The organism is Dietzia sp. MNB45 (assembly GCF_051994785.1).
GTDB classification, from domain to species: Bacteria; Actinomycetota; Actinomycetes; order Mycobacteriales; family Mycobacteriaceae; genus Dietzia; species Dietzia kunjamensis.
The window spans coordinates 1,777,328-1,834,998 of the sequence record NZ_CP163397.1; the positions used below are offsets into that span (position 1 = coordinate 1,777,328).

53 protein-coding genes (2 of these 53 running past the window's edge) are annotated in these 57,671 nt (G+C 71.1%); 12 read left to right on the forward strand and 41 right to left on the reverse strand.

Features of this window, described 5'->3' with window-relative positions; translation table 11 throughout:
* Positions 1-1,417, forward strand: the 3' portion of a protein-coding gene (locus tag AB5G72_RS08560; RefSeq protein WP_440221421.1) for a pyridoxal phosphate-dependent decarboxylase family protein. It extends 170 nt beyond the left edge of the window; only the last 1,417 of its 1,587 coding nucleotides appear in the window; its start codon lies off the left edge, out of view; its stop codon occupies positions 1,415-1,417.
* Positions 1,418-1,432: 15 nt separating this feature from the next.
* On the opposite strand, the gene AB5G72_RS08565 is transcribed toward AB5G72_RS08560, so the two are convergent.
* The 5 genes from AB5G72_RS08565 to AB5G72_RS08585 all read right to left on the reverse strand — a co-directional run bounded on the left by AB5G72_RS08565 (position 1,433) and on the right by AB5G72_RS08585 (position 6,086).
* Positions 1,433-2,062 (reverse strand): HNH endonuclease, encoded by a 630-nt coding sequence (locus AB5G72_RS08565; RefSeq protein WP_070722527.1) that lies wholly within the window; start codon positions 2,060-2,062, stop codon positions 1,433-1,435.
* Positions 2,063-2,173: 111 nt separating this feature from the next.
* Positions 2,174-2,521, reverse strand: a complete 348-nt coding sequence (locus AB5G72_RS08570; RefSeq protein WP_120283265.1) for a hypothetical protein — start codon at positions 2,519-2,521, stop codon at positions 2,174-2,176.
* Between the two features lie 113 nt (positions 2,522-2,634).
* Positions 2,635-3,075: a universal stress protein gene (locus tag AB5G72_RS08575; protein WP_120283267.1), complete on the reverse strand. Its 441-nt coding sequence runs from the start codon at positions 3,073-3,075 to the stop codon at positions 2,635-2,637.
* Positions 3,076-3,227: 152 nt separating this feature from the next.
* The gene (locus tag AB5G72_RS08580; protein WP_119191698.1) at positions 3,228-4,859 is read right to left on the reverse strand and encodes an ABC-F family ATP-binding cassette domain-containing protein; all 1,632 of its coding nucleotides are present in this window, start codon (positions 4,857-4,859) and stop codon (positions 3,228-3,230) included.
* Positions 4,860-5,291: 432 nt separating this feature from the next.
* Positions 5,292-6,086 carry a thioesterase family protein gene (locus tag AB5G72_RS08585; RefSeq protein WP_440221422.1) on the reverse strand — a complete coding sequence of 265 codons (795 nt, stop codon included), beginning with the start codon at positions 6,084-6,086 and terminating at the stop codon, positions 5,292-5,294.
* Positions 6,087-6,122: 36 nt separating this feature from the next.
* On the opposite strand from AB5G72_RS08585, the gene AB5G72_RS08590 reads away from it, so the two are divergent.
* Positions 6,123-7,385, forward strand: coding sequence for a lycopene cyclase family protein (locus AB5G72_RS08590; protein ID WP_440221423.1), 1,263 nt, complete (start codon positions 6,123-6,125; stop codon positions 7,383-7,385).
* On the opposite strand, the gene AB5G72_RS08595 is transcribed toward AB5G72_RS08590, so the two are convergent.
* From AB5G72_RS08595 to AB5G72_RS08630, 8 genes are all read right to left on the reverse strand, one after another.
* Positions 7,347-8,195 (reverse strand): hypothetical protein, encoded by an 849-nt coding sequence (locus tag AB5G72_RS08595; RefSeq protein WP_241742370.1) that lies wholly within the window; start codon positions 8,193-8,195, stop codon positions 7,347-7,349. The genes AB5G72_RS08590 and AB5G72_RS08595 overlap by 39 nt on opposite strands.
* A 136-nt stretch (positions 8,196-8,331) precedes the next feature.
* Positions 8,332-8,790: a metal-sulfur cluster assembly factor gene (locus AB5G72_RS08600; protein WP_371517556.1), complete on the reverse strand. Its 459-nt coding sequence runs from the start codon at positions 8,788-8,790 to the stop codon at positions 8,332-8,334.
* A 17-nt stretch (positions 8,791-8,807) separates the two neighbouring features.
* Positions 8,808-9,260 carry a Fe-S cluster assembly sulfur transfer protein SufU gene (sufU, locus tag AB5G72_RS08605; RefSeq protein WP_120283272.1) on the reverse strand — a complete coding sequence of 151 codons (453 nt, stop codon included), beginning with the start codon at positions 9,258-9,260 and terminating at the stop codon, positions 8,808-8,810.
* Entirely contained in the window at positions 9,257-10,516 is a 1,260-nt protein-coding gene (locus AB5G72_RS08610) for a cysteine desulfurase (protein WP_120283274.1), read from the reverse strand. Before AB5G72_RS08610 ends, sufU begins: the two co-directional genes overlap by 4 nt.
* 18 nt (positions 10,517-10,534) lie before the next feature.
* A complete protein-coding gene (gene sufC / locus AB5G72_RS08615) occupies positions 10,535-11,305 on the reverse strand; it encodes a Fe-S cluster assembly ATPase SufC (RefSeq protein ID WP_067716304.1) in 771 nt (256 codons plus the stop codon).
* A gap of 55 nt (positions 11,306-11,360) precedes the next feature.
* Positions 11,361-12,569, reverse strand: coding sequence for a Fe-S cluster assembly protein SufD (gene sufD / locus AB5G72_RS08620; protein WP_440221424.1), 1,209 nt, complete (start codon positions 12,567-12,569; stop codon positions 11,361-11,363).
* Between the two features lie 5 nt (positions 12,570-12,574).
* Positions 12,575-14,026 (reverse strand): Fe-S cluster assembly protein SufB, encoded by a 1,452-nt coding sequence (sufB, locus tag AB5G72_RS08625; RefSeq protein WP_154827476.1) that lies wholly within the window; start codon positions 14,024-14,026, stop codon positions 12,575-12,577.
* A complete protein-coding gene (locus AB5G72_RS08630) occupies positions 14,023-14,760 on the reverse strand; it encodes a helix-turn-helix transcriptional regulator (RefSeq protein ID WP_120283282.1) in 738 nt (245 codons plus the stop codon). The genes sufB and AB5G72_RS08630 overlap by 4 nt, the downstream gene beginning before the upstream one ends.
* A gap of 156 nt (positions 14,761-14,916) precedes the next feature.
* Between AB5G72_RS08630 and mptB the strand changes: the two genes are divergently transcribed.
* From mptB to AB5G72_RS08650, 4 genes are read left to right on the forward strand one after another with little or no spacing between them, the layout of a single operon-like run.
* Positions 14,917-16,503 carry a polyprenol phosphomannose-dependent alpha 1,6 mannosyltransferase MptB gene (gene mptB, locus AB5G72_RS08635; RefSeq protein ID WP_120283284.1) on the forward strand — a complete coding sequence of 529 codons (1,587 nt, stop codon included), beginning with the start codon at positions 14,917-14,919 and terminating at the stop codon, positions 16,501-16,503.
* 25 nt (positions 16,504-16,528) lie between these two features.
* Positions 16,529-17,464 carry an ABC transporter ATP-binding protein gene (locus AB5G72_RS08640; protein WP_440221425.1) on the forward strand — a complete coding sequence of 312 codons (936 nt, stop codon included), beginning with the start codon at positions 16,529-16,531 and terminating at the stop codon, positions 17,462-17,464.
* Positions 17,461-18,252: an ABC transporter permease gene (locus AB5G72_RS08645; protein WP_440221426.1), complete on the forward strand. Its 792-nt coding sequence runs from the start codon at positions 17,461-17,463 to the stop codon at positions 18,250-18,252. Before AB5G72_RS08640 ends, AB5G72_RS08645 begins: the two co-directional genes overlap by 4 nt.
* Positions 18,253-18,290: 38 nt before the next feature.
* Positions 18,291-19,274 carry a COX15/CtaA family protein gene (locus tag AB5G72_RS08650; protein WP_096905448.1) on the forward strand — a complete coding sequence of 328 codons (984 nt, stop codon included), beginning with the start codon at positions 18,291-18,293 and terminating at the stop codon, positions 19,272-19,274.
* 162 nt (positions 19,275-19,436) lie between these two features.
* On the opposite strand, the gene AB5G72_RS08655 is transcribed toward AB5G72_RS08650, so the two are convergent.
* Positions 19,437-21,005, reverse strand: coding sequence for a hypothetical protein (locus AB5G72_RS08655; protein WP_440221427.1), 1,569 nt, complete (start codon positions 21,003-21,005; stop codon positions 19,437-19,439).
* Positions 21,006-21,118: 113 nt separating this feature from the next.
* On the opposite strand from AB5G72_RS08655, the gene AB5G72_RS08660 reads away from it, so the two are divergent.
* Positions 21,119-22,087, forward strand: a complete 969-nt coding sequence (locus AB5G72_RS08660) for a quinone oxidoreductase family protein (protein WP_120283290.1) — start codon at positions 21,119-21,121, stop codon at positions 22,085-22,087.
* Between the two features lie 19 nt (positions 22,088-22,106).
* On the opposite strand, the gene AB5G72_RS08665 is transcribed toward AB5G72_RS08660, so the two are convergent.
* Positions 22,107-23,123: a heme o synthase gene (locus tag AB5G72_RS08665; protein WP_256385623.1), complete on the reverse strand. Its 1,017-nt coding sequence runs from the start codon at positions 23,121-23,123 to the stop codon at positions 22,107-22,109.
* A 176-nt stretch (positions 23,124-23,299) separates the two neighbouring features.
* On the opposite strand from AB5G72_RS08665, the gene tkt reads away from it, so the two are divergent.
* Genes tkt through pgl form a run of 5 tightly spaced genes read left to right on the forward strand, consistent with a single transcriptional unit; the run spans position 23,300 to position 29,789 of the window.
* On the forward strand, positions 23,300-25,411 hold the full coding sequence (tkt, locus tag AB5G72_RS08670; protein ID WP_067716333.1) for a transketolase: 2,112 nt from the start codon (positions 23,300-23,302) through the stop codon (positions 25,409-25,411).
* Positions 25,408-26,514, forward strand: coding sequence for a transaldolase (tal, locus tag AB5G72_RS08675; protein WP_120283292.1), 1,107 nt, complete (start codon positions 25,408-25,410; stop codon positions 26,512-26,514). The genes tkt and tal overlap by 4 nt, the downstream gene beginning before the upstream one ends.
* Positions 26,514-28,091, forward strand: a complete 1,578-nt coding sequence (zwf, locus tag AB5G72_RS08680; RefSeq protein ID WP_440221481.1) for a glucose-6-phosphate dehydrogenase — start codon at positions 26,514-26,516, stop codon at positions 28,089-28,091. Before tal ends, zwf begins: the two co-directional genes overlap by 1 nt.
* Entirely contained in the window at positions 28,076-29,008 is a 933-nt protein-coding gene (locus AB5G72_RS08685; protein ID WP_185950497.1) for a glucose-6-phosphate dehydrogenase assembly protein OpcA, read from the forward strand. The genes zwf and AB5G72_RS08685 overlap by 16 nt, the downstream gene beginning before the upstream one ends.
* 58 nt (positions 29,009-29,066) lie before the next feature.
* Complete coding sequence (gene pgl, locus AB5G72_RS08690; RefSeq protein WP_440221428.1) at positions 29,067-29,789, forward strand: 6-phosphogluconolactonase; 723 nt, start codon at positions 29,067-29,069, stop codon at positions 29,787-29,789.
* 91 nt (positions 29,790-29,880) lie between these two features.
* On the opposite strand, the gene secG is transcribed toward pgl, so the two are convergent.
* The 26 genes from secG to carB form a co-directional block, all read right to left on the reverse strand.
* The gene (secG, locus tag AB5G72_RS08695; RefSeq protein WP_067716343.1) at positions 29,881-30,114 is read right to left on the reverse strand and encodes a preprotein translocase subunit SecG; all 234 of its coding nucleotides are present in this window, start codon (positions 30,112-30,114) and stop codon (positions 29,881-29,883) included.
* Positions 30,115-30,241: 127 nt separating this feature from the next.
* On the reverse strand, positions 30,242-31,027 hold the full coding sequence (tpiA, locus tag AB5G72_RS08700) for a triose-phosphate isomerase (protein ID WP_067716347.1): 786 nt from the start codon (positions 31,025-31,027) through the stop codon (positions 30,242-30,244).
* A gap of 26 nt (positions 31,028-31,053) precedes the next feature.
* Entirely contained in the window at positions 31,054-32,271 is a 1,218-nt protein-coding gene (locus tag AB5G72_RS08705) for a phosphoglycerate kinase (protein ID WP_440221429.1), read from the reverse strand.
* 141 nt (positions 32,272-32,412) lie between these two features.
* Positions 32,413-33,429, reverse strand: coding sequence for a type I glyceraldehyde-3-phosphate dehydrogenase (gap, locus tag AB5G72_RS08710; protein WP_440221430.1), 1,017 nt, complete (start codon positions 33,427-33,429; stop codon positions 32,413-32,415).
* Between the two features lie 120 nt (positions 33,430-33,549).
* Positions 33,550-34,533, reverse strand: a complete 984-nt coding sequence (gene whiA / locus AB5G72_RS08715; protein WP_067716356.1) for a DNA-binding protein WhiA — start codon at positions 34,531-34,533, stop codon at positions 33,550-33,552.
* Between the two features lie 37 nt (positions 34,534-34,570).
* Positions 34,571-35,539, reverse strand: a complete 969-nt coding sequence (locus tag AB5G72_RS08720) for a gluconeogenesis factor YvcK family protein (RefSeq protein ID WP_120283304.1) — start codon at positions 35,537-35,539, stop codon at positions 34,571-34,573.
* 8 nt (positions 35,540-35,547) lie between these two features.
* Positions 35,548-36,438, reverse strand: a complete 891-nt coding sequence (gene rapZ / locus AB5G72_RS08725) for an RNase adapter RapZ (protein ID WP_067716361.1) — start codon at positions 36,436-36,438, stop codon at positions 35,548-35,550.
* 4 nt (positions 36,439-36,442) lie between these two features.
* Positions 36,443-38,524 carry an excinuclease ABC subunit UvrC gene (gene uvrC, locus AB5G72_RS08730; RefSeq protein WP_253003625.1) on the reverse strand — a complete coding sequence of 694 codons (2,082 nt, stop codon included), beginning with the start codon at positions 38,522-38,524 and terminating at the stop codon, positions 36,443-36,445.
* A gap of 6 nt (positions 38,525-38,530) precedes the next feature.
* The gene (locus tag AB5G72_RS08735; RefSeq protein ID WP_067716366.1) at positions 38,531-39,004 is read right to left on the reverse strand and encodes a PH domain-containing protein; all 474 of its coding nucleotides are present in this window, start codon (positions 39,002-39,004) and stop codon (positions 38,531-38,533) included.
* Positions 39,001-39,477: a 6,7-dimethyl-8-ribityllumazine synthase gene (gene ribH / locus AB5G72_RS08740; RefSeq protein ID WP_440221431.1), complete on the reverse strand. Its 477-nt coding sequence runs from the start codon at positions 39,475-39,477 to the stop codon at positions 39,001-39,003. Before ribH ends, AB5G72_RS08735 begins: the two co-directional genes overlap by 4 nt.
* On the reverse strand, positions 39,474-40,760 hold the full coding sequence (locus AB5G72_RS08745) for a bifunctional 3,4-dihydroxy-2-butanone-4-phosphate synthase/GTP cyclohydrolase II (protein ID WP_154827501.1): 1,287 nt from the start codon (positions 40,758-40,760) through the stop codon (positions 39,474-39,476). The genes ribH and AB5G72_RS08745 overlap by 4 nt, the downstream gene beginning before the upstream one ends.
* 73 nt (positions 40,761-40,833) lie before the next feature.
* Complete coding sequence (locus tag AB5G72_RS08750) at positions 40,834-41,457, reverse strand: riboflavin synthase (RefSeq protein WP_067716372.1); 624 nt, start codon at positions 41,455-41,457, stop codon at positions 40,834-40,836.
* Entirely contained in the window at positions 41,457-42,503 is a 1,047-nt protein-coding gene (ribD, locus tag AB5G72_RS08755) for a bifunctional diaminohydroxyphosphoribosylaminopyrimidine deaminase/5-amino-6-(5-phosphoribosylamino)uracil reductase RibD (RefSeq protein ID WP_120284297.1), read from the reverse strand. The genes AB5G72_RS08750 and ribD overlap by 1 nt, the downstream gene beginning before the upstream one ends.
* A gap of 128 nt (positions 42,504-42,631) precedes the next feature.
* Entirely contained in the window at positions 42,632-43,300 is a 669-nt protein-coding gene (gene rpe / locus AB5G72_RS08760) for a ribulose-phosphate 3-epimerase (RefSeq protein WP_440221432.1), read from the reverse strand.
* Positions 43,301-43,366: 66 nt separating this feature from the next.
* Positions 43,367-44,326, reverse strand: a complete 960-nt coding sequence (locus tag AB5G72_RS08765) for an alpha/beta hydrolase (RefSeq protein WP_440221433.1) — start codon at positions 44,324-44,326, stop codon at positions 43,367-43,369.
* Positions 44,319-45,836 (reverse strand): RsmB/NOP family class I SAM-dependent RNA methyltransferase, encoded by a 1,518-nt coding sequence (locus tag AB5G72_RS08770; protein WP_440221434.1) that lies wholly within the window; start codon positions 45,834-45,836, stop codon positions 44,319-44,321. The genes AB5G72_RS08765 and AB5G72_RS08770 overlap by 8 nt, the downstream gene beginning before the upstream one ends.
* A complete protein-coding gene (gene fmt / locus AB5G72_RS08775; RefSeq protein ID WP_185950491.1) occupies positions 45,833-46,765 on the reverse strand; it encodes a methionyl-tRNA formyltransferase in 933 nt (310 codons plus the stop codon). Before fmt ends, AB5G72_RS08770 begins: the two co-directional genes overlap by 4 nt.
* Positions 46,766-46,768: 3 nt before the next feature.
* Positions 46,769-47,323: a peptide deformylase gene (gene def / locus AB5G72_RS08780; protein ID WP_185950490.1), complete on the reverse strand. Its 555-nt coding sequence runs from the start codon at positions 47,321-47,323 to the stop codon at positions 46,769-46,771.
* A gap of 101 nt (positions 47,324-47,424) precedes the next feature.
* Complete coding sequence (locus AB5G72_RS08785) at positions 47,425-49,470, reverse strand: primosomal protein N' (protein ID WP_185950489.1); 2,046 nt, start codon at positions 49,468-49,470, stop codon at positions 47,425-47,427.
* A gap of 44 nt (positions 49,471-49,514) precedes the next feature.
* Positions 49,515-50,726: a methionine adenosyltransferase gene (gene metK / locus AB5G72_RS08790; protein WP_181694370.1), complete on the reverse strand. Its 1,212-nt coding sequence runs from the start codon at positions 50,724-50,726 to the stop codon at positions 49,515-49,517.
* Positions 50,727-50,786: 60 nt separating this feature from the next.
* Positions 50,787-52,067, reverse strand: coding sequence for a bifunctional phosphopantothenoylcysteine decarboxylase/phosphopantothenate--cysteine ligase CoaBC (gene coaBC, locus AB5G72_RS08795; RefSeq protein ID WP_440221435.1), 1,281 nt, complete (start codon positions 52,065-52,067; stop codon positions 50,787-50,789).
* Positions 52,064-52,348, reverse strand: coding sequence for a DNA-directed RNA polymerase subunit omega (gene rpoZ / locus AB5G72_RS08800; protein WP_061228655.1), 285 nt, complete (start codon positions 52,346-52,348; stop codon positions 52,064-52,066). The genes coaBC and rpoZ overlap by 4 nt, the downstream gene beginning before the upstream one ends.
* A 72-nt stretch (positions 52,349-52,420) precedes the next feature.
* Positions 52,421-53,023 carry a guanylate kinase gene (gene gmk / locus AB5G72_RS08805; protein ID WP_440221436.1) on the reverse strand — a complete coding sequence of 201 codons (603 nt, stop codon included), beginning with the start codon at positions 53,021-53,023 and terminating at the stop codon, positions 52,421-52,423.
* A 7-nt stretch (positions 53,024-53,030) separates the two neighbouring features.
* Positions 53,031-53,354: an integration host factor, actinobacterial type gene (gene mihF / locus AB5G72_RS08810; RefSeq protein ID WP_007631925.1), complete on the reverse strand. Its 324-nt coding sequence runs from the start codon at positions 53,352-53,354 to the stop codon at positions 53,031-53,033.
* A gap of 412 nt (positions 53,355-53,766) precedes the next feature.
* On the reverse strand, positions 53,767-54,612 hold the full coding sequence (gene pyrF, locus AB5G72_RS08815) for an orotidine-5'-phosphate decarboxylase (protein WP_440221437.1): 846 nt from the start codon (positions 54,610-54,612) through the stop codon (positions 53,767-53,769).
* A protein-coding gene (carB, locus tag AB5G72_RS08820) for a carbamoyl-phosphate synthase large subunit (protein WP_185950487.1) crosses the window boundary here: on the reverse strand, positions 54,609-57,671 show its 3' portion. It continues 300 nt past the right edge of the window; only the last 3,063 of its 3,363 coding nucleotides appear in the window; its start codon lies beyond the right edge, outside the window — the gene reads right to left on this strand; the stop codon is at positions 54,609-54,611. The genes pyrF and carB overlap by 4 nt, the downstream gene beginning before the upstream one ends.

Below are 57,671 nucleotides of genomic sequence, written 5' to 3' on the forward strand. Positions count from 1 at the left end.
TCTCGCCCATGGCGTCAACGGCCTCGACCCCACGGTGTACTCCTCGGTCGCCCGGATCCACGGCGGCATAGTCGACCGTGTGCGCGACATTCTCCGTGGACGGTCCGCGGGCGCGGGTGGCGAGGGCGGCGACGGGCTCGGTGGCGACATCTACGGGAACGTCACGTCCGGTGGCACCGAGAGCTGCATGCTCGCCTGCCTCGCCGCCCGCGAGGTCTCCGGTCGACAGCCGGGCGACGGTGGAACGATCGTCGCGCCGGTGACGGTGCACGCGGCGTTCCGCAAGGCCGCGCACCTGCTGGGCCTGAGGCTCGTCGGCGTCGAGGTCGATCCCGGGACGGGGCGGGTGACCGCCGAGGAGCTCCTCGCGGCGGTCGATGGGGACACGGTGCTGGTGGTGTGTTCGGCGCCCGCCTACCCGAACGGCGTGATCGACCCCGTGGCCGAGGTCGCCGCCGGGCTCGAGGCCGTGCACGATCCGCGCATCGGGTTGCACGTCGACGCCTGTCTCGGCGGCCTAGTGCTGCCGTTCTGGCCCGGTCCGGACGCGACCGGTCCGGACGCCACCGAGCCGAACCCGATGCCGCTATGGGACCTCCGTGTCGCGCGGGTCACCAGCATCTCGGCGGACGTACACAAGTACGGTTTCGCACCCAAGGGCACGTCGGTGCTGCTCAGCCGGGGCCGCGAACGCCACCGGGCGGCATGGTTCGCCACCGTCGACTGGCCCGGCTACCCGGTGGTCAACCCGACGCTCGCCGGATCCAAACCGCTCGAACCCGCCGCGGCGGCGTGGACGGTGCTCGAGGCGCTCGGCGACGGCGGGCAGCGTGAACTGGTCGCCCGGACCGCCCGGGCGACCGATCGGTTGGTCGACGGGTTGTCCGGCATCGAGGGGCTACGAGTCCTCGACCGCGATCCCGGCCCACTGCTGGCGGTCGTCGCCGACGAGTCCGCCGGAGACGGCCGGCGCGTTCACCCGCACCTCTGGGCGGATGCCTGCGCCCGGAGGGGCATCGCCGTCCAGGCGCAGCCCGCCTACCGCCAGGAGCGGGGGACCTTGTCGTCGTCGTCCCACCTCACCATCACCCCGGTGACCGAACGGCTCGTCGAGGAGATCCTCCGCGTGGCGTTTGAGGCCGCAGACGAGGTCCGCGGGCAGCTTGATCCAGTTCCTCCAACGGGGTTCGCCGACGTGCTCGACGCGCTGGAGACAGGGACCCTCTCCCCCGCCGACCTGCTCGCCCTGCCAGAAGATGAGGTGCATGCGCTCGTGGGTGGTGTCCTCGACGCGGACAAGGCCGGGACCGAGGGAGGCGGTGGCGGAATGGCGCCGCTGCTCGCGGCGATAGAACGGCTGCCCGCCGGCGTGGGCGGCCGCCTGGTCCGCGCCTACCTCGCGGCGGTGATGGAGTGACGGTGATGGAGTGATTCAGGCGAACTTCGCCTGAATCTCGGCAGACGCCCGGAACCACCGACCGATGTACGGCACCGCGATAGGAGCGGGATTCGCCCGGAGGTACCGCACGAACCAGTCGGTCAACCCGTCCCACTGGGCGTGATCGCCCGGGGGATGGAGTCCCCATCCCAGTTCGGTGAGCGTCCAGTGCGCTTTGGCGGAGTTGCGCAGCATAGATGTCGTCACCCAGTTCGCCTCGGTGTCCTCTCCCCCACGGGACACCGGCTGCAGGTGGTCGATGGTCGGGAACAGCTCCCAGAACGCGAAGTGCGATCGCGACATCGCCCAGTTCGGATCCGCGGGGAAGTCCTCCGGAAGCAGTACGGAGAGCAGCCGTAGCGCCCCGGGGTTGACCAGACGCGTCCCGCTGTAGCGGTCGACGAACCCGTCGCGGTAGAAGAGACGCAATGACCTCCGTTCCGTGTAACTCCGGGACGTCTTCTCCACGGGCACGAACGGGTAGCGGAGGCCGAGTATCCGACTGCCTTCGTCAAGCCCAACGGTCTCGATCGCATCGGCGACATCCGCCAGCACATCCGCCTTGTCCTCGAGCTCCGGCGCGGCCACTCGTGCACCAGGGACATCGCGGGTCGCGTCATCCATCTACTCGCCCTCCACTCCGGGTTGCGGTCTTAATCCCAGTGTGAGCGGCCCATACGACAAGCGCCCCCCGACTCGAGATCGGGGGGCGCGGTCCGCATACGGGGCGATGCCTCAGACGAGGACCGCGACCGCGACGTTGACGATGCCCAGGACACCGGCGACGTGGGTCAGGGTCGCGGTGCTGCCCTGGGCCTTGGCCTCCTTGCGTACGCCGATGATCGCGACGACGAGGATCACGACGGCGACCAGCAGCTTGATACCGATCTTCATGTGGTTGAGGTCAGCGTCCTGCATCTCGCTCAGGCCCACGAGCAGCAGTCCGGTCACCACCTGGAGGATCGCGCCGTGCAGGATGCCCTTCGCCATGTAAGGCGCCTTGATGGTGGCGAGCCAGCCACCGATGATCCCGGCGAGACCGATGAAGTGCAGGATGAGGATGATCTGGATGACAGTGTCCATGGGGCGAATTGTCTCAGGTCAGCGCGACATCATTGCAGGTAAGGGTCTCCTGTGTGACGCTCGACTCGGCCGGCCTCGATGCTGCGTGTGACGCCCCCCGGCGGGTGGCGCCGCTAGTCGGTCTGGTGGCTCGAGTGCGGCAGGACGACCACGGGGCAGCGCGCGTGCGCCACGACGTGCTGACTGACCGAGCCGAGCAGCATCCCGGTGAACCCGCCTCGTCCGCGGCTACCGACCACCACGAGCCGAGCGTCCCCGGAGGCAGCGATCAACGCTTCGGCCGCGTGGCCCTGCAGGACGGCCGGCTTGTACGAGACGTCGTCCCCCAGGGCGTTGCGCACCGCGTCCGCGAGCATCTCGCGCGCGCTGCTCTCCAACTCGGAGGAGTCCTCCCACCCGGCCATCGCATACGGGCCGTAGACCGCTGGCAATTGATACGCGGTCAGAGCGATCAGCGGCGCGTCGAGCGCGGCCGCGTACTCGGCTGCCCACTTCAGGGCCCGTAGCGAATCCGGCCCACCGTCGACTCCGACGACTACTGGCCTGGTGTCCATGAGCTGTCCTCCTCCGGCGAGATGCCGACGGTGCCCCGGACTGTCGTGCACCGACGACACCCTCCACCGTAGACCTGCCTGAGAAGTCCCGTGAGGTTACGCGAGTTCGACGGTCGCATGCGCGAACGTCCGCGTGCCCTCGCTGCGCTCGGTTACGCGAGTTCGACGATCTCCATGTACTCCTGGCTCCACAGATCCTCCGTACCGTCCGGCAGGATGATGACCCGCTCCGGCTCCAACGCCTCGACGGCGCCGGGGTCGTGCGTGACCAGCACGACCGCACCCTCATACGTCCGTAGAGCGTCGAGGACCTGCTCGCGCGAGATCGGGTCCAGGTTGTTCGTGGGCTCGTCCAGCAGCAGTACGTTGGCCGCCGACGACACCAGCCCGGCCAGCGCCAGACGCGTGCGCTCACCGCCGGAGAGCGTGCCTGTCGGCTGCTCGAGTTGGGGGCCGGTGAACATGAACGCCCCCAGCAGGCTGCGCAGCTCCTGCTCCCCCGCGTCCGGCGCGGCGTGGCGGATGTTCTCCCACACGCTGGCGTCCATGTCCAGGGTGTCGTGCTCCTGGGCGAAGTAGCCGATCTTGAGCCCGTGCCCGGAGACGACGCCGCCCTCGCCGTCGGTGCGTTCCACACCGGCGAGCAGCTTGAGCAGCGTCGTCTTGCCGGCACCGTTGTAGCCCAGCACCACCACGCGGCTGCCCTTGTCGATCGCCAGGTCCACGCCGGCGAACACCTCGAGCGAGCCGTACATCTTGGTCAGGCCCTTGGCGAACAGCGGCGTCTTGCCACAGGCCGCGGGAGTGGGAAACTTGATCCGCGCAGCCTTGTCGGCGACGCGGACCTCGTCGAGATTGTCGATCATGGCGTCAGCACGCCGGATCATCTGCTTGGCGGCGGCCGCCTTGGTGGCCTTGGCGCCCAGCTTGGCGGCCTGCATCTTGAGCTGCGAGGCCTTCTTCTCCGCATTCGCCTTCTCACGTCGGCGCCGGGCCTCGTCCGTGGCGCGGGCGTCGAGATACTTCTTCCACCCCATGTTGTAGGCGTCGATCTCCCCGCGCACGGCGTCGAGGAACCACACCTTGTTCACCACGGCCTCGAGCAGCTCGACATCGTGGGAGATGATGATCAGCCCACCCTCGTGCTTCTCGAGGAACTGGCGCAGCCAGGTGATGGAGTCGGCGTCGAGGTGGTTGGTGGGCTCGTCGAGCAGCAGCATGGTCTGCGACTTGCCGGCACCGTCGGAGGCGGCGAACAGGATCCGCGCCAGCTCCACGCGGCGGCGCTGACCGCCGGACAGGGTGCCCAGATTCTGGGTGAGGATCCGGTCCTCCAGCCCCAGGCTGTTGCAGATGCGTGCGGCCTCGCTCTCGGCCTCGTAACCGCCGCGGGCGGAGAACTCGTCCTCGAGGCGCCCGTACTTACGCACGGCCTTGTCCATGGCCTTGTCGTCCGGTGCGGAGACCATCTGCTCCTGGGCGGCGGTCATGTCGGCCATGATCACGTCCAGCCCGCGGGCGGAGAGGACCCGGCTGCGCGCGAGCTGGTCCATGTTGCCCTCACGCGGGTCCTGCGGCAGATATCCCAGGTCACCGGTCCGGACGACCTTCCCGGCGTAGGGTTCACCTTCGCCGGCGAGGATCCTCATCGTCGTCGTCTTACCCGCGCCGTTCCGTCCCACCAGGCCGATCCGGTCGCCGGGCTGGACCCGCAGCGAGGACCCGTCCATGTGGAGCAGGGTGCGCACGCCGGCGCGCACCTCAAGGTCGTCGATGGTGATCACGTGCGCGGGTACCTCGCTGTAGCGTTCGGGGAAGAGTCGGCGGCCCGCCCGCTGACGAGTCCGGGCCGACCTGCCACTCTACCTGCGGCGCGAGTGCGCCGACGAGTCCGGTGACGTGGGTCTCCGCGACCAGAGAGCGTGCGCCGAGTTCGCTATCCGGCGGATTCTCTTGCCGCGCGTCGGTCGCTGCGACCTGTGGGCGGCCTGACTGGCGTACGTCGGATGAGGTCGGCGCCTTGGCGGCGTCGCGTCCTGCTGGCCGCGGCCCGTCCGCTGTGTACAGCCGCTCCTGGCCCTGGCGTCTCGCTTCTGCAGATGTCCACGACAGCCCTCCTCGCCCCTCCCGATGGCGTCTCGCCTGCGCATCGGGGCAGGCGAGACGCCATCGTGAGGGGCGGCTGCAAAAGCCTGGCCACCCCGCCCGGCCCGCCTTCAACCCCCGCTGCGCCCGTACAGGTTCTGCACGCTGCGGCCGATCGGACCGTGGTCGTCCGAGAGCAGGGTGTCGGTGAGCACCCCGTGGCCGGGCCCGCCGATCGTCTCCGAATCCAGGCGCACCCAGCCGGGAGCGGGCTCGCGGTGCAGGGAGACCACCAGGTCGCAGTTGATCGTCGGGTGGTCGACCGGGTCGGTGGCCAGGGAGACACCGCTCGCGGAGTCGGCCACCACCACGGTGTGCTGCCACCCGGTCATCCGCTCCCCGGCGACCAAGTCGACCCGCGACCGCCCCCACGCCCGGGCCGGACCCAGTTCGTCCCCGCCGCCGGATTCGTAGGAGAAGTCGACCACGGAGAGGTACCCGCCGGCGTGGGCGAAACTCATCATGGGATCGCGCTCGCGCCTCTCGGGCACTGGCGGCGCCGCATGATCGCCCACCACGGGATAGTCCTCGGGAGTGCGCCGCATCAGCCAGCCGCGCGCGACCAACGTCGACCGGCCGCCCACGGACGCGGTCGCCTCGAGCAGCTCCACGCTGCGCCCGGGTCGGATCGTGCTCACCTCGATGTCCAGGGGCGCCACCGGCACGGGGCCCAGGACGTCGACGGACACCCTCGCCAGTCTCATGTCCGGGGCGGAGTCGGAGTCGGAGCCGGCCCGTTCCATGGCCCGCACCAGCAGCGCGCTCGGCGGGCCGGCGTGCTGGGCCTCGGCGGACCACGGCCCGGCGGTGAGTGCCGTGGACTCGAAGCGGGCCTCGTCGACCTGCTGGTAGAACGCGTCGGACATGGGTCCCCTCTCGTGCGGGCGGTAGTGTCGATCCTGATGAATGCTACGGGTGGCGGTCTGTACGACGTCGCTGTCGTCGGGCTCGGTCCCGCCGGCCGCGCGCTCGCCTCCCGCTGTGCCGCAGCCGGTCTCACCGTGTTGGCGCTGGACCCGCGCCCGGATGCGCCGTGGCGACAGACCCTCTCGGTGTGGGCCGATCAGATCCCTCCGTGGCTCCGGCCCGGGGCGTGCGGGGTGGACGTGCTCGCCCACACCGTGCCGGATGCCGCCTTGTACGCGCCCGACAGGGCCGTGGTGCACCGTGAGTACGCCGTGTTGGACAACGAGGCCCTGCGCCGCGCGCTGCCACTCGGCCCCGGCGTCACCGTCGAACGCGCGGAGGTCGACGACACCGGGGTCCGGGCCCTCACCGCCCGCGCGTACCGCGTGGTGGACTGCCGCGGCGCCGGCGGCCGGCTCAACCGGGGGCCCCTCCAGACCGCCTACGGGATCGTCGTGGACGCTGCCGACGCGGCGCCGGCGCTGGGCGGGGAGAACGCGCTGTTCATGGACTGGCGGACCGACTATCTCCGCGGCCGGAACGACCACGATGACAACAGCGACGACAACATCGACGACAGCAGCGACGACGACGAGGTCGGGCCCAGCTTCCTGTACGCGATCCCCGTGGGACCGGACCGGGTACTGCTGGAGGAGACGTGTCTGGCGGGCCTGCCCGCTCCGGATCCCGCCGTCCTGGCGAGCCGGCTCCGCTCGAGACTGGCGGGCCGGGGGGTGTCCCCCGCGGCGATCGCGTCACCGCTGTCCGTCGAGCGCGTACGGATCCCGCTCCTGCCCCGCCCCGGGCTGCCGGAGGACCCGCGGGTCGAGGCGTTCGGGACCGCCGGTGGCCACGGGCACGCGGCGACGGGGTACTCGGTGGCGGCGATGTTGGCGGCGGTGCCGGCGGCGGTGCACGCGATCGAGGCGGGATACCCGTTGCCGGCACCGCGGTCGCCGCTGAGCACGGCCCTCCACGGTGTCGGACTGCGTGTCCTCCTGCGGGCCGATGACGGGACCCTGCGGGCGCTGTTCAACGCCTTCGGTCGACTCGACGGTCGCCGTCAGCGCTGGTTCCTCGACGCCGCCAGCCCCTCCTACCAGGTGGCCGCCGCCATGTGGGGCATGTGGTTCTCCATGCCCGCCCGGAACAAGTCCGGGATGGTCGCGGCGGTGCTGCGCCCGTCGGCTCGTACGTCGGGCGGGGGTGTACCGATCACCTCAGCCGGAACGCGGACGGTACCCGTCGAAGGTGAGTGACAGGCCGCCCGGACGCCGCGAGAGGTGGAACATGGTCGACAGCGCCACGGCCGCGACGGCCACGGCCACGAGTTCGAAGGTCTCCTCGATGTACATCAGGACGAGATAGGGCGTCGACATGCCGGCGTCCGCGCGGTGGACGAGACCGGTCAGGCTCTCGATGACGATCGCGCCGGTCAGGAAGACCACGGCCGAGAGGATCAGTGCGAGAACCACCCGACGCTTCAGCGCCAACACGAGGCGGATCAGCAGCGCTCCGACGACCAGCGCGATGATCGCGCCGGGGATCACCCAGTTGTAGAAGGTGTCGAACGGCAGGTACGGGGCCATCCTGTCCCCCACCACGAACAATCGCTCGTGCAGGGCGGAGGCCTCGTCCACCGAGGCGGTGACGCCGACCGCGGCGAAGAGCCACCACGACTTCCGGAACCTGTCGGCGGTGAGAGCGGCGAGGGCGGCGAAGATACCGACGAGGAGCCAGATCGTCGAGGCGAACCACACCGCGATGTTGCCCTCGGCGCCGATGTCGAAGGCCGTCCACAGGAGGTTCCAGGTGTGCCAGGGCTGGTCGCTGCCCGTGCGGTGGACCATGAGGAGCAGGAAACCGGACAGCGGCGCGAGCAGGATCGACGGGGGCAGCACCACCCACGCGGTCGCCTTGGTGAGACTCATCGTCCGGGCCCGGGCCCGGTCCTGAGAACCGGCCGCGGCGTCCGCCGCGCCGCGGTCCTCATCCGACGGGGTGTCGATCGGGCCACCGGAGGGTCCGCCGACCGGACGGTCTGACGGTCGGTCAGCGGGGCGAGACATGTATTCAGCGTAAACGGCCGGCGAACGGAACAGCCAATCAGGTCGTCTGGCCCCCGGCCGGAAGAACGACCCGGACACGAAGAGCGCCCGCCCCCTCTCGAGGGGGCGGGCGCTCTGTCGCGTGACCGGGGCGCGGCTACACCGTGAAGCCGATGGCGCGGAGCTGCTCGCGGCCGTCGTCGGTGATCATCTGCGGTCCCCACGGCGGCATCCAGACCCAGTTGAGCTCGAGGTCGTTGACGAGATCGGCGCCGATCGTCGCGCTGCGGGCCTGATCCTCGATGACGTCCGTCAGGGGGCAGGCCGCGGAGGTCAACGTCATGTCGACCCGGGCGATCGTCGAGCCCTCGGTCTCACCCGGGCGAACCCAGATGTCGTAGACCAGCCCGAGGTCGACCACGTTGATCCCGAGCTCGGGGTCGACCACGTCGCGCATGGCCTCCTCGAGGTCCGCGACGAGGGCCAGGTCCTCCTCGGACTGCTCCGGCCGGTTGGGGTCGGGGCGGAACTCGCCGTTGTAGACGGTTCCGGCCGGGGTGGCGTTCTCCTCGGTCGACGCGGACTCGTCGACCGACGGATCGTTGGCAGGGGTCATCTGCTCGGTCATGTCACTCACTCCTGATGGTGTTCGGTCTGTCGGCCGAGGGCGTCCTTGAACGCCATCCAGCCCAGCAGTGCGCACTTGACGCGCGCGGGGTACCTCGACACCCCGGCCAGCGCCACGGCATCGTCGAGGATCTCCTCGTCGCCCTCGTCCTGTCCGCGGGAGGAGATCATCGCCTGGAAGGCGTCGACCACCTCCAGCGACTCCGCCACGGGACGGCCGACCAGCAACTCGGCCATCATCGAGGTCGAGGCCTGGCTGATGGAACATCCCTGCGCGTCGTAGGACACGTCCTCCACGGTGGCGAGATCGTCGGACAACCGCAACCGCAGTGTCAGCTCGTCGCCACAAGTGGGATTGACGTGGTGCACCTCGGCGCCGAAGGGCTCGCGCAGTCCGCTGTGCTGCGGACGGCGGTAGTGGTCGAGGATGACCTCCTGGTACATCTGCTCGAGTTTCACGTGAGTGCCCCTTCCACTCCGAAGAACTGCTGGGCCCGGCGCAGGGACCTCGCGAGAGCCTCGACCTCGTCGAGGGTGTTGTACAGCGCGAACGAGGCCCGCACGGTGGACTGCACGCCGAGACGCCGGTGCAGCGGCCACGCGCAGTGGTGCCCCACTCTGACGGCCACACCGTCGTCGTCGAGCACCTGGCTCACGTCGTGGGCGTGGATGCCGTCCACGACGAAGGAGACGGCGCCGCCGCGCGAGACCATGTCCGTCGGGCCGACGATCCGGATCCCCGGGATCTGGCCGAGGGCGTCGAGCGCGGCCACGGTGAGGGACTCCTCGTGGCGGGCGATGGTCTCCATCCCGACCCGCTCGAGGTAGCGCACCGCCGCGGCGAGCCCGACCGCCTGGGACACCATGGGCACCCCGGCCTCGAATCGCTGGGGCGGGTCGGCGTAGGTCGTCTCCTCCATGGTGACGGTGGAGATCATCGACCCGCCGGTGAGGACCGGGGGCATGGCCCGCAGCAACTCGCGCCGGCCGTAGAGGACGCCGATGCCGGTGGGCCCGAGCATCTTATGGCCGGAGAACGCCGCGAAGTCGACGCCGAGGGCGTGGAAGTCCACCGCCATGTGCGGCACCGACTGGCAGGCGTCCAGCACGACGAGCGCGCCGACGGCCCGGGCGGACTCCACCACGCGGGCGACGTCCGTCACCGCGCCGGTGACGTTGGACTGGTGGGTCAGTGCGACGACCTTGACGGCGTCGGTGAGCTCGAGCGAGTCGAGGTCGATCCGACCGTCGTCGGTCATGCCGTACCAACGCAGCGTGGCGCCGGTGCGTCGGCATAGCTCCTGCCACGGCACGAGGTTCGCGTGGTGCTCGAGCTCGCTGATGACGACCTCGTCCCCGGGGCCCACCGCGTACTCGCCGAAGCGCTGGTCACCAAGGGCGAAGGCCACGAGGTTGAGCGCCTCGGTGGCGTTCTTGGTGAAGACCAGCTCGTCGACGTCGGCACCCACGAACCGCGCGATGTCGGCACGGGCGCCCTCGTAGGCGTCCGTCGCCTCCTCGGCGAGTTGGTGCGCACCGCGGTGGACCGCCGCGTTGGAGTGCAGCAGGAAGTCCCGCTCCGCGTCCAACACCTGCATCGGGCGCTGCGAGGTCGCCCCGGAGTCGAGGTAGACCAGGGGCTTTCCGTCACGGACCGTGCGCTGCAGGATCGGGAAATCCGAGCGCACGGCGGTGAGATCGAGGGTCGAGGTCATGTTCTCCCAGCTGTCCGGTCAGGCGTTCGCCGGCGTCAGGTACTTCTCGTACCCGTTCGCCTCGAGCTCGTCGGCCAGTTCTGCGCCACCGGAGGCGGCGACGCGGCCGTCGACGAACACGTGGACCTTGTCGGGGGTGATGTACTTCAGGATGCGGGTGTAGTGCGTGATGAGCAGGATGCCGCCGTTCTCCTCCGCCTTGTAGCGGTTGACACCCTCGGAGACCACGCGAAGCGCGTCCACGTCGAGGCCGGAGTCGGTCTCGTCGAGCACGGCGATCTTCGGCTTGAGCAGGTCCAGCTGCAGGATCTCGTGACGCTTCTTCTCGCCGCCGGAGAATCCCTCGTTGACGCTGCGCTCGGAGAACGCCGGGTCGAAGTCGAGGTCGGACATGGCCTCCTTGACCTCCTTCACCCAGTGGCGGAGCTTGGGGGCCTCACCGCGGACGGCGGTGGCCGCGGAGCGCAGGAAGTTCGCGGTGGAGACCCCGGGGATCTCGGTCGGGTACTGCATGGCCAGGAACAGGCCGGCGCGGGCCCGCTCGTCGACCTCCATCGACAGGACGTCCTCGCCGTCGAGCGTCACGGTGCCGCCGGTGACCTCGTACTTGGGGTGGCCGGCGATGACGTAGGCGAGGGTGGACTTGCCGGAGCCGTTCGGCCCCATGATGGCGTGGGTCTGGCCCGACTCGATGGTCAGGTCGACCCCCTTGAGGATCTCGACGGTCTCGGGAGAGTCCTCGGTCGCGGCGACGCGGGCCGTGAGGCCCTTGATCTCGAGAGTGGTCATGGGTAGTGCTCGCAATCTGTGTGAGAAGTCGTGGGGGATGTACTGGCGGGGCTCGTCAGATGCCGGAGGACTCCAGCTCCAACTCGACGGCCTCGGTGATCCGCTCGCGCACCTCCGGAACGCCGATGCGGTTGATCACCTCGCCGAAGAACCCGCGGATCACGAGTCGTCGTGCGACGTCCTCGGGAATGCCCCGGGACATGAGGTAGAACAACTGCTCCTCGTCGAACCGTCCCACGGCGCTGGCGTGGCCCGCACCGGCGATCTCGCCGGTCTCGATCTCCAGGTTCGGGACCGAGTCGGCGCGGGCACCGTCGGTGAGTACAAGGTTGCGGTTCATCTCATACGTGTCGGTGCTCACGGCCCGGGCGCGGATCAGCACGTCACCGATCCACACGGTGTGTGCGTCCGGCAGGCTCGACTTGGCGTCGCCCTGCAGCGCACCCTTGTAGAGGATCCGCGAGGTGCAGTTGGGCTCCGAGTGGTCCACGAGAAGACGGTGCTCGAGGTGCTGCCCGTCGTCGGCGTAGTACAGGCCGTTGAGGGTGACCGTGCCGCCGGGGGCGGTGAACCGTGCGAACGGGGAGACGCGCACGAGCTCGCCACCGAACGTCACCGTCGTGTAGGTCAGTGTCGCGTCGCGGCCGACCTGTAGGTGGTGACCCGCGAGGTGCAGGGCGTCGTCGTCCCAGTCCTGGATGAGCACGATCTCGAGGTGGGCGGAGTCGCCGACGATGAACTCGACGTTCTCGGCGATCGTTCCGCCGCCACGCTGGTCCACGACGAACGTGGCGTTGGCGAACGCCTCGAGGCGGACCTGGGTGTGGCCGTAGGCCAGTTCGCCCTCGCCCGGGCCGTCGACGGTCACGTAGACGGGCTCGTCGATCACGGTCTCCTTGGCGACCGTGATGACGGTGGCCTCGGAGGCGGAGCTGAACGCCTGTGCGGCGACGCGGTCGCGGGGTGCCCCGGCCTCGCCGACGCGCTTGTCGTCCATGGCGACCGTCTCGACGGTCAGACCGTCGTGCTCGGCGACGGACGCCAGCAGGCGACCGGTCGCGGTGATGTTGGAGCCGTCGTGGATACCGCGCAGACGACGCAGCGGGGTGAACCGCCAGATCTCGTCCTTGTGGCTGGGTACCTCGAAGGCGCCCACGTCGAACGACGAGAACTGGTCGCCCTTGGTGGCGTCGACGGGGACGCCGTAGCGGTCCGTCAGGGGTGCCGGGGTGGACCCGGTCTCGGGTGCGGTGGTGTCGGTCATGGTGGTCAGCCCACCGATCCTTCCATCTGCAGTTCGATCAGGCGGTTGAGCTCGAGCGCGTACTCCATCGGGAGTTCCTTGGCGATCGGCTCGACGAAACCACGCACGATCATGGCCATCGCCTCGTCCTCGGCCAGGCCGCGGCTCATGAGGTAGAACAGCTGGTCCTGGCTCACCTTGGAGACCGTGGCCTCGTGCCCCAGCGTGACGTCATCCTCCCGGATGTCGATGTAGGGGTAGGTGTCGGACCGGCTGATGTTGTCGACCAGCAACGCGTCGCACTCGACGTTGGACTTCGAGCCCTTCGCGCCGGCGTTGATCTGGACCAGACCGCGGTACGCGGACCGCCCGCCGCCCCGAGCCACCGACTTGGAGACGATGTTCGAGGACGTGTTAGGCGCCAGGTGCAGCATCTTGGAACCGGTGTCCTGGTGCTGGCCCTCACCGGCGAACGCCACGGAGAGGACCTCGCCCTTGGCGTGCTCACCGGTCAGCCAGACCGCCGGGTACTTCATCGTCACCTTGGAGCCGATGTTGCCGTCGATCCACTCCATGGTGGCGCCCTCTTCGGCACGGGCACGCTTGGTGACGAGGTTGTAGACGTTGTTCGACCAGTTCTGGATGGTCGTGTAGCGGCACCGGCCGCCCTTCTTGACGACGATCTCGACGACCGCGGAGTGCAGGGAGTCCGACTTGTAGATCGGCGCGGTGCAGCCCTCGACGTAGTGGACGTAGGCGCCCTCGTCCACGATGATCAGCGTCCGCTCGAACTGGCCCATGTTCTCGGTGTTGATCCGGAAGTACGCCTGCAGCGGGATGTCCACCTGCACGCCCGGCGGGACGTAGATGAACGAGCCACCGGACCAGACGGCCGTGTTGAGGGCGGAGAACTTGTTGTCCCCGGAGGGGATGACCGAGCCGAAGTACTCCTCGAAGTACTCGGGATGCTCCTTGAGCGCCGTGTCGGTGTCCATGAAGATGACACCCTGGCTCTCCAGGTCCTCACGGATCTGGTGGTAGACCACCTCGGACTCGTACTGCGCGGCGACGCCGGCCACGAGCCGCTGCTTCTCCGCCTCGGGGATGCCGAGCTTGTCGTAGGTGTTCTTGATGTCCTCGGGCAGGTCCTCCCAGCTGGTGGCCTGCTTCTCCGTGGAACGGACGAAGTACTTGATGTTGTCGAAGTCGATACCGGACAGATCCGAACCCCAGGTGGGCATCGGCTTCTTGTCGAAGATCTTCAGGGCCTTGAGCCGCTTCTCGAGCATCCAGTCGGATTCGCTCTTCTTGGCGGAGATGTCACGCACGACCGCCTCGGACAGGCCGCGCTGCGCGGTGGCACCGGCGTCGTCCGAGTCGTGCCAGCCGTAGTTGTACTGGCCGATGGAGGCGATTCGTTCCTCATCGGTGGTCGGCTCCGTGACGTCGGCCGTCACCTGATCGGGGGTGATGGTCATCGCACTGTCCTTTCGGCGGTCGGTGCCGACGCGGACGCGTCGGCCGGTGCAGGGATCGTGGCCGCGAGGTCACTCACGGTCACGGTCCCGGTCGGGATGTTGGTGGTGCAGGCGCAGTTTCCGCCCGCGATGGTGGCGAGCCGCTGGACGTGGGTGCCCACTATCTCGGACACCACCTCCTGCTCGGCAGCGCACAGTTCGGGGAACCGGGAGGCGACGTTCCACACCGGGCAGTGGTGCTGGCAGATCTGCAGGCCGGTGCCCGCCTCCTCTACGGAGGACGCGTAGCCGGCACCGGACAGCGCGGTGGCGATGTCCGTGGCGGCGCGCTCGACGTCGTGCGGGCCCTCGGCCGGACGGACGTGACCGATCACCGAGCGCACCCGCTCGCGGGCGAACTCCGTGACCGCGGCCGTGCCACCGATACGACGCAGGGCGGTCAGGGCCTCGACCGCCAGGTGGTCGTACCCGTGGCGGGCGGTGCTGCGGCCGGAGACCGTCATCTGGAACGCCTTGGCCGGGCGACCGCGGGTTCCCGCCGGCCGAGAACGGACGGCCTCCACCTCGCCGGCCTCGACCAGATGGTCCAGGTGTCGCCGGACACCGGCGGCGGTGAGCCCCAGTTCGTGTCCGATCTCGACGGCGGTGAGTGCTCCGCGCTCCAACAGGAGTTCCCGGATCGACGAGCGGGTGTCGGGCCGCGTGCTGCTCTCGAACACGTGCTGCACGCTCATACTCCACTCCCTTCCGGTTATGCTCGGTGCGCCCGGTCGGGACGCACCTCCTGATATTACGCAACACTTCTGTTTCGGAAATATTCCCCCCACCCCCGGACGCGCTGCCGGGGTGAGGTGTGCGACGACAGCGCCGGTGGAGGAAGGGTCGGGACTGTGGCACGCGATTACCCCAGGCGTGGTGCCGGGTCGGTCACCTCCCGCCTCCACGCGCAGGAGCTGTCCACCGGGTCCCCGTTGTCCGCGGAGATGGCCCGCCTGCGCCGCATCCGTCTGATCGGCACCACCGCCGCCGTGGCGATGGCGATCGGGGCGCTCGGGGCCGGCGCGTTGCCCGTCCTGCAGAACCCGATCGCCGGCGAGCGACTGTTCGGCCTGTGGCTGCGCCTGCAGCAGTCCTCGATGACGGTCGTCATGGCGGGGATGGTCACGGTGACCCTGTGTTGGCTGCTGCTCGCCCCGTACGTGCTCGGGCGGGATCGGCGGGGTCGGATCAGTGGTCGGATCGACCGCGCGACGCTCGACCGGGTGATCGCGTCATGGGCGCTCCCCCTCGCGCTGGCGCCGCCGATGTTCAGCCGGGACGTCTACAGCTACCTGGCCCAGGGGGCGATCGGCAACGAGCTCGACGATCCCTACGAACTCGGTCCGGTCCCGGCACTGGGGACCTCCCACGCGCTCACCATCAACGTCCCGGACATCTGGCGTGATACGCCCAACCAGTACGGACCGTTGTTCCTGGGGGTGCAGAAGGTCATCCACGGGCTCACCGGCGACGACGTGGTGGCCGGGACCATCCTGCACCGGGTCGTGGCCGTGATCGGGATCCTCATGCTGGGCTGGGCCGTCCCACGGCTCGCCGAGTACTGCGGCGTGTCCGACGTCGCCGCCCTCTGGCTGGCCGTGGCCAACCCCCTGGTCCTGTTCCACCTCGTCTCCGGCATCCACTCCGAGGCGCTGATGATGGGCCTGCTGGCGGTCGGGCTGGTGCTGGCGCTGCGCGCAGTGGACGCCCCCGGATCCGGGTGGCGCACCACCTCGCTGTTCATCCTGGGGACCGTCCTGGTCACCGGATCGGCCCTGGTCAAACTCCCCACGGTGGTGGCGTTGGGGTTCATCGGCATGGCGCTGGCGCGCCGGTGGGGTGCGAGCTGGTCCGCCACCCTGCGCGCGGCGTCGGTCATGGCGGCGGTGAGCGGTGTGACCACCGGGGTGGCGATGATCGTCACCTCGTCCGGCCTCGGCTGGATCACCAAACTCGGGGCGGCCACCTCGCTGCGCAGCTGGCTCTCCCCGCCCACCGCGCTCGGTGTGATCGTCGGCGGGATCGGGCAGTATCTCGGGCTCGGGGACCACACCGAACAGATCCTCGTCATGGTGCAGACCGCCGCCCTGGTCGCGGCCGGCGCGTTCACCGTCCGCATGCTGTTCGCGGTCCAGGCGGGTCGGATCAACCCGGTCGGTGGGCTGGGGGTGTCCATGGCCGCGATCGTCCTGTGTTTCCCCGTCGTGCAGCCCTGGTACGTCCTGTGGGCGCTGGTCCCGTTGGCCGCGTGGGCCTCGCGGGTGGAATTCCGTCTCCCGGTGGTCGCCGTGAGCGCGGTGCTGGCCTGCTTCACCCTCCCGCCGGGTGCGGGACTGCCCCCGTTCGTGACCGTCCAGGCCTGGGCGGCGACCGTGGCGGTGGTCGCCGTCCTGCTCGTCGCACTGTTCCGGTGGCCGGGGCTGTTGCGCTTCCGCTAGCCGGACCGGCCTACACTCGGATCCCGTGACCTCTCCGACGGATACGCCCGCGCTGCACGTCGAGGGGCTCGTCAAGAGGTTCGGGGCGACCACCGCCGTCGCCGGCCTGGACCTGCGACTCGAGCGCGGGCAGGTCATGGCCCTGCTGGGACCCAACGGGGCGGGCAAGACCACCACGGTCGAGATCTGCGAGGGATTCGCCCGTCCCGACGCGGGCACCGTGCGGGTGCTGGGCCTGGACCCGGTCATCGATCGCCAGCGGGTCCGCAGCCGCATCGGGATGATGCTCCAGGGTGGCGGCTCCTACCCCGCCGCCAGGGTGGGCGAGATGCTCCGGCTGGTGGCGTCCTATTACGCCGATCCCCTCGATCCGGACTGGTTGCTGGGCGAACTCGGGCTCACCGAGCACGTCCGGACCCCGTACCGGCGCCTGTCCGGCGGCCAACAGCAACGTCTGTCCCTGGCGATCGCGGTCATCGGCCGGCCGAATTTGGTCTTCCTCGACGAGCCGACCGCCGGTCTCGACGCCCAGTCGCGCCGGGCCGTGTGGGACCTAGTTCACGCGCTGCGTCGCGACGGCGCCGCGGTGTTGCTCACCACCCACCTCATGGACGAGGCGGCCTCGCTCGCCGACGAGGTCGTGATCGTCGACCACGGCCGGCGCGTCGCCTCCGGGACGCCCGCCGAACTCGAACGCGCCGGGACCGCGGAGGGCGTCACCCTCGTGGTCGACGGCGAGGTGTCCCCGTCGCTGCTCGCCGGCGTCCTCGGTGGGGAGCACACGGTCGCGGCGGGGACCGCCGCCGGCGTCCTCGAGGTCCACGGCCCGGTCTCCCCCGAACTCATGACCGCCATGTGTGCAGCCCTCGAGCGTGCCGGCGTCCAACTCACCTCCCTGGCCACCCGCACCAGGAGTCTCGAGGAGGTCTTCCTCGACCTGACCGGACGGGAACTGCGATGACCCACACCCAGACCGGCGGCAATCGCTTCGCCCCCGGCACCTTCGCCCGCCCGTCGGCGCCGGCGTCCCCGGCCCGGATGACCGCCGCCCAGACCCGTATGGAGCTGGCCCTGTTCCTGCGCAACGGTGAACAGCTCCTCGTGGCCCTGGTCATCCCCGTCGCCATCCTCTTCGGCCTCACCGCGATCGATTTCGGTGCGGTGCCGGATCCGCGGGTCGATCACGCGATCACCGCGGTACTGACCATCTCCGTCATGGGGACGGCCTTCACCGGCCAGGCGATCGCCGTGGGCTTCGACCGCCGGTACGGCGCCCTCAAACGTCTCGGGGGCACCCCCCTGCCGCCGGCGGTCATCATCCTCGGCAAGATCCTCGCGACGCTCGTGCTGGGGGCCGGCCAGGCGGTCGTCCTCGGCGTCATCGCGGCGCTGCTGGGATGGCGGCCCGAACTCCCGGGGCTGGCGCTGGGGGCGCTCGTGATCGCCCTGGGATCGGTGGCGTTCTCCGCCATGGGGCTCCTACTCGGGGGCACCCTGCGTGCGGAGATCGTCCTGGCCCTGGCCAACCTCATCTGGTTCGTCCTCATCGGGGGCGCCGGACTCGCGATCGGGGTGGTCGACCTCCCCTCCGCGGTGGCCGACCTCCTCGTCGTCGTCCCCTCCTACGCGCTGACCTCCGCGCTGGGCACGGCGCTCGCCGGCGGCGTCCCCGCCCTGGCCGCGCTGTCCCTGGTCCTCTGGACGGCCGTGTGTGGCGGATTTGCCGTGCGTCACTTCTCGTTCACCTGATAGCAGACCCCGGCGCGCCGCGGCCTAGAATCGGGGCCGTGACCTCGACATCGCACGCCCCGACCTCCGGAACCCCGGCCGCGAGCGACCCCGGGCGATCGACCGGACCGTTGTCCCGCCTGCCCGTTCCGTCGATCCGGGTCCAGAAGGGCGTCGCGCTGGCCAACGTCATCGCCCAGATCGGCATCATGACCACCGGCGTCACCGTGCGCGTGACCGCCTCCGGTCTGGGTTGCGAGACCTGGCCGCAGTGCAACGAGGCCAGTTTCGTGCCCGTCCCCGGCGCCGCACCGGCGCTGCACCAGGCGGTCGAGTTCGGCAACCGCCTGCTCACCTTCGTCCTCGCGGCGGTCGCCGTGGCGCTGCTCCTCGCCGTGTACCGCGCCGGGCGCCGCCGCGGCCTCAAGGCACTCGCCTGGGCCATGCCGGCGGGCATCCTCGCCCAGGCCGTGATCGGCGGGATCACCGTCCTGGCCGGCCTCGCGTGGTGGACCGTCGCGCTGCACCTGCTGCCCTCGATGATCCTCGCCTGGCTCGCCGCCGTCCTCTTCGTCCGCATCGGCGAGGCCGACACCGCGCCGCCCCGACGGGTCATGCCCAAGCCCATGACGTGGCTGACCGTGCTGTCGGCCGTCCTGCTCACCGGGGTCCTCACCACCGGGACGATGGTGACAGGGGCCGGACCCCATGCCGGCGACGCGCGCATCACCGCGGCGGATCGACTCCAGTTGCCCATCCAGTGGCTCGTCCACTTCCACGCCGAACTCATGGTGGGTTACGTCTGCCTGCTCATCGGGTTGCTGGCCGGGCTCGTCGCGCTGCGTACGGAGGGCCCCGCGATCCGTCGGAGCGCGATCCTCATCGGACTCATCGCGGCGCAGGCGGTCATCGGGATCACCCAGTACCAACTCGGGGTGCCCGAGCTGCTGGTCGTGGCGCACGTGACCCTGGCGGGTGCGATCACCGCCGTCACCGGCGCCCTGTGGGCGGCGGGCGTCATCCGGGACCGCGTGCCGGCCTGACAGGGTCGCCCACCCCGGTGAGGTCCCGGGGTACGCGTCGCCTCTGTACGGGTGACGGCCCGGTGCGCGTCCTCTCCGGTCCCTTCGGGGCGCGCACCCGGCCGACCGAAGAAATAACAGCGGCCCCGCCGATCGGCGGGGCCGCTGTCGTCGCGCGGGAGGTCAGACCAGGGAGCCCGATCCGGCCATGCGCTTCCAGTGTCCGGCGGGGACATCGGTACGCGAGACCAGCTCGCGCGTCCAGTCCGATCCGGTGAGGCCGGAGATCCCGTCGCGGACCGCCTCGGCCTGCGACAGACTGTCGACCATCGTGTCCCCCAGCACGCCGTCGGCGCCGACCAGGGTGACGCGGACCCCGCAGCGGCCCACAGGCTGGAGGACGACGTCCGCCGCGCCGCCGTGCCGGGACAGGAACTTCTCGACGAACTTCACCGTCTTGGCCGGTGGGGTGGGTCCCGCCGGCACCGGCGCCGCTTCGATCTTCTCGGCGGGTGCCTTCTCGGTGGGCTGGACCTCCGCGGCGGCCGGCTTCTCCGACTCCTGCGCCGCGGGCTCGTCGGCCGAGGGCACCGCCGCCGGCTGGGACGCGGCCGGCGCATCCGCCGGGCGGTCGGTCGCGGACGGCGCCGGAGCGGCCTTCCCCGCCGTCGGCTCGTCGCTCTTCGACTCGGCCGCGGAGTCCGTGGTGGCGGAGTCCGTGGTGGCGGCGGCGCCGCCCAGTGTCAGGGCACCGCTCTTGCCCCCGCCCGGCGCCTTGGCCTTGCTCCCGCCGCCGAGGGTCAGGCCACCCGACTTACCGCCACCGGGCGCCTTGGCTTTGCTCCCGCCGCCGAGCGTCAGGCCACCGGACTTCTTCTCCGTCGACACGGCGGACGCATCGGCGGCGGAGGTGGAGTCGGCGTCGGACGTGGAGTCGGCCCCGGGCTCGGACCCCGCCTCGGTCGGGGTGGCGAGGTCCGCTTGAGCTGCGGGTGCTGCGTCCGGCGTGGCGGTGGACGTGGCGTCGTCCTTCTCATCCTTCTTGTCACCAGCGGAGGCGGCAGCCGCACCTGCGGCTGCCGCGGCACCGGCCGCGCCACCCAGGACGAGCTTGCCCGCCGACCCCCCGCCGGGAGCCTTGGCCTTGGACCCACCGCCGAGCTTCAGTCCCCCGCCGGACGTGGTCGCCGGGGCGGACGCTGTCGGGGCGGACCCTGCCGGAGCGGCCACCGGCTCGTCCGACGACTTCGCGGCCGTGCCCGGCTTGGTGGCATCGGCCTGGGCGGAGGGCGCCGGCTCCGCAGCGGGCTCGGACGGGGCCTCGGGCGAAGCGGGAACCTCCGCGGCCGGCGCCGTCGATGCGTGCGCCGCGGGAGCGCCACCGTCGACCTCGGTGATCCGGGAACCGTGCAGCGTGGAGGCTCCTCCGCCCGGGGCGCGCGGGGCGCGCCGACCCAGGGTGATCCCCCCGCCCGCGCCGCCGGCGGCCGCCGGGGCCGGGGTCTGCCGCGCCTCGGCAGGCGCCTCCTGCGTCGCGGCAGGCGTCTTCTTCACGGGTTCGGTCGCCTCGGGAGCCCCCGCCGGCGCCTGCGCCTGCGTGTCAGGCTCGGACGGCGCCGGCGCCTCCTCGGTGACCGCATCGGCTCGGGCGGGTGCGGCCGCCGCCCCGGACCCACTGGTGGTGATCTCGGGCCATCCGGTCGCCCGGACTCGCGGCCCCCCGGCGTACTGGGAAAGGATCTGCAGGCTCATGGGGGTAGCCTATCGCCTCCCCCGCCCCGCTTCCGCCGGGACTCCCGCGAACCGGCGAACCGGAGTCCGGGCACCGGCTGCGGCGGACGACACACTTCCGGATACTCGGCGCCATGAGAGCCATAGAGATCTCCAGGCACGGCGGACCCGAGGTGCTCACACCGGTCGAGGCGGGTGTCCCCTCACCCGGACCGGGCGACGTGGTCGTCCGCACCACCGCGATCGGGGTCAACTACATCGACACCTACTTCCGCGAGGGCACCTACGCCCGGGACCTGCCGTTCGTCCCCGGCAGCGAGGGGACGGGAGTGGTCGAGGTGCTCGGCGAGGGGACGCCCGACCTGATGGTCGGCGACCGGGTGGCGTGGTGTCAGGTGCCGGGGTCGTACGCCCAGTACGTCGTCGCGCCCGCCGAGTCGCTGGTGACGGTGCCGGAGGGTATCGACGACGAGGTGGCGGCCTCGATGCTGTTGCAGGGGCTCACGGCGCACTACCTGATCACCGACACCCACCGGGCCCTCCCCGGCGACACCGTGCTGATCACCGCGGGTGCAGGCGGGGTCGGGCAGCTGCTCATCCAACTGGCAGTCGCTCACGGCCACCGTGTGATCACCACGACCTCGACCGAGGAGAAGGCGGGCCTGTGTCGCGAACTGGGGGCGCACCACGTGCTGCTCTATCCCGACGCGACCCCGGAGAGGATCCGCGAGCTCTCCGACGGCGGTGTCTCCGTGGTGTTCGATGGCGTGGGCCGGGACACCTTCGACGACAGCCTGGCCTCGCTGGCCCGCCGCGGGACCTTGGTTCTGTTCGGCGCGGCGAGCGGTCCGGTCCCGCCGGTGGACCCCCAACGACTCAACGCCGCGGGCTCGGTGTTCCTCACCCGCCCGAGCCTGGGCGACTTCATCGCCGGGACCGGGGAGTTCCGTGAGCGGGCCGGCGAGGTCCTCGAGGGGATCGTCGACGGCTCGCTCCGGTTGTCGGTGGGCGCGACGTTCGGATTGTCGGAGGCGGCGGAAGCGCACCGGGCGCTGCAGTCCCGGCAGACCACGGGTTCGGTCGTCCTCGACCCCGCCCGCTGAGGAGGGCGGGGGTGGGTGATCAGGCGATCGGGAAGATCTCCGCGATCGTCTGGAGTCCGAGGACCGCGTCGACGGACAGTGCGACGAACACCCCCGCCAGGTAGTTGTTCGACAGGATGAACAACTTGAGGGGCTTGACCTCCACCCCGCGCCGCACACCGGCCTCGAGGCGGTGTGCCATGACGATGAACCACACTCCGAAGCCGAGGGCGCCGGCCGCGTACACCCAGCCGGCGGCGGGGATCAGGGCGAACGTGCACAGGACGGTCACCCAGGTGTAGATGGTGATGCGCCGGGTGACCCCCTCGGCGGACATGATGACCGGGAGCATCGGCACTCCGGCGGCCTCGTAGTCCTCCTTGTAGCGCATCGCGAGCGCCCAGGTGTGCGGTGGCGTCCAGAAGAAGATGATGAGGAACAGGACGATCGCCTGCCACCAGTTGTGCGCCTGCCCCTCGGGGAGATGATCGGTGATCACGGCCCACGACACCAGGACCGGCATGCATCCCGCGGCCCCGCCCCACACGACGTTCTGGGCCGTGCGGCGCTTGAGGATCATCGTGTAGACGAACACGTAGAAACAGATGGTCAGCAGGATGAAGAACGCGGCCAGCCAGCTCCCGGCCAGCAGACCCAGCCACAGCATGCTCGAGACGCCGAGCAGCAGACCGAAGACCAGTGCGGCCCGGGTACTGATCGCGTGACGCGCCAACGGCCGACGCTCGGTTCGCTTCATGACCTTGTCGATGTCGGCGTCGACGACCATGTTGAGCGAGTTGGCGCTCGCCGCGCCCAGCCAACCGCCCACCAGGGTGAGCAGAACCAGTGAGAGGTGAACGTTGCCGCGGTCGGCCTGGAGGAGGGCGGGGATGGCGGCGACGAGCAGCAACTCGATGACGCGCGGCTTGGTGAGGGCGATGTACGCCATCACCACGTCGACCGCGCGGGCTCGCCCGCTCGCCGGAGCCGGCCGCCCCGTGGACTCTGGAGGGGAGACTGATGGCCCCCCACTCCGGGTCGGGGTGGAATCGTGCACCGGAACTCCTCGCAGCAGACGTCAACGCACTACTGACCCGATACTACGTCCCCCCTGCGCGGTCCGCGAAAGAGCGGGGGCGGGGACCGCAAGCCCCGCCGTGCCCGCGACCACTAAGGTGGTTCACGACATACGCGCGGATCCGCGCCGCACCCTCAGACCCGGGAGAACCACAAGTGACCAGCGCGTCGGAGATCACCGAGCTCACCACTGCACGCCACCCGTCCGACTGGACCGAACTCGACACCCGCGCCGTCGACACCGCGAGGGTCCTCGCCGCCGAGGCCGTGCAGCGTTGCGGTAGCGGCCACCCGGGCACCGCGATGAGCCTCGCGCCGCTCGCCTACACGCTCTACCAGCGCATCATGCGGCACGATCCCTCCGATCCGACGTGGGTCGGTCGGGACCGCTTCGTGCTGTCCTGTGGACACACCTCTCTCACCCAGTACATCCAGCTGTACCTCGCCGGCTTCGGGCTCGAGCTGGACGACCTCAAGGCGCTCCGGACCTGGGGATCCAAGACCCCCGGACACCCGGAGTGGCGGCACACCGACGGCGTGGAGATCACCACCGGCCCGCTGGGTCAGGGGCTGGCCTCCGCGGTGGGCATGGCGATGGCCGCGCGCTACGAGCGCGGACTGTTCGATCCGGAGACGCCGTCGGGCAAGAGTCCGTTCGACCACTTCATCTACGTGATCGCCTCCGACGGCGACGTGCAGGAGGGTGTCACCGCCGAGGCCTCCTCGCTCGCGGGCACCCAGCAGCTCGGCAATCTCATCGCGATCTACGACGACAACGAGATCTCGATCGAGGACAACACCCGGATCGCCCTCAACGAGGACGTCGCGGCGCGCTACGAGGCGTACGGCTGGCACGTCCAGACGGTGAACGGCGGTGAGGACGTGGCCGCCATCGAGGAGGCTATCGCCGACGCGCGTGCGGTCACCGACAAGCCGTCGCTGATCGTCCTGCGCACCGTCATCGCCTTCCCGGCGCCCACCATGATGAACACCGGGGCCTCGCACGGCGCGGCGCTCGGCCAGGACGAGGTCGACGCCGTGAAGGAGGCGCTCGGCATGGGCGGCACCGAGCCGTTCACGGTGGAGGACGAGGTGATCTCCCACACCCGGGCCGCCCGTGACAGGGGTGCCCGCGTCCACGCGCAGTGGAGCGACATGTTCCACGCCTGGGCAGAGGCGAACCCGGAGCGCAAGACCCTGTTCGATCGCCTGTACTCGGGCGAGCTCCCCGACGGATGGGATGCCGGGCTCCCCACGTGGGACGCCGATTCCAAGGGCGTCGCCACGCGTAAGGCGTCCGCCGAGGCAATCCAGGCCCTGGGTGCCACCCTCCCCGAGTTGTGGGGCGGCTCCGCGGACCTGGCCGGCTCCAACAACACGCCCATCAAGGGCGCGGACTCCTTCGGCCCGTCCTCCATCTCGACCGACACGTGGACCGCGTCCCCGTACGGACGCAACCTGCACTTCGGCGTTCGTGAGCACGCCATGGGCGCGATCCTCAACGGCATCGCCCTCCACGGTCCCACCCGGCCCTACGGCGGGACGTTCCTGATCTTCAGCGAGTACATGCGTCCGGCCGTCCGGCTCGCCGCGCTCCAGGGGAGCAACGCGTACTACGTGTGGACCCACGACTCGATCGGGCTCGGCGAGGACGGCCCCACCCATCAGCCGGTCGAACAGTTGGCGGCGCTGCGCGCCATCCCGGGTCTGGCGATCCTGCGTCCGGCCGACGCCAACGAGACCGCGGCGTCGTGGCGCGCCATGCTCGAGGCACTCGACGGGCCCAAGGGCCTGTGCCTGACCCGTCAGGACGTCCCGGTGCTCGAGGGCACCAAGGAGCTCGCCCGCGAGGGGGTCGAGCGCGGGGGCTATGTCCTCGCCGAGGCCTCGACCGGGACCCCCGAGGTGATCCTCATGGGCACCGGGTCCGAGGTGCAGCTGGCCGTGCAGGCCCGCGAGGTCCTCGAGGCGGAGGGCGTGGCGACCCGTGTGGTCTCGATGCCCTGTGTCGAGTTCTTCGATCAGCAGGACGCCGGGTACCGCGAGTCGGTGCTCCCCCGCTCCGTCCGCGCGCGGGTCAGCGTCGAGGCCGGCATCGCGATGCCGTGGCACCGGTTCCTCGGCGACGCCGGCCGAGCCGTCTCGCTCGAGCACTTCGGCGCCTCGGCGCCCTACCAGACCCTGTTCACCGAGTTCGGGATCACCGCCGACGCGGTGGTCTCCGCGGCCCGCGAATCCCTCGCGGCCGCTGCCGGGGAGGCATCATGACCAACGCCAATCTCGCTGCCCTGAGCGCCGCCGGCGTCTCCGTGTGGCTCGACGACCTGTCCCGACAGCTCCTGTCCTCCGGCGAACTCGAGAAGCGGATGTCCGCCTATTCGATCGTCGGCGTGACGACCAACCCGGCCATCTTCCAGTCGGCGCTGGCCGACTCGACGGCCTACGAGAGCGCGCTCACCGAGGCGGTCCGCGCCGACCGTGACGTGGATTCCGTCGTGCGGGCCCTGACCACGTCCGACGTCCGCGACGCGTGTGACGTCCTGGCCGACGTCCACCGCGCGACGGACGGGGTGGACGGCCGCGTCTCCCTCGAGGTGGACCCCGGCCTGGCCCACGACACAGCGGCGACCGTGACGCAGGCGGTGGAGCTCTCCGAGGTGGTGGACCGCCCGAACGTCATGATCAAGATCCCCGCGACGTCGGCGGGGCTGCCGGCCATCACCGATGTCATCGGCAAGGGCATCGACGTCAACGTCACGCTGATCTTCTCGGCGGACCAGTACCGTGCAGTGGCGGAGGCGTACCTGACCGGACTCGAGCAGGCCGCTGCCGCCGGTCACGACCTGTCCGCCATCCACTCCGTGGCGTCCGTGTTCGTCTCCCGGCTCGACACCGAGATCGACTCGCGACTCCCGGAGTCGTCAGAGCTGCGGGGCAAGGCCGGTCTGGCCAATGCGCGCCTCTGCCAGGAGGTCTACGAGGAACTGTTCGACCCCGAGGGACGCTTCGGGGCACTCGCCGATCGCGGAGCCCGTCCCCAGCGTCTCCTGTGGGCCTCGACGGGGGTCAAGGACCCGGCGTACCCCGACACGCTGTACGTGACCGGTCTGGTGACCCACGGGACGGTCAACACCATGCCGTTCGGCACCATCGAGGCGTTCGCGGACCACGGCGTCGTCGAGGGCGACACGGTCCGGGGCACCGCCGAGGAGTCCCGGGCCACCCTCGACGCACTGCGCGCCGAGGGGATCGACCTGGACGAGGTCTTCAGCCTCCTCGAGCAGCAGGGAGTGCAGAAGTTCGTGACCGCCTGGGACGACCTGGTGGACACGGTGAGGACGCGGATCGACGAGATCCCGACGGGGTCGTGATCGGCCCGGACGACGGGGCGACACCGGTCGTCGAGGCCCCCGGCGGCGCCCCGGAGGGGTGGGCCAACCCGCTCCGTGATCCCCGGGATCGACGGCTCCCCCGCATCGCGGGACCGTCCGGTCTCGTGATCTTCGGTGTGACGGGCGACCTGTCCAAGAAGAAGCTCATCCCCGCGATCTACGACCTGGCCAACCGTGGCCTGCTCCCGCCGGGGTTCTCCCTGATCGGCTTCGGCCGCCGACGGTGGACCCACGACGAGTTCGCCGCGTTCGCCCGTGAGCAGGCCCGGGAACGGTGCCGGACACCGTTCCGTGAGGACGTGTGGGAGCAGCTCGCCGCCGGACTGCGGTTCGTCACCGGGACATTCGACGACGACGAGGGCTTCGACCGTCTGGCGGACCAGCTGGGGGCACTCGAGGCCGAACGTGGGACCGCAGGCAACTACGCGTTCTACCTGTCCATCCCCCCGGATGACTTCCCGATCGTCTGCCGGCACCTCGATCGCACGGGGTGCACCCGCGGCCCGGAGGGGTCCTGGCGCCGGGTGGTCATCGAGAAGCCCTTCGGGCACGACCTGGCGAGCGCCCGCGAACTCAACGCGGTCGTGGGTGCGGTCTTCCCCGAGGACTCGGTCTTCCGGATCGATCACTACCTCGGCAAGGAGACGGTCCAGAACATCCTCGCGCTGCGTTTCGCCAACCAGCTCTTCGAGCCGGTGTGGAACGCCAATCACGTGGATCACGTGCAGATCACCATGGCCGAGGACATCGGTCTGGGTGGTCGGGCCGGCTACTACGACGGCATCGGCGCGGCCCGCGACGTCATCCAGAACCACCTCATCCAGTTGATGGCGTTGGTCGCGATGGAGGAACCGACCGATTTCTCCGCTGCCGCGTTGCGGGCGGAGAAGACCAAGGTCCTCGAGTCGACCTCGCTGGCACTGCCGGTAGCCGAGACGGCCGCGCGCGGTCAGTACGCAGGGGGGTGGCAGGGGTCCGAGCAGGTCGTCGGGCTGAAGGACGAGGAGGGGTACGACCCCTCCTCGACCACCGAGACCTACGCAGCTATCACGCTCGAGGTCCACAACCGCCGATGGGCGGGGGTGCCCTTCTATCTGCGCACCGGCAAGCGGTTGGGACGTCGGGTCACGGAGATCGCGGTGGTCTTCCGGCGCGCTCCGCACCTGCCTTTCGACGCGACAATGACGCAGGAACTCGGCCAGAACGCGCTGGTCATCCGGGTCCAGCCCGACGAGGGTGTCACGTTGCGCTTCGGCTCCAAGGTCCCCGGCACCGCCATGGAGGTCCGGGACGTCAACATGGACTTCGCCTACGGTGAAGCGTTCACCGAATCCTCCCCCGAGGCCTACGAACGTCTCATCCTCGACGTCCTGCTGGGCGAGCCCTCGCTCTTCCCGGTCTCCCGCGAGGTCGAGCTGAGCTGGCAGCTCCTCGACCCGGTCCTGCAGGAATGGGAGTCGGACGGGACACCGGAGCAATACCAGGCCGGGACGTGGGGGCCGAAGGGCGCCGACGAGATTCTGGCCCGGAGTGGCCGCGCATGGAGGCGACCGTGATCATCGACCTACCCGACACCTCCACCCGCGGGATCGCCAAGAAGCTCGTGCAGATCCGCGAGGAGGCCGGGCTGAGCACGATCGGACGGGTGCTCACGCTGATCGTGATCACCGATCACGTCCGGGGCAGCGAGTCCGCGATCGAGGCGGCCAACGAGGCCAGCCGGGAGCATCCGTGCCGGGTCATCGTGGTGATCCGCGGACCTCGCGCGGACGCCGACAGGCTCGACGGTCAGATCCGCGTCGGCGGTGACGCCGGGGCGGCGGAGGTCGTCGTGCTGCGCACCTCCGGTGCGATGGCCTCCCAGTCGGCCTCCCTCGTCACGCCGTTGCTGCTGCCGGACACCCCGCTCGCCGTGTGGTGGCCCCGCCACTCCCCCACGTTGTTGTCCGAGGACAGGGTGGGCAGGCTCGCTAAGCGCCGGATCGTCGACTCCGACGCCGAGGGGCATCCCACCGATGCGCTGGCGAAACGGGCGGCCGGCTACTCCCCGGGCGACACCGATCTGGCGTGGGCGCGCATCACCCACTGGCGTTCCCTGCTCGCGGCGACCCTGGACCGCCCGCCCTTCGAGCGCATCACCGGGGCGACGGTGTGCGGCCCGGAGCGGGCGGCGTCGGTGGACCTGGCCGGTGGATGGCTGGCGTCCCGGCTCGGGATCGACGTCCTGCGGGCCGTCGGCCCGAGGATGGTCGTCCTGGAGCGGGCCTCGGGATCCATCGTCCTCGAGCAGATCAGCGCGACCTCCGCCGAGCTCCGCATCACGGGTCAGGCACCCACGCGGGTGGCGCTCGTCGGTCGCAGTGTCGCCGACTGTCTGTCGGAGGAGCTACGGCGGATGGACACCGACGGCGTGTACGCCGACGCGTTGGCCAATCATGACCGTGTCATCTACACCTCTGCCTCGGCTCGCTGAGCAGGGGACCCAGACCTCGACGTCACTTCCCCACCGGACCACCACGACAGGAGCGCCGATGACAGTCACACGCCATCTCGTACACCCGGATGCGGACACCCTCGCCGAAGCGGCAGCCCTCGCCGTCGTCGGGCACCTCAACGAACGGATCGCCACCGCCGGGACCGCGACGCTGTCCCTGACGGGCGGCTCGGTGGGGGTGAAGACCGCCGCCGCACTCGCCGGGGCCGATGTCGACTGGTCACGCGTGACCATCTACCTGGGGGACGAACGCTTCGTCCCGGCAGACGACCCCGAGCGCAACGACGGGCAGCTCGACGACGTCCTGCTCCGCACCGTGGGCGACCGCGCCACCGTCCACCGCTGGCCGGCCCGCGGACCGGAGTTCGAGGACGTCGACGCCGCGGCCGAGGCGTTCCTCGCCGCGGTGGACCTCCCCGGGGGCGACGAGCCGCTGTTCGACGTCACCCTCCTGGGCATGGGACCCGAGGGGCACATGAACTCGATCTTCCCGCACACGCCGGCGGTCGCCGAGACCGAGCGGCTCGCGGTGGGCGTGCGTGACTGCCCCAAGCCGCCACCGGAGCGACTGACCTTCACCCTCCCGGCGGTGCGCAGGTCGAGGCACGTGCTCGTCGTGGCCGCCGGTGACGGGAAGGCGGAGGCGGTGGCCAGGGGCCTGGGCGGGGCGGACCCCGCGGACTGGCCCGTCGCCGGTGCCGTGGGCACCGAGTCGACCACGTATCACCTGGACGGACCGGCCGCCTCGATGGTGCTCTGAGAACAGGAACGGGGCGCGTCCCTTCCACTCGGTGGAAGAGACGCGCCCCGTCGTCCGCCCGGGCGGTGGGGCCGCGCCGGGGACCGGTCGGTCAGCCGAACCGGACCATGAGGCCGACCGCCACGATGGCGATGACCCAGAGGATCGCGACGACCACGGTGACCCGGTCGAGGTTCCGCTCGACCACGCTGGACCCGGAGAGACTGGACTGGACACCGCCACCGAAGAGCGACGACAGGCCGCCTCCCTTGCCGCGGTGCAGCAGGATGAACAGCATCAGCAGCAGGCTGGTGGTGATGAGGAAGATGTCCAGGGCGAGCTTCATGTAGGGATCGTGCCTCACGTCGGGTCGGGCGGTCGGGTGCGACCGCTACAGACTACCCGGTCGGGTGTCCGCGGCGAATCCCGGCACGCCCGACCCCGCGGGGCCGGGCGCGCCGGTGTGGGCGGTGTCAGGGCAACGGGCCACCGGCGGCGATCGCCGACAGCTGGGCGAACTCGTCCGGCTTGAGCGACGCGCCTCCGACCAGACCACCGTCGACATCGGGTTGGTCGAGCAGCTCGCCGATCGTCGAGGCGTTGACGCTGCCGCCGTACAGGACCCGCATCTGCTCGGCCGTCGCGTCATCGGCCAGATCGGCCAACGTGGAACGGATGGCGGCGCAGACCTCCTGGGCATCGGCGGCGGACGCGGTCTTGCCGGTCCCGATCGCCCACACGGGCTCGTAGGCGATCACGGTGGAGGCCAGCTGGTCCGTGGACAGTCCCGCGAGCGATTCGGAGAGCTGGTTCACGACGAAGTCGACGTGGTCCCCTGCCTCCCGCACCTCGAGCTTCTCGCCGACACACACGATCGGCGTCAACCCGTGCCGGTGGCAGGCGGCGGCCTTGGCCGCGACGAGTTCGTCGGACTCCGCGTGGTAGTCACGGCGCTCGGAATGGCCCACGACGACATAGGTGCAGCCGAGCTTGGCGAGCATCCCCGCCGAGATCTCGCCGGTGTAGGCACCGGACTCGTGGACCGAGACGTCCTGCGCGCCGTAGGCGAAGCCCAGCTTGTCGCCCTCGATGACGATCTGGACGCCACGGATGTCCGTGAACGGGGGGATGAACGCCACGTCCACCTTCTCCAGGTACTTGTCCGGGAGTGCGAAGGCGACCTTCTGGACGAGTGCGATGGCCTCGAGGTGGTTGAGGTTCATCTTCCAGTTGCCGGCGATGAGCGGGGTGCGTGCCATGTTCTCTCCTGTGGTCTCGTCGGTCTTCAGTTGCTGCGCTCGAGGGCGGTGACGCCGGGCAGCTCCTTGCCCTCCAGGTACTCCAGCGAGGCGCCACCGCCGGTGGAGATGTGGGAGAAGTTCTCCTCCCCGAGACCCAGGGTGCGGACGGCCGCGGCGGAGTCGCCGCCGCCGACCACCGAGAACGCGCCGCTGCGCGTCGCGGTGATGATGGCCTCGGCGACACCACGCGTCCCGGCGGAGAACGCCTCGAACTCGAACACGCCCATGGGGCCATTCCAGAAGACGGTCTTGGCGGTGGAGAGCTTCTCGCTGAACGCCTTCACCGACTCGGGGCCGATGTCCAGGCCCATCTTCCCCTCCGGGATGGCCTCGGCGGAGACCGTGGAGTGCGCGGCGTCGGCGGCGAAGCCGTCGGCGGCGACCACGTCCACGGGCAGGCTGATCACGTCGCCGAACTTGGCGAGCAGGTCCTTGCAGGTGTCGATCATCTCCTCCTGCAGCAGTGAGGAGCCGACCTCATGGCCCTGTGCGGCGAGGAAGGTGAAGCACATGCCGCCGCCGATGACCAGGGTGTCGACCTTGGGCGCCAGGGCCTCGATCACGGCGAGCTTGTCAGACACCTTGGAGCCGCCCAAGACGACCGCGTAGGGGTGCTCCGGGTCGCCGGTGAGGTTCGCGAGGACCTCGACCTCGCTCTGGACGAGGTCGCCGGCGTAGGCAGGGAGGACCTTGGCGACGTCGTACACCGACGCCTGCGCGCGGTGGACCACCCCGAAACCGTTGGAGACGAACGCCCCGTCCTCGCCCACCAGGCTCGCGAGCTCGGCCGCGAACTCGGCCCGCTGCGCCTCGTCCTTGCTCGTCTCGCGCGGGTCGAACCGCACGTTCTCCACCAGGAGCACGTCCCCGTCGGTCAGGCCGTTGGCTCGCTCGCGGGCGTCCGACCCCACCACGTCACCGGCGAGCTGGACGTAGCGCCCGAGCTCGTCACCCAGCTTCTCCGCCACGGGGGCGAGGGAGAACTCGGGGTCGGGCTCACCCTTCGGGCGGCCGAGATGCGCGGTGATCACCAGCGCCGCACCGGCGTCGAGCAGAGCGTTGAGCGTGGGCAGCGAGGCGGTGATCCGGCCCGCATCGGTGATGGTCGAGCCGTCGAGCGGGACGTTGAGGTCGCAGCGGACGAGGATCTTGCGACCCTCTACGCCGGCATCGAGCAGGTCGTTGAGCGTGCTCACGGCCATGTGGTGGGACTCCTGTCGGAAGAACGGTGGTGATGGTGGGTGGTGCTGCCGGTCCATGTGCTCCGGGCCCGGCCGGGACGCTGTGGGCGTTCCCGGACCGGGCCCGGATCGTCGTACTGGGGATGTCAGTCCCGCGGGGTCTTAGAGCGACTTGCCGACCAGGCCGATGATGTCGGCGAGGCGGTTGGAGTAGCCCCACTCGTTGTCGTACCAGGAGGCGATCTTGATCTGGCCGTCGATCGCCTTGGTCAGCGGCGCGTCGAAGATGGACGAGTGCGGGTCACCGACGATGTCGGAGGAGACGATGGGATCCTCGGTGTACTTGAGGATGCCCTTCATCGCGCTCTCGGCGGCGGCCTTGACCGCGGCGTTGACCTCGTCGACCGAGGCCTTCTTCTCGAGCTCGACCGTGAGGTCGGTGAGCGAGCCGGTGGGCAGCGGGACGCGCACGGCGTAGCCGTCGAACTTACCCTTGAGCTCGGGCAGGACCAGCGCGACGGCCTTGGCCGCACCGGTGGAGGTGGGCACCATGTTGATGCCGGCGGCGCGGGCACGGCGCATGTCGCTGTGGGGCGCGTCCTGGAGGTTCTGGTCCTGCGTGTAGGCGTGGATCGTGGTCATGAGGCCCTTGACGATCCCGAACTCGTCGGAGAGGACCTTGGCGACCGGCGCCAGGCAGTTGGTGGTGCAGGAGGCGTTGGAGATGATCGTCTGCGAGCCGTCGTACTCGTGGTCGTTGACCCCCATGACGATGGTGATGTCCTCGTTCTTGGCCGGCGCCGAGATGATGACCTTCTTGGCGCCACCCTCGAGGTGGCCCTTGGCCTTCTCGGCGTCGGTGAAGATGCCGGTGGACTCGACGACGACGTCGACACCGTAGTCACCCCACGGCACGGACGCGGGGCCCTCCTTGACCGCGAGGGCGCCGATCTTGGTCCCACCGACCGTGATCGACGAGTCGTCGAACGTGACCTCCTTGCCCAGGCGACCCAGGATGGAGTCGTACTTGAGCAGGTGAGCGAGCATGTCGTTCGTGGTCAGGTCGTTGACGGCCACGATCTCGATGTCCGTCTTGCCCTCGGCCTTAAGAGCCTCCACCGCGCGGTAGAAGTTGCGGCCGATACGTCCGAATCCGTTGATGCCTACGCGCACGGTCACGTGTTGTCTCCTTATTGGTGGTGCGAGAACGCTTGATGTCACCGGGGCCGGGTGGAGCCCGGGACGTGACCCAGACTACCCGGCGTGGACCGCTCCCGCGCAGGGTGCTGCCGGGGTGGATCAGCCTTCGTCGAGCATGTCCTCGGTCACCACGGACTCGGTGTCGGGGATCCCGAGCTCGGCGGCTTTGCGGTCCGCCATGGACAGCAGTCTCCGGATGCGCCCCGCGACCGCGTCCTTGGTCATGGGCGGGTCCGCGAGCTGCCCGAGCTCCTCCAGCGACGACTGGCGGTGCTGGACGCGCAGTTCACCGGCGGCGAGCAGATGGTCCGGCACGTCCTCGGCGAGGATCTCCAGGGCGCGCTGGACACGGGCGGCCGCGGCCACGGCGGCCCGGGCCGAGCGCCGCAGGTTGGCGTCGTCGAAGTTGGCCAGCCGGTTGGCGGTGGCGCGGACCTCGCCGCGGGAGCGGCGCTCCTCCCAGATGTCCCTGGTGGAGGACGCGCCCAGTCGAGCGAGGAGGACGCCGATCGCCTCGGCGTCGCGGATCACCACGCGGTCCCCGCCCCGGACCTCGCGGGCCTTGGCCGTCACGCCCAACCTGCGGGCCGCACCCACGAGCGCCATCGCCGCCTCCGCCCCCGGGGCGGTGACCTCCAACGCCGAGGAGCGGCCGGGCTTGGTGAGCGAACCGTGGGCGAGGAACGCGCCCCGCCACGCCGCCTCGGAGGCGGCGACCGAGCCGCCGACGACCGCGGCCGGCAGTCCTCGGACCGTCCGGCCGGCGTTGTCGACCAGCCCGAGCTGACGGGCCAGGTCCGCACCCCGGTCGATGACCCGCAGGACGAACTTGCGGGCGGGACGTCCGCCCGAACCCCCAATCGGGTGGATCTCACAGGGGACGGAGAACAGGGCGTCGAGTTCGCCGGCGAGACGGTCCGCGATCTCGCCGGAGTCCACCTCCGCCTCGATCACGAGTCGGTTGGACAGGACCTGGAGGGTGCCGGCGAACCTCAGCAGGGCGGACACCTCGGCCCTCCTGGTCTCGGAGTTCCCCACGGGGACCCTCACCAGTTCGGACTTGACCTGTGCGGTCAGCGACACGCCCTGCTCCTTCGTTCTCGGCTCATCGACCCGGCCCTCATCGCACCGAGTCGGCGAGCGCCGAGGCCAGCAGTGCGGGGTCGTGGACAGGCCTCATCGTCCCATCCTCGGCGGTCTTCGCTATCTCCGCGGTCATCACGCGGGCCCCCAGTCCCGCCGCGGCCCGTTCGAGATGCTCGCGTTCGGTGGCGCTCAGCGGCATCCTCGGGTCCACGAGCAGGACGTCGATGTCGACCTCGGGAGCGTGTTGACGCAACACGTGGAGGTGCTGCTCGGCGGAGAACCCGGCGGTCTCCCCCGGCTGGGGTGCGAGGTTGAGCACGAGGGCCTTGGTCGCGGCCGTCCTCTTGAGCGCGGTCGCGATCTCGGGCACGAGCACGTTGGGGATCACGCTGGTGAACCACGATCCGGGCCCGAGGACCACGAGGTCGGCTCCGGTGATCGCCTCCACCACGCCCTCCGCGGCGGGCGGAGCGGCCGGGATGAGGGTGACCCGGCGAACGCTGCCCGGTGTGGTCGCGACGGCGACCTGTCCGATGATGGTCCGCACGACGCGGGGGTCCGCTTCCAGACCGACGACCTCTGCGGCGATGTCGAGGGCGACCGGGGACATCGGCAGGACACGGCCGGTGACACCGAGGATCGACCCGACCGCGTCGAGTGCCTCGACCGGGTCGCCGAGCAGCTCCCACAGGCCGGCGAAGACGAGGTTGCCCACTGCGTGTCCGGCCAGCGCCCCGGTGCCGCCGTAGCGGTGCTGGAAGAGTCGGGTGAGCAGCGCCTTCTCGTCGTCTTCGGCGGCGAGGGCGCACAGGGCCATCCGTAGGTCGCCCGGTGGGAGGATGCCCAGCTCGCGCCGCAGTCGCCCCGAGGAGCCGCCGTCGTCGGCGACCGTCACCACCGCGGTGACGTGGTCGGCGACGAGGCGTGCGGCCCGGAGGGTCGCCGACAGGCCGTGGCCGCCGCCGAGGGCGACGAGGGACGGGATACCACTGTCGTGTGTCATGGCCGGCCTCATTCCCGCCCGAGGTCGCGGTGGCGTACGTGCACCTCGACCGAGTCGAGGCCGGACAGTCTGCCGGCGAGCGACTCGGAGATGGCCACGCTCCGGTGCTTGCCCCCGGTGCAGCCGACCGCGATCGTCATGTAGCGCTTGCCCTCGCGCCGGTAGCCGGTCATGGCCAGGCGGATCATGGACACCGCCGCGCGCAGGTACTCCTCGATGGATTCGTCGGCGAGGACGTAGTCCTGGACGGGCTTGTCGCGCCCCGTGTGCGGCTGGAGCTCGGGGATCCAGTGCGGGTTGGGCAGGAACCGCATGTCCATCAGCATGTCGACGTCCACGGGGACGCCGTACTTGAACCCGAACGACTCGACCGTGAGGTGGAAGTCGAACCCGAGGTCACCGAAGGGGGTCTCCAGCCGGTGGCGGAGGTCGTGGACACTGAGCGCCGAGGTGTCCACGACGACGTCGGCACGCCCCCGCAGCCCCTCGAGGATCCTGCGCTCCCGGGTGATGCCGTCGATCAGGCCGCCACCCGACTGCAGCGGATGGGAGCGACGGACGTTGTTGAACCTGCTGACCAGCGCCTCGTCCGAGGCCTCGAGGAACAGGATCCGAGCCTGCGGGCGCCGATCGAACAGGTCGAGGAGGTCGCCGAGGTGTTCGTCGAACCCGAGGCTGCGGGTGTCGGCGACGATCGCCAGGCGGAGGGGCTCGTCGTCGGACTCCTCGAACCGGGCGAGCAGGTCGCCCACGAACGTCAACGGGAGGTTGTCGACGACATACCAGCCGAATTCCTCGAGGACCTTGGACGCGGTCCCCTTGCCCGCCCCGGACATGCCGCTGATCAGGAGGAGCTCGCGCCCCCGCGCGGCGTGGCCGTCGTCGTCACCTGCGTCCATCGTCTCACCTCGTGTCATCGGTCAGTCCCCGGTCGGTCTGTCCCCGGTCGGGCTGCCCGCCCGAGTCTCCCACGTCGGCGGCGGCCGCGTCCGCGGGCTCGGCACCACCGAGAGTCGCCCGGATCGCGGCGGCGACCCCCGGACCGATCCCCGGCACGGCGCACAGCTCGTCCGCGCTCGCGGCGCGCAGTGCGGACACGGTCGGGAACGTCTCCACCAACGCCGCCCGACGGGTGGGTCCGAGGCCGGGGACGTCGTCGAGCACGGAGGCCGTCATCCGCCTGGACCGCGCGCCCCGGTGGGCGCGGATGGCGAACCGATGGGCCTCGTCGCGGAGCCGCTGGAGCAGGAACAGCCCCTCCCCGTGGCGCGGGAAGATCACGGGGTACTCCTCTCCCGGGAGCCAGATCTCCTCGAGTCGCTTGGCGATCCCGACCACGGGTACGTCGGTGACCCCCAGCTCGGAGAGGACCTCGGCGGCCGCCTCGACCTGGGGCCGACCACCGTCGACGACGAAGAGCTGCGGTGGGTAGGCGAACCGGCGGGCCGCGGGGGCGGTGCCCCCCGTGCCCGCGTCGTCGTCGACCGGCCCGTCGACCTCGTCCGGGGTGACGGAGGGGTCCTCGTGGTGACGCCGGAAGCGACGACGCGTGACCTCGGCGATGCTGCCGACGTCGTCGGAGTGGCCGTCACCCGCGGCGTCGCGGATGCGGTAGAGCCGGTAGTCGCTCTTGCGCGGGATGCCGTCCTCGAAGACCACGAGGGAGGCCATGACGTCGGTGCCCTGGGTGTGGGAGATGTCCACGCACTCGATGCGCAGGGGCGCCGAGTCCAGCTCGAGGGTCTCCTGGATCTCCTGGAGCGCCGCGGAGCGGGCGGTGAGGTCGCCGCTGCGCCGGAGTTTGTGCTGCGTCAGGGCCTCGACGGCGTTGCGGTGGACCGTCTCCGCCAGGGCCCGCTTGTCACCCCGCTGGGGCACCCGGAGCGACACACGGGAGCCGCGCAGCGCCGAGAGCCAGTCCGCGAGCTCGTCCGAGTCCTCGGGCAGGGCGGGCACCAGCACCTCGCGGGGTACGGCAGCCGAGATGTCGCCGGATTCGGCCGCCTCCGCGAGGTCGGCCTCTCCCCCGTAGAACTGCGCGAGATAGTCGGAGACGACCCCGGGCACGGCACGGGCCGCGTCGAACTCGCCGTCGGCGTCGACGCCGTGGGCGTGTTCGACCACCCAGCCGCGTTGGCCGCGGATGCGGCCCCCGCGCACGTGGAACACCTGGACGGAGACCTGCAGTTCGTCGACCTCGACGCCCACCACGTCGGCGTCGGTGCCGTCACCCAGCACGACGGCCTGCTTCTCCATCGCACGCCGCATGGCGCCGAGGTCGTCACGCAGCCGCGCGGCCCGTTCGAAGTCGAGGTCCGCGGAGGCCTCGAGCATCCGCTTCTCGATGCGGCGCATGATCGCATCGGTACGTCCGGCCAGGAAGTCGATGAGCTCGTTGACAATCGCGCGGTGCTCGTCCGGGGTCACCCGTCCGATGCAGGGGGCGGCGCACTTGTCGATGTATCCCAGCAGACAGGGCCTGCCGAGCTGCGCCTGCCGCTTGAACACCCCGGCGGAGCACGAGCGGACGGGGAAGACCCGCTGCAGAGTGTCGAGGGTGTCGCGGATGGCCCACGCGTGTGAGTAGGGCCCGAAGTAGCGGGTCCCCGGGCGCCGGGGTCCCCGGTAGACGAAGGCACGGGGGAACTCCTCCCCCACGGTGACCGCCAGCATCGGATACGTCTTGTCGTCGCGGTACCGGACGTTGAACCGGGGGTCGTACTTCTTGATCCACGTGTACTCGAGCTGGAGCGCCTCGACCTCGGTGGACACGACCGTCCACTGCACGCCGGCCGCGGCGAGAACCATCCGCCGGGTACGGGGGTGGAGGAGGGACAGGTCCGCGAAGTACGAGCTCAGCCGGCTCCGCAGGTTCTTCGCCTTGCCGACGTAGATGACGCGCCCGTGCTCGTCACGGAAGCGGTAGACCCCCGGCTCCGTCGGGATCGAGCCGGGGGCCGGGCGGTAGGTTCGCGGATCGGCCACGGCGGGTCAGCGGTCGGCGACGGTCTCGGGATCGGCGGCCGAGGGCTTATGGGTGCGGACGGCCTCGCGCAGGCGCGCCATGCCGTCGATCCCGTGCTGGCCGTCGATGGACTGAATAGCCCAGATCCCCGCGTGCTCGTAGGCCGGGAGTTCGAGCCGGGGCCAGTAGCTGGAGCGCGGGAACGTCAGCCCGACGACGTCGTCCCAGCCCCAGGTCCGGACGCGCAGCGGCCCGCGGAGCTCGACGCCCTGCTGCCCGACCCGGACGCGGATCCGCAGGAGGGTCAGCAGCACCCCGGCGAAGATGAACCCGATCACCACGAAGGCGAACTGATCGGCGATCCCGATCGTCACCCCGGTGTCACCGCGGACGAGGATCACCGCCCACACCACGTGGACGATGACGATGAGCACCGCCACGGCGATCGCGGTGGTGCGCATCCGACGGGGCCGGTGCTCGAACTCCCAGTTCTCGTTCATCGACCGGTCCTCAGGTCGCGCAGGGCGATGGCGGCGCCGAGCACGGCGGCGACGGCCTCTCCCCCCTTGTCCTCGGAGGCACCCTCGTGGCCGTCGCGGTCTCGGGCCTGGCCCTCGTTCTCGGTGGTGAGCACCCCGTGGGCGACAGGGGTGGCCTCGTCGAGGGCGATCCGGGTGAGCCCGTCGGTCACCGAGCGACAGACGTGGTCGAAGTGCGGGGTCGCACCCCGGATCACCACGCCGAGCGCCACGACGGCGTCATGGGTCCGTGCGAGCTCCTGGGCCACCACCGGTAGCTCCACGGCCCCGGTCACGCGGGCCAGGGTCACCACCGCGCCGGAGGCGTCGGCGACGGCCAGGGCCCGGTCCAGCAGTTGGGCGCAGATCTCCTGGTGCCAGGTGGAGGCCACCACCCCGAGCCGCAGCCCGCGGGCGTCGGGGATCACCAGTTCCGGTCTACCGCTGCCGCTCATGGCTGATCCTCTCCGTCCACGTCCACGTCCACGTCCACGTCGGCGCCGGCCGGGCCGGCGGGTCCCTCGTCGAGCCCCTCGAGCAGGTGGCCCATCCGGTCGCGCTTGGTGCGCAGGTACCGCAGGTTCTCGGGCGTGACCGCCGTCGGCATGGGCACCCGGGCCACCACCTCCACGCCACCGGCGCGCAGGGCGTCGGCCTTGGCGGGGTTGTTGGTCATCAGTCGTACCCGGGTCACTCCGAGGTCGCGCAGCATCTGTGCGGCCAGGCTGAAGTCGCGGGCGTCGGCGGGCAGGCCCAGGTCGAGATTGGCGTCGACGGTGTCGCGTCCGGAGTCCTGCAGTTGGTAGGCGCGCAGTTTCTGCACCAGGCCGATCCCCCGGCCCTCGTGCCCACGCATGTACAGCACGACCCCGCGCCCCTCCTCGCACACCGCGGCGACGGCAGCGTCGAGTTGCGGGCCGCAGTCACAGCGCAGCGAGTGGAACACGTCGCCGGTCAGGCACTCGGAGTGGATGCGGACGGAGACCGGATCGTCCCCCGAGATGTCGCCGGCCACCATGGCGACGTGTTCGACTCCCTGGAGGGTGTCGCGGTACCCGTGGGCGGTCATGGTCCCGGCCGGCGTGGGGATCCGGGCGGCGACCTCGTGTACCACCTGGACCTCGTTCGCGCGGCGCCACGCCTGGAGCGCCTCGATGGTGATCATCGCCAGCCCGTGCTCGTCGGCGAACCGCCGGAGCTCGGGGGTGCGCGCCATGGTCGTGGGGTCGTCCTCGGAGACGATCTCGCAGATGACGCCCGCCGGGCGCAGACCGGCCAACCGGGCGAGGTCGACGGCGGACTCGGTGTGGCCGGGCCGGGTGAGCACGCCGCCGGGCCGGGCGCGCAGGGGCACCACGTGGCCGGGCCGGGTGAAGTCGCCGGGCACGGTGTCGTCGGCGGCGAGCAGCCTCGCGGTGCGGGCGCGGTCGGCGGCCGAGATGCCGGTGGAGACCCCCGTGCGCGCGTCGACCGTCACGGTGTACGCGGTGTCGTGGCGGTCCTCGTTGATGGCGCGCATGGGCGGCAGGTCCAGCCGAAGGCAGTCCTCCGCCTCGAGCGCGACGCACACGTAACCGGAGGAGTACCGCACGAGGAAGCCCATCAGCTCGGGCGTCGCGAGTTCGGCGGCGAAGATCAGGTCGCCCTCGTTCTCGCGGTCCTCACTGTCCACCACCACGACGGCCCGTCCCGCCGCGATGTCGGCGATGGCTCGCTCGATGCCGTCAAAGGTGGTCACTGCAGCGGGTTCTCCTAGGTCTGGCGGGCCCGAGCGGAGGCCGCGGGCGCGGGTTCAAGTATGGCGCATCGGGTCAGTGGGACCCCCCACCGCGTCCGCCCAGCAGCCGCTCGACGTACTTGGCCAGCACGTCGACCTCCAGGTTGACGGGGTCGCCCGCGCCCAGTCCCCCGAGGATCGTGTCGGCGAGCGTCGTGGGGATGAGGGACACCTCGAACCACGGCTCCGGCTCGTCCGCGGCACTGACCGCCGAGACCGTCAGCGAGGTCCCGGAGACGGTGATCGACCCCTTCTCGACCACGTACCGGGCGAGGTCACCCGGCAGCGAGATGCGCACGACGTGCCAGTGCTCGTGCTCGTCGCGGCTGATCACGTGGCCTGTGCCGTCGACGTGGCCCTGGACGATGTGACCGCCGAACCGGGCGTCCGCGCGCATGGCGCGTTCCAGGTTGACGGGGTCGCCCGGTGACAGTGCACCGAGTGCGGTCCGGTCGAGCGACTCGGCCATCACGTCCACCTCGAAGTACTCCCCCGGCTCCCAGCCGGTGACGGTCAGGCACACCCCGTTGACGGCGATCGAGTCACCGTGGTGGGCGTCCGAGGTGACCAGGGGCCCCCGTATGCGCAGGCGCGCGGAGTCGCCGGTCGTCTCGACCGAGTCGAGGGTTCCGAGCTCCTCCACGATTCCGGTGAACATCAGCGGGGTCCTCTCGTCGGTGCGGTCAGCGTGGTCGCGGTGGCGGGTCGTGCCAGGCCGGGTCGTGTCAAGCGCAGGTGGACGTCGTCGCCCAGGACGGTGGTCCCGCGGATCCGGAAACCGTGGGCGGCCGCGAGCGTGTCCACCCCGGCTCCGGAGACCGCCGACCGCCCGGCGCCGAGCACCAGGGGCGCGAGGTACGCGTCGATCTCGTCGACGAGTCCGGCGGCGAGGAACGCCCCCGCCAGCCTGGGGCCGCCCTCGACGAGGACGTGGGAGACCTCGCCGAGAAGTCCCAGCGCCTCGGCGGGATCGCGGGTGGCCAGGTGTCGGAACCGGCCGTCGGTGCCGCGCACCGTCGCGTCCGCGGGCACGGGGCTCAGCCCCATCACCGCCCGGAGGGGCTGGCGGGGGGCGGGCCGGCCGTCGTCGGTGCGGGCGGTCAGCGCGGGGTCGTCGGCGCGCAGCGTTCCGGTACCGACGACGAGGGCGTCGATCTCCTGTCGTCTGGCGTGGGCGTGGCGGCGCGAAACCGGCCCGGTGATCCACTTACTCGACCCGTCCGCAGCCGCTACCCTGCCGTCCAGACTCGCCGCGTACTTCCAGGTGACGAGGGGGCGGCCGTGGTCCTGACGGTGGAGCCACGCCCTCAGCGGGCCGCTGCGGGCGGCGCTCACCTCGTCGTCGTCGGCTCGTGCCACCTCGACCCCCTCGCGCCGCAGGGTCCCGGCTCCGCCGGACGCCACCGGATTGGGGTCGGACACCGCGTAGACCACGCGGGCGAGCCCGGCGGCGACGATGCGGGAGGTGCACGGACCGGTGCGCCCGTGGTGGTCACACGGCTCGAGGGTGACCACGATCGTCCCACCGCGCGCGCGGTCCCCGGCGGAGTCCAGCGCCACCACCTCGGCGTGCCGTCCGCCCGGGGCCTCGGTCGCGCCGATGCCCACGACCTCTCCGGCGGCGTCGAGCACCACCGCACCGACCGGCGGGTTGGGGGTGCACACCCCCAACGCGGAGGCGGACACGGCGATAGCCCGGGCCAGGGCGTCCCGCTCGCGACGACGGTCGGCGGGGTCGGCCCCGCCCGTCGCTGATACCCCGGGCCCGCTCGGCACCCCGGGCCCGTTCGGGCCCTGTGGCACTTCCGGCACGTCCGGCACGTCCGGCACCGTCACGCCCGCGCGGCGAGGGCCCCGGAGCGCAGGGTCCCGATCATCGCGTCGGGATCCGGGGCACCGTAGACGGCCGAACCGGCCACGAACACGTCGCACCCCGCCGCCGCGCACTCGGCGATCGTCCCCGCGTCGATGCCACCGTCGATCTGGATGTGCACGTCGAGGCCACGGCGGTCGATCTCGGCGCGCAGCGTGCGGACCTTGTCCAACACCCCGGGCATGAACTTCTGGCCGCCGAAGCCGGGCTCGACGCTCATCACCAGGACCAGGTCCACGTGGTCGAGCAGGTCGAGGTACGGCTCGACGGCGGTTTCGGGCTTGATGGAGATACCCGCCTTGCACCCCCTGGCGTGCAGCAGGTCGGCGACGGCCTTCGGGTCGTCGGTGGCCTCCACGTGGAAGGTGACGTTGAACGCGCCCGCGTCCACGTAGTCACCGACCCAGCGCGCCGGGTCGGTGATCATGAGATGGCAGTCCATCGGCTTGTCCGTGACCCTCCCGACCGCCTTCGCGACCGGCGCACCGAAGGACAGGTTGGGCACGAAGTGACCGTCCATGACGTCCACGTGGATCCAGTCGGCGGACGGGATGCGCTCGATCTCGCGGTCCAGACGGGCGAAGTCGGCGGACAGGATCGACGGCGCGATGAGCGGCTGGTACGACATGACGACCAGTCTAGGCGGGCCCGTCCGGGCTGCTCCGCCGACATGGGACGGCGGCCCGCGGACCGGTCAGTCGACGGAGCCGGTGACCGAGGTCAGGAACTCGAGCTGGTCGGCGATGATGCGCTCGAAGTGCGGGTCGACGTAAGGGTCGAAGTGCTCGCACGGGTACTCCAGGTAGCGGCCGCGCGGGATCCGCTGCGCCGCCCGACGCGCGGTCGCCGCGGGGGTGATGGCGTCCTCCGTCGCGATCTGCACCAGCGTCGGGCAGGTGATCCGCCGCGTGTGCCGCATCGGCGAGTAGAAGCCAATCCGTGCCAGGATCCGTGCTGCGACGTCGTCGCGGAATTCACTGCGGCGCAGTCCCGAGTCGGCCGCGAGCCGATTCACCGCGGGATCGGCGTCCGGACTCGTCATGACCGCCGTGTCCCCCGGTCGTCCGACGAGACGCACGTACCGGGGCTCGCGACGCCGGAGCGAGCGCCACAGGTCGTCGACGATGGCCGGGCCGAGTCGGAGCGCCGCCGCGAGCCCCGTCGCCCTGACCGCGGCCGGACCGCTCACATGCGGGACCTGGGCGATGACTCCCGCCAGCCGCTCCCCCGTGCCGGCGAGGGTGAGGACGTGACCTCCCGAGAACGACGTGCCCCACGCGATGACGCGGTCCGGATCGACGCCGGGCAGCGACCGGGTGAAGGCCAGGGCTGACCGCCAGTCGTCGAGTTGGCGGCCGATGTCGAGGAGTTGCCGGGGTTGTCCGTCGCTGGCGCCGAAATGCCGGTAGTCGAAGACCACCACGACGAAGCCGGCGTCCCGGAAGCGCTCGGCGTACGCGGGTAGGCGCAGGTCCCGGATGCACCCGAAGCCGTGTGCCATGACGATGGCCGGCGCGGGGGTGGCCGGCGCGGGAGTGGCTGGTGCCGGGGAGGCCGGTGCCGGGCCTGCAGGTTCGACCGACGGCGCGTCCGGGCGGTAGACCCAGGCCGAGCACCGTACCCCGTGCGAGCTGAACTGCGCGTCCTCACGCATCGTGACCCCGTCGAAGTGCCGCCATGAACATCGCGTCTGTGCTGTGCCGGTGCGGCCACAGTTGCACCCACGGGCCGTCGCCCAGTCCGTCGACCGGACGGCCGACCACCTCCGCGAGGATGTCACGCACGTCGAGGAGTTCGACGTCGTCACGCCGGGCGGCTTCGCGGATGACCGACACTGTCTCCGAGAGGTGGGGCGAGCAGGTCGCGTACAGCACCACCCCGCCCGGTCGGACCAGACGCAGGGCCGACTCGAGGAGTTCGCGCTGGAGCGTGACCAGGCCCGGGATGTCGGCGCTGGTCTTGCGCCACCGCGCCTCGGGTCGACGGCGAAGTGCGCCGAGGCCGGAACACGGGGCGTCGAGTAATACCCTGTCGAACCCCGGCTCCAGACCCGGGTCGCGTCCGTCGGCCGTGTGCACGGTCACCGGCAGGTCCTTGGTCGCGCCGCGGACCAGGTCGGCGCGGTGCTCGGAGATCTCCACCCCGGTGAGCGTCGCCTGCTCGATCTCCGCCAGCGCGCCCAGCAGGACCGCCTTCCCGCCGGGCCCGGCGGCCAGATCGAGCCACCTCCCGGAGTCCGGACCGCCCAGGGGGGCGCGGGCGGCGGCCAGCGCCACGAGCTGGCTGCCCTCGTCCTGGACCGCCGCGAGCCCTTCTCGTACGGCGTCGAGCGTTCCGGGGTCCCCGGAGTCCAGGTGGACCGCGTACGGGGACAGCTCACCCTCCGTACCGCCGGTGATCAGTGCCAGTTCCTCGCCCGTGATGGCACCGGGGCGGGCGGCCAGGTGGACCTTCGGCCGGGCGTCGTCGGCGGCGAGCAACTCGGGAAGCTCCCCGGCGGCGGCGCCGAGCGAGTCCGCGAACGCGCGGGCGATCCACTCCGGGTGCGCGGTGCCGATGGCCATCCGAGCCACCGGGTCGGTCACACCGTCACGCAGCGCGTCGACCCAGGAGTCGAGGTCGCGGGCGGCGACCTTGCGGAGGACCGCGTTGACGAACCCGCCCGCCCGGCCCAGGCCGGCGGTGCGCGCGGCCTCGACGGCGGTGTCGACGGCGGCGTGCGCACCGATCCGGGTGAACAGCAACTGGTAGGCGCCCAGCCGCACGAGATCGAGGACCGGCGGGTCGATCTCCTCGACGGGCCGGGACGCCGCGAGCACGATCACCCGGTCGAGCAGTCCCTGTGCGCGGAGCGTGCCGTAGGTCAACTCCGTGGCCAGCGCCGCGTCGCGTGTGTCCAGCTTGGCGCGGCGCAGTTCCGCCGGCAGGGCCAGGTTGGCGTAGGCGGCGCGTTCCCGCACGGCCGCCATGACCGCCAGCGCGACGGTCCTGGCGTCGGGACGGGGTTGCTTCTGCTGTTTCTGTTGTTTCTGCGGCCGGGTGTCCGGACGTCGCCGGCGGTCCGACTGCGGGCGGTTGCCTCCACCGCTCTTCGGGCGTCCCTGTCCGCCCCCGCGGCGGGGATCGGGCCCCTGCCCGCGGCCCTGTCGGTCGTCGGCGCTCACTCGAACACCGCGCCCTCGTCGAGCCGGGCGCCGCGCACCCAGTCCAGCGCGTTCATCATCTTCTTGCCGTGGGGCTGGATGGTCTCGATCGCCATCGGTACCGTCGCGGTGCCCACGAGGAACGACCGCTTGTCCCACGAGATGAGTCCGGGCCCGAGGTCCGTGGGCGCGTCCTCGGCGGGGCGGGCCGAGCCGATCTTCACCCGTTCGCCGCCGAGCGTCGTCCAGGCGCCCGGCGCAGGGGTGACCGACCGGATGTGCCGGTCGACGGCCAGGGCGGGATCGCTCCACCGCACCCGCGCGTCGTCGACCGTGAGCTTCGGTGCATGGGAGGCGCCGTCGGCCGGCTGGGGAACCGCGCGGAGCTCTCCCGACTCGATCCCGTCCAGGGTCGCCGCGAGCAGCCCGGCGCCGGACACCCCGAGTCGGCCGAGGAGGTCCCCGGCCGTGTCGCGGGGCCGGACGGTCTCGGTCATCGTCCCCAGGACCGGGCCGGTGTCCATGCCCTCGTCCAGCAGGAAGGTGGTCGCGCCGGTGACCTCGTCACCGGCGGCGACGGCGGCGTTGACCGGGGCGGCCCCCCGCCATGCGGGGAGCAGGGAGAAGTGCAGGTTGATCCACCCGTGGGTGGGGATGTCGAGGACGGGGCGCGGAACGAGGTGGCCGTAGGCGACCACCGGAACCGCGTCGGGTGTCAGCGCGCGCAGTCGCTCCGCGAACTCGGGGTCGCGGGCGTTCGGCGGGGTGAGGACCTCGATGCCCGCTGCGTCGGCCGCGGCCGCCACGGGGCTGCGGGACAGTCCCCGACCGCGGCCGGTGCGGGCGTCGGGACGCGAGACGACGGCGACGACCTCGTGACGGTCACTGTCGAGCAGCGCCTGCAGGGAAGGAACGGCGACCTCCGGGGTGCCGGCGAAGACGAGACGCACTTCTCACCTCACCGCCATCGCGTCGGAGAGCGTGTCGTAGATGACGCCGCCGCTGACCGCGGCGCTGCCGAACCAGCTGGCCGAGCGGACCTCGGCCATCGCCTCGCGACGGCGCTCCGGGGTGAGGCGCTGCAGGAACAGCACCCCGTCCAGGTGGTCGGTCTCATGCTGGACGGCGCGGGCGAGGATGCCCTCGGCCTCGAAGCTGACGGGTGCGCCGTGCACGTCCACACCGCGCGCCCGGACGCGGGCGAACCGCTCGGTGGGCAGGGAGATCCCGGGGATGGACAGGCAGCCCTCGTTGACGTGGGTCCTCTCCTCGCCGATCGGCTCCCACTCGGGATTGACCAGGTGACCCTCCCGCCCGCCGCAGCTGTAGACGAACACACGGGTGGACAACCCGATCTGGGGCGCCGCGAGCCCGGCACCCTCCTCGTGCGCGACGGTGTCCATGAGGTCCGCCACGGTGCGTGCCAGCCTGTCGTCGAAGGAGGTGACGGGGTCGGCGGGGGTCCGGAGGACCGGGTCGCCGAAGAGCCGGACGGGATGGACGGACATGCGTATGGGTCTCCTGGCAGGCGTCGGTGCTGAACGGCCATTCTAGGCGCTCCGTCGGCGTGCGCCGTCGTCGGCGGTCGGCCGGACGCACGGCGGGGCGGTCAACCGATGTGGACGGGGTCCAGACGAACCCGGACCGAGTGGCTGTGGCGGCGTCCGGAACGCCGGAGGACCAGTGCCCGGAGCTCCGCCGCGACCTCGGCGAGGACGGGCGGGGGCACCCGGAACAGCACCCGCTCCGGGTCCTCCACCTCGTCATGACCGGGGAGCTCCTCCCCGGCGGGCAGATCCACCGGACCCAGTACCTCGACACTGTCCGTGAGGCGGAAGTCCTCGAGGACCTCGGCGAGCGCGGCGGCCGGCCCGTCGACCGCGATCATGTGCACCGCCGGCGGGAACCCGACCTCGGCGCGGTCCGCGAGTTCGCGCTCCGCCCAGCCCTGGGGATCCCACCGGACCAGCGCCTGGGCGACCGCGGACTCGGATTCGGCGGACAGGAACACCCTGCCCCCCTCGTCGGCGGGACGGACGAGACCGGCCGCCCCGATCCACAGGCGCAGGGCGTGCTGGACGGCCCGCAGGTCGGGTCGGCCGAGAAGCGCCCACGAGTCCAGGAGCAGTGCGGCCCCGTACCCGCCCTCGGCGACGGGTTCCGCTCCCGGGGTGGCGACGATGATCGCCGGGCTCGCGGGCACGGTGTCCAGGATCTCCCCTCCCCCGCTCGTGCGGATCCGGACACCGGGGAACATCCGGCCCAGCTCTTCCGCGGTGCGGCCTGCCCCCACCACCCCGGCCCGCAGCGCCCGCGATCCGCAGGCCACGCAGCGGAAGCTCGGCTCGGGGGCCCCGCACCACCCGCACGCCAATTCCACCGGCCCGTGGACCTCGTCCATCCGCCCGGCGCGGAGCGGGCCGTTGCACCGGCGACACCGCGCCGGGGTCCGGCACGACCCACACAGCAGCGTGGGGATGTACCCCTTGCGGGGCACCTGTACGAGGACCGGGGCGTCCACGTCGATCGCCTCCCGGGCCATCGTCAACGCCACGGCGGGCAGCCGCGTGCGGCCCCCCGCGACGTCGCGGGCCTGCACCGGGTCGGCGTCGGTCACGGCGACCACGCGGGGCGCGAGCTCGCGGGTCAGTCCGGGGCGCGGGCGGATCTCGTGTGCCCACCCGGAGCGGACGTACTCGGCGACCTCGGGGGTCCGGTCCACCGACGACAGCAACAGGGGTACGCCCTCGAGGGCCGATCGCTGTGCGGCGACGTCACGCGTGTGGGGATACGGGGCACGCGGCTCGACGAACGAGTCGTCCCCGTCGTCGTGCAGCACGATGAGACCGAGTTCGGGCAGGGGGGCGAAGACCGCGCTCCGGGTGCCCACGACGATCCGGGCGTGGCCGCGGATCGCCCGCAACCAGCGTCGGTACCGGGCGGACGGCCCGACCCCGGCGGACAGATCCGTGACGAGGTCCCGACCGGCCGCGCCGCCCCCGACTACCTCGCGACAGGCCGCGGTGAGACGGTCGACGTCCCGCTGGTCCGGGACGATCAGGAGTACCTGGAGCCCACGACGGCGCAGGGAGTCGGCGAGGGTCGCCAGGGCACCGGCCCAGTCCCGGCCCGGTGGGACCGTCCACACCCCGCGGGCGGGGACGGCGCCGGTCGCGGCCTCGAGGAACCTCGCGACCATCGGGTGGTCGCCCCACCCCTCCGGCATCTCTACCGGCCCCACCGACACTCCCAGGGGCGGCCCCGGCTCGGGAACGGACTTCTCGGCGGCGGCGTGGCGCGGCGGGATCGCCAACCGGATCACGTCCGAGCGCATACCCACCCACCGCCGTGCGACCAGGTCGACCAACCGGAGCAGGTCCGGGGTGAGGACGGGCTCGGGTGACACGACCCGCTCGAGCCAGGCGAGTTCCCCCTGGTGATCGGTCTGCCCGCGCCGCTCGACGAGGAAACCGTCGACCAGCCGCCCGGCGAACCTCACCCGCACCCGCACCCCCGGGACCGCCTCGGCGGAGAGGGACTCGGGGACCAGGTAGTCGAACTCCCGGTCGAGATGGAAGACCCCGAGCAACGGCAGGACCCGGGCCACGGGGGCATCGGCCGCCGCGACCCGGGTCGCTGGGCGCGTGGTGGTCACGTCCGGAATACTCGCACCCCGCTACGACACACGGGGCGGCAGCGTCAGAGTCCGGCGGCCTGCTTGAGTTCGTCGACGCGGTCGGTGCGCTCCCAGGGCAGGTCGATGTCGGTGCGGCCGAAGTGTCCGTAGGCGGCCGTGGGGGCGTAGATCGGACGCTTGAGGTCCAGGTCGCGGATGATCGCGCCGGGCCGCAGGTCGAACACCTCGGTCACCGCCTGCTGGAGCCGGTCGATGTCGACCTTCTCGGTACCGAACGCCTCGACGAACAGTCCGACCGGGGCGGCCTTGCCGATGGCGTAGGCGACCTGGACCTCGACGCGCTCGGCCAGGCCGGCGGCGACGATGTTCTTGGCGACCCAGCGCATGGCGTAGGCGGCGGAGCGGTCCACCTTGGACGGGTCCTTGCCGGAGAAGGCGCCGCCACCGTGGCGGGCCATGCCGCCGTAGGTGTCGACGATGATCTTGCGTCCGGTCAGGCCGGCGTCGCCCATCGGGCCGCCGAGGACGAACCGGCCGGTCGGGTTGACCAGCAGCCGGAAGTCGGCGGTGTCGATCCCGCCGGCGGCCTCGGCCAGGACCGGGTCGATCACGTGCTGCGTGAGGTCGTCGCGCAGGGTGGTCTCCAGGTCGATGCCGTCGGCGTGCTGGGTGGAGATGACGATGGTGTCCAGCCGGACCGCGCGGTCGCCGTCGTACTCGATGGTGACCTGGGTCTTGCCGTCCGGGCGCAGGTAGGCCAGCGTGCCGTCCTTGCGCACCTCGGTCAGCCGCCGCGAGAGGCGGTGGGCCAGCGCGATGGGCAGTGGCATGAGCTCGGGGGTGTCCGAGCAGGCGTAGCCGAACATCAGGCCCTGGTCGCCGGCACCCTGGCGGGCGATGGCGTCCTCGACCGAGTCGCTGGAGGTGCGGGCCTCGTGGGAGGTGTCCACGCCCTGGGCGATCTCCGGCGACTGCTGCCCGATCGAGATCGACACGCCGCAGGAGACGCCGTCGAAGCCCTTGTCCGAGGAGTCGTAACCGATCTCGACGATCTTGTCGCGGATGAGCTGCGGGATCTCGACGTAACCGGTGGTCTTGACCTCGCCGGCCACGTGGACCATGCCGGTGGTGACCATCGTCTCCACGGCCACTCGGGCCGCCGGGTCCTGCTCCAGCATCGCGTCCAGGATCGAATCTGAGATCGCGTCACAGATCTTGTCCGGATGCCCCTCGGTCACGGACTCGCTGGTGAACAGCCGACGTGCCTGCGTCACAGTGGTTCTCTCTTCCATGGTGGGATCGCGTGTGATCGTTGCCGATCGCGTGGGGACAGACTAGTCGGTGCGGTCTGCGTCACTCCGCCCGGTCCGCCCGCGAGCGATCCCCACGATCGCGTCGAGTAGACGGTCGGCCAGGAGGTCCTTGCTGGCGCGCTCGAGGGCCGTCTCGCCGCCGCCCGAGTCGAGGATCCAGCCGCCGTTGACGTCCTGTCCGAAGGTGGTGTCCCGTCCCACCTCGTTGACGACGAGGAGGTCGCACCCCTTCCGGGCGAGCTTGGCGCGGCCGTGCTCGAGGACCGTGCCCGACGCGTCCCCGGTCTCGGCGGCGAAACCCACGAGCACGCAGTCGGCCGGGACGTCCCCCGCCGCACGCGCGGAGACCAGGTCGGCGAGGATGTCCGGGTTCCGCCGGAGGCGGATTTCCGCGGGCTCCGATCCGCTGCCCTTCTTGAGCTTGGAGTCGGAGACGTCGGTCGGCCGGAAGTCGGCGACGGCGGCGGCCTTGACGACCACGTCCGCCCGCGCGGCCGCGCGCAGCGTCTGCTCCCGCAGTTCAAGGGCGGACTCGATGTGGACGACCTCGACGGCGGGCGGGGTCGGCAGATCGGAGGACGTCACCAGGGTCACCCTGGCACCCCGGGCGGCGGCCACCGCGGCGATCGCGTGGCCCTGCTTGCCCGAGCTGCGGTTACCGAGGAAGCGCACGGGGTCGATCTCCTCACGGGTACCTCCGGAGGTGACGACGATGCGCGTGTCGGCGAGGTCCCACGGCAGTGATCCGCCGTCGAGGAGGAGCCGGGCCAACCGCGCGATGTCGGCGGGCTCCGGTAGACGCCCCGCGCCGGTGTCGGCGCCGGTGAGCCGGCCGGACGCCGGCGGCATGACGTGGATGCCGTCGCCCCGGAGGGTGTCGACGTTGCGACGCGTCGCGGGGTGCTCCCACATCTCGGTGTGCATGGCCGGGGCGAGGAGCACCGGGCACCGCGCGGTGAGGAGTGTGGAGGTGAGGAGATCGTCGGCGCGCCCGCTCGCCGCGCGGGCCAGCAGGTCCGCGGTGGCGGGAGCGACGACGACGAGGTCCGCCCGTTGCCCGAGGGCGACGTGGCGGACCGAGGGCATGTCCGAGAACACCCCGGTGGACACCGGGTTCCCGGACAGCGCCTCGAAGGTGGCGGACCCGACGAATCGCAGGGCCGCCTCTGTGGGGACGACGTCGACGTGGCATCCGGACTCGGTGAGCAACCGGATGAGGCCACATGCTTTGTAGGCGGCGATCCCGCCGCCGACTCCGACGACGACGCGCGGGCCGCGCATGTCGTCCCCGGAGGGGCTCACTCGCCCTCGGCGCAATCGAGCAGGTCGGAGTGCAGCTCACGCAGCGCGATGGTCAGGGGCTTCTCGTGCAGCCCCGGGTCGACCAGCGGGCCGACGTACTCGAGGATGCCCTCCTCGATCTGGTTGTAGTACGAGTTGATCTGGCGCGCCCGCTTGGCGGCGAAGATCACGAGTGCGTACTTCGAGGACGCCCGCTCGAGCAGCTCGTCGATCGGGGGGTTCGTGATGCCGATCGGGGTGTCGTACAGCGGGGTGGCCGCTGCGGCTTCGGTGGTGGCCACTATGGGTTCTCCTCTGGGGTACTGCCTGGGGTCGGTGTCGTCGATGACACCCTGGTGACGCTGGGCTCGCCGCTAGTCGCGGCCGACCAGCAATGATACCAACTCGTCCACGGCCTTTTCGAGTTCGTCGTTGACGACGACCTCGTCGAACTCTCCGCGGGCCTCCATCTCGACCTTCGCGGTCTCGAGTCGGCGGTCCACCACGTCCTGCGGTTCGGTGCCCCGGCCACGCAGCCGGACCTCGAGTTCCTCCCACGACGGCGGGGCGAGGAACACGGTCCTGCCCTCCGGGATCGACTCGCGGATCTGGCGCACCCCGGCGAGGTCCACCTCGATGAGGACGGGTCGTCCCGCCTCGAGCGCGCGGTGCACCGGATCGGCGGGGGTCCCGGAGAGCTGCAGTCCGCGGTGGATCTCCGCCCACTCCAACATCCGACCCTCGGATACGGCTTTCCGGAAGTCCTCGGTGGACACGAAGGAGTAGTCGCGGCCGTCGACCTCCCCGGGCCGCGGGTCCCGTGTGGTCATCGACACGCTGAAGTAGAGGTCGGGGACGCACTCGCGGAGACGGGCGACGACGGTTGACTTCCCGACGGCGGAGGGGCCGGCCAAGACGATCAGCCGGCCCCTCTTCGCCGTCGTCTCCGGGGTGACCCCGGATGACGGTGTGTTCATGCGTCGATCAGTCGACCGTGAAGTCGAACCGCTCGAGCAGTGCGCGACGCTGGCGGTCACCGAGACCACGCAGACGACGCGTCGGCGCGATCTCGAGCTCGGTCATGATCTCCTGAGCCTTGACCTTGCCGACCTTGGGCAGGGCCTCGAGCAGCGCCGAGACCTTCATCTTGCCGAGGATCTCGTCGCTCTCGGCATCCTTGAGCACCTGCTTGAGGTCGGTGCCGCCACGCTTCAGGCGCTCCTTGAGCTCAGCCCGGGCGCGACGGGCGGCAGCCGCCTTCTCCAGAGCAGCAGCGCGCTGCTCATCGGTCAACTGGGGAAGGGCCACAATTCCTCCGTCTCGTTCGTGTGTGTCTCATGACTCACGCGGATGTCCACCGTAGGACACCCCCGCCTGGTGTGCGGTGACCGGCCCCGGCGCGTCCGCGGGCTGCGGAACACCTCCGGGAGCGGGCGCTCCCTCGTGCTCACCGTACCCGGGCGGTTCCGCCGCCCCCGAGGGGGACTTCCACGGCTCCGGGCCTGATGACCTCAGCAACAGTACGCGGCCGACCGGCCGGGTACCAGACGGGGTCCCGCTGTGGCACCCCGTCTGATCTGCGCATTGACGGTTCGAGGTTGTATGGCACCCTAGCGCCGCCCGTCCTGGGGCGCGACGCGAACCGCCCGATTCCCGCGAGCCCGGCTCCGGGCGGCCGTCACCGGTGGGACGCCGGTACACCCGTGTGGAACGCGGCGACTCAGGAGTCGTCGGAGAACCTGTACTGTGCGGCGAGTTCGACGACCGTCGCGCGCATCGCGTCGACGTCCGGCCCGGTGCGGAGCACGTGCCGCGAGACGTTGACCAGGGTGAGCGGGAGCGCGGGCCCGGCGATCCTGCGGACGTCGGCCAGGGTGCCGCCCTGCTCCCCCACCCCGGGCATGAGGACCGGGCCGGAGAGCTCGTCGAGCCTGGGGGGGTCGGTCACCGTCGCCCCGACGACCACGCCGAAGGGCCCCGGTGCACCATCCCCGACGCGGGCGTTCCGCCGGGCCACCTCGTCGACGACGGACTGGGCGACCGTGCCGGCGGGGCCCGCCGAGCCCTGCAGGGGCCCGGCCTCGGGGTTGGAGGTCCGGGCCAGGACGAACAGGCCCCGGCCGGTGGAGGCCGCCGTCTCGAACGCCGCGTCCAGTGCGCCCACCCCGAGGTACGGGGACACCGTGAGCGCGTCGCAGGCCAGCGGGGACCCGTCCCGCAGCCACGCGCGGGCGTACCCGGCCATGGTGGAGCCGATGTCGCCGCGTTTGGCGTCGGCCACCGACAGCGCCCCGCGCTCGCCGATGGCGGCCAGGAGCTCCTCCAGGACCCGGAACCCGGCGGACCCGTGCTCCTCGAAGAACGCCACCTGGGGCTTGACCGCGGGGACCAGGTCACCGAAGGCCTCGAGAGACCGCCGCGAGAACTCCGCGACGCCCGCCACGTCGACGCCCAGGCCCCACGCCTCCAGCAGCGCCGGGTGGGGGTCGATGCCCACGCAGAGGTTGCCCCGCTCGGCGACCGCCCTGCGCAGGCGGGCACCGAACGGGGGCGCGGTCGGCGTCACCGCGCCGCGTACCCGGCGTGCAGCTCCTGCAGGGGGCTGACGCTGACGTCGCCGCGCAGCATGGCCTCGATCCCGTGGACCGCCGCGGTGGCGCCCTGGACGGTGGTCACGCAGGGCACGCGGCGGGAGATCGCCGCGGACCGGATCTCGTGGCCGTCGGCACGGGTGCCCCCGGTCGACGAGGCGATGTTGAGGATGAGGTCCACCTCGTCGGCGTTGATGCGGTCGACGATCGTGCGGATCGGCCGGCCGTCCTCGTCGACCGGGCCGGTGCCGGACTCGGTCAGCTTGGCCACGGTCTCGCAGGCGATGCCGTACCGGCGGAGCATGAGCGCCGTGCCCTCGGTGGCCAGCACCGTGAACCCGAGCGCCGCCAGCCGCTGGGCCGGGAACACCATCGACCGCTTGTCCCGGTTGGCCACCGAGACGAACACCGTGCCCGACAGCGGCAGCACGCCGTCGGCGGACAGCTGGCCCTTGGCAAAGGCCACGGCGAAGTCCGGGCCGATGCCCATGACCTCACCCGTCGACTTCATCTCCGGGCTCAGCAGGGACTCCACGGTGTCGCCCTCCGGGGTGCGGAACCGGTTGAACGGCAGCACCGCCTCCTTGACGGCGACGGGGGCGTCCGCGGGAAGGGAGCCGCCGTCCCGGTCGGACGGGAGCAGCCCCTCCGCGCGCAGGTCGGCGATCGACTCGCCCAGCATGATGCGGGCACACGCCTTGGCCAGGTGCACCCCGGTCGCCTTGGACACGAAGGGCACCGTCCGGCTGGCCCGGGGGTTGGCCTCGAGGACGTAGAGCACGTCGTCCTTGAGGGCGTACTGCACGTTCATCAGGCCCTTGACGCCGATGCCCATGGCCAGCGCCTCGCTGGAGCGGCGGACCCTGTCGATGTCGTCCTGTCCGAGGGTGATCGGCGGCAGCGTGCACGCGGAGTCGCCGGAGTGGATGCCGGCCTCCTCGATGTGCTCCATGACGCCGCCCAGGTACACCTCGGTGCCGTCGCACAGGACGTCGACGTCGATCTCCACGGCGTCGTCGAGGAAGCGGTCCACCAGCACCGGACGGTCCGGACTGATCTCGGTGGCGCGGTCGATGTACGAGCGCAGGGAGCCCTCGTCGTAGACGATCTCCATGCCCCGGCCGCCCAGCACGTAGGACGGGCGCACCAGTACCGGGTACCCGATGTCGGCGGCGATGGCGGTCGCCTCGTCGGCGTTGATCGCGGTGCCGAACGCCGGGGCCGGCAGCCCCGCCCGGACCAGCACCTCACCGAACTCGCGGCGGTCCTCGGCCAGGTCGATCGCGGACGGGCTGGTGCCCACGATGGGCACGCCGGCGGCCTCGAGCTGCGCGGCCAGCCCCAGCGGGGTCTGGCCACCGAGCTGCACCAGCACCCCGGCGACCGTGCCGGACTCGGACTCGGCGTGGTAGACCTCCATGACGTCCTCGAACGTCAGGGGCTCGAAGTACAGCCGGTCGGCCGTGTCGTAGTCGGTCGAGACCGTCTCCGGGTTGCAGTTGACCATGACCGTCTCGTACCCGGCCTCGGACAGCGTCAGGGCGGCGTGCACGCAGGAGTAGTCGAACTCGATGCCCTGGCCGATGCGGTTGGGCCCGGAACCGAGGATGATCACCTTCTCGCGCTCGGTCTGCGGGGCGACCTCGGACTCGGCGGCGGGGTCGAGCTCGTAGGTCGAGTAGTGGTACGGGGTCTTGGCCTCGAACTCCGCGGCACACGTGTCGACCGTCTTGTAGACGGGCCGGATCCCCAGCCGGTGGCGCAGGCGCTGCACGCCCTCGGCACCGGCGAACTCGGGCCGGAGGGCGGCGATCTGCGCGTCCGACAGACCGTTGTGCTTGGCCCGACGCAGCAGGTCCGCGCCCAGCACGGCGGCGTCGACGATCTCGCGGCGCAGGTCCACGAGCTCGGCCACCTCCTCGAGGAACCACGGGTCGATGCCGGAGGCCTCGTGGACCTGCTGGACCGTCGCCCCCAGGCGCAGCGCCAGCTCGACGTCGTACATCCGGCCCTCGGTCGGACGGACCAGGTCGGCGAGCACCGCATCCACGTCGGTGGAGCGCCCGGGTGCGATGGTCTCGTCGGGCAGGGTCCAGAATCCCGAGGCTTTGGTCTCCAGCGACCGCATGACCTTGCCGAGGGCCTCCCGGTAGTTGCGCCCCAGGCTCATGGCCTCGCCCACCGACTTCATGGTGGTGGTGAGGGTGTCGTCGGCACCCGGGAACTTCTCGAAGGCGAACCGGGGCGCCTTGACCACCACGTAGTCGAGGGTCGGCTCGAAGCACGCGGGGGTCTCGCCGGTGATGTCGTTGGTGATCTCGTCGAGCGAGTACCCGATGGCCAGCCGTGCGGCGATCTTGGCGATCGGGAAGCCGGTGGCCTTGGAGGCCAGCGCGGAGGACCGCGAGACCCGGGGGTTCATCTCGATCACGACCAGGCGGCCGTCGACGGGGTTGATGGCGAACTGGATGTTGCAGCCGCCGGTGTCCACGCCCACGGCGCGGATGATCGCGATGCCAAGGTCGCGCATGTTCTGGAACTCGCGGTCGGTCAGCGTCATCGACGGCGCGACGGTGACGGAGTCGCCGGTGTGCACACCCAGGGCGTCCACGTTCTCGATCGAGCAGATCACGACGACGTTGTCCTTGTTGTCGCGCATCAGCTCGAGCTCGTACTCCTTCCACCCGAGGATGGACTCCTCGATGAGGACGTTCGCGGTCGGCGAGGCGGAGAGCCCGCCGCCGGCGATGCGCTCGAGGTCCTCGGTGGTGTAGGCCAGACCCGAGCCCAGGCCGCCCATGGTGAAGGAGGGCCGGACCACGACCGGCAGCCCCAGCTCGGCGACGGTGGCATGGACCTCCTCCATCGTGTGGCAGACGGCGCTGCGGGCCGACTCGCCGCCGACGCTGGCCACGATGTCCTTGAAGGTCTGCCGGTCCTCGCCGCGGTTGATGGCGGGGATGTCCGCGCCGATGAGCTCGACCCCGTGCTTGTCGAGGAGCCCCTGGGCGTCCAGCTGCATGGCCGCGTTCAG

Coding starts and splice junctions, on each gene's coding strand:
- AB5G72_RS08565 (WP_070722527.1), bottom strand. CDS start 2,062: ATGGATGACGCGACCCGCGATGTCCCTGGTGCACGAGTGGCCGCGCCG.
- AB5G72_RS08570 (WP_120283265.1), bottom strand. CDS start 2,521: ATGGACACTGTCATCCAGATCATCCTCATCCTGCACTTCATCGGTCTC.
- AB5G72_RS08575 (WP_120283267.1), bottom strand. CDS start 3,075: ATGGACACCAGGCCAGTAGTCGTCGGAGTCGACGGTGGGCCGGATTCG.
- AB5G72_RS08585 (WP_440221422.1), bottom strand. CDS start 6,086: ATGTCCGACGCGTTCTACCAGCAGGTCGACGAGGCCCGCTTCGAGTCC.
- AB5G72_RS08590 (WP_440221423.1), top strand. CDS start 6,123: ATGAATGCTACGGGTGGCGGTCTGTACGACGTCGCTGTCGTCGGGCTC.
- AB5G72_RS08595 (WP_241742370.1), bottom strand. CDS start 8,195: ATGTCTCGCCCCGCTGACCGACCGTCAGACCGTCCGGTCGGCGGACCC.
- AB5G72_RS08600 (WP_371517556.1), bottom strand. CDS start 8,790: ATGACCCCTGCCAACGATCCGTCGGTCGACGAGTCCGCGTCGACCGAG.
- AB5G72_RS08610 (WP_120283274.1), bottom strand. CDS start 10,516: ATGACCTCGACCCTCGATCTCACCGCCGTGCGCTCGGATTTCCCGATC.
- sufC (WP_067716304.1), bottom strand. CDS start 11,305: ATGACCACTCTCGAGATCAAGGGCCTCACGGCCCGCGTCGCCGCGACC.
- sufD (WP_440221424.1), bottom strand. CDS start 12,569: ATGACCGACACCACCGCACCCGAGACCGGGTCCACCCCGGCACCCCTG.
- sufB (WP_154827476.1), bottom strand. CDS start 14,026: ATGACCATCACCCCCGATCAGGTGACGGCCGACGTCACGGAGCCGACC.
- AB5G72_RS08630 (WP_120283282.1), bottom strand. CDS start 14,760: ATGAGCGTGCAGCACGTGTTCGAGAGCAGCACGCGGCCCGACACCCGC.
- AB5G72_RS08645 (WP_440221426.1), top strand. CDS start 17,461: ATGACCCACACCCAGACCGGCGGCAATCGCTTCGCCCCCGGCACCTTC.
- AB5G72_RS08655 (WP_440221427.1), bottom strand. CDS start 21,005: ATGAGCCTGCAGATCCTTTCCCAGTACGCCGGGGGGCCGCGAGTCCGG.
- AB5G72_RS08660 (WP_120283290.1), top strand. CDS start 21,119: ATGAGAGCCATAGAGATCTCCAGGCACGGCGGACCCGAGGTGCTCACA.
- tal (WP_120283292.1), top strand. CDS start 25,408: ATGACCAACGCCAATCTCGCTGCCCTGAGCGCCGCCGGCGTCTCCGTG.
- AB5G72_RS08685 (WP_185950497.1), top strand. CDS start 28,076: ATGGAGGCGACCGTGATCATCGACCTACCCGACACCTCCACCCGCGGG.
- pgl (WP_440221428.1), top strand. CDS start 29,067: ATGACAGTCACACGCCATCTCGTACACCCGGATGCGGACACCCTCGCC.
- secG (WP_067716343.1), bottom strand. CDS start 30,114: ATGAAGCTCGCCCTGGACATCTTCCTCATCACCACCAGCCTGCTGCTG.
- tpiA (WP_067716347.1), bottom strand. CDS start 31,027: ATGGCACGCACCCCGCTCATCGCCGGCAACTGGAAGATGAACCTCAAC.
- AB5G72_RS08705 (WP_440221429.1), bottom strand. CDS start 32,271: ATGGCCGTGAGCACGCTCAACGACCTGCTCGATGCCGGCGTAGAGGGT.
- AB5G72_RS08720 (WP_120283304.1), bottom strand. CDS start 35,539: ATGACACACGACAGTGGTATCCCGTCCCTCGTCGCCCTCGGCGGCGGC.
- rapZ (WP_067716361.1), bottom strand. CDS start 36,438: ATGGACGCAGGTGACGACGACGGCCACGCCGCGCGGGGGCGCGAGCTC.
- AB5G72_RS08735 (WP_067716366.1), bottom strand. CDS start 39,004: ATGAACGAGAACTGGGAGTTCGAGCACCGGCCCCGTCGGATGCGCACC.
- ribH (WP_440221431.1), bottom strand. CDS start 39,477: ATGAGCGGCAGCGGTAGACCGGAACTGGTGATCCCCGACGCCCGCGGG.
- AB5G72_RS08750 (WP_067716372.1), bottom strand. CDS start 41,457: ATGTTCACCGGAATCGTGGAGGAGCTCGGAACCCTCGACTCGGTCGAG.
- rpe (WP_440221432.1), bottom strand. CDS start 43,300: ATGTCGTACCAGCCGCTCATCGCGCCGTCGATCCTGTCCGCCGACTTC.
- AB5G72_RS08765 (WP_440221433.1), bottom strand. CDS start 44,326: ATGCGTGAGGACGCGCAGTTCAGCTCGCACGGGGTACGGTGCTCGGCC.
- def (WP_185950490.1), bottom strand. CDS start 47,323: ATGTCCGTCCATCCCGTCCGGCTCTTCGGCGACCCGGTCCTCCGGACC.
- gmk (WP_440221436.1), bottom strand. CDS start 53,023: ATGAACACACCGTCATCCGGGGTCACCCCGGAGACGACGGCGAAGAGG.